Annotated in this window: 50 protein-coding genes and 1 riboswitch (2 of these 51 cut by a window edge); of the genes, 24 read left to right on the top strand and 26 right to left on the bottom strand. The window is 70.5% G+C overall.

The features are described 5' to 3' along the window. From yidC to GTY84_RS27510, 6 genes are all read left to right on the top strand, one after another. On the top strand, positions 1-507 hold the final stretch of the coding sequence (gene yidC / locus GTY84_RS27535) for a membrane protein insertase YidC (RefSeq protein WP_161229106.1). The gene continues 759 nt to the left of window position 1, outside the view; the window shows 507 of its 1266 coding nt (coding positions 760-1266); its start codon lies beyond the left edge, outside the window; its stop codon occupies positions 505-507. A 15-nt stretch (positions 508-522) separates the two neighbouring features. After that, the gene (locus tag GTY84_RS27530) at positions 523-1035 is read left to right on the top strand and encodes a R3H domain-containing nucleic acid-binding protein (RefSeq protein ID WP_161229105.1); all 513 of its coding nucleotides are present in this window, start codon (positions 523-525) and stop codon (positions 1033-1035) included. 128 nt (positions 1036-1163) lie between these two features. Then, the gene (gene rsmG, locus GTY84_RS27525; RefSeq protein WP_161229104.1) at positions 1164-1883 is read left to right on the top strand and encodes a 16S rRNA (guanine(527)-N(7))-methyltransferase RsmG; all 720 of its coding nucleotides are present in this window, start codon (positions 1164-1166) and stop codon (positions 1881-1883) included. Between the two features lie 405 nt (positions 1884-2288). Continuing rightward, positions 2289-3350, top strand: a complete 1062-nt coding sequence (locus GTY84_RS27520; protein ID WP_161229103.1) for a ParA family protein — start codon at positions 2289-2291, stop codon at positions 3348-3350. After that, the gene (locus tag GTY84_RS27515; RefSeq protein ID WP_161229102.1) at positions 3347-4429 is read left to right on the top strand and encodes a ParB/RepB/Spo0J family partition protein; all 1083 of its coding nucleotides are present in this window, start codon (positions 3347-3349) and stop codon (positions 4427-4429) included. Before GTY84_RS27520 ends, GTY84_RS27515 begins: the two co-directional genes overlap by 4 nt. 323 nt (positions 4430-4752) lie before the next feature. Continuing rightward, positions 4753-5370: a GNAT family N-acetyltransferase gene (locus GTY84_RS27510; protein WP_161229101.1), complete on the top strand. Its 618-nt coding sequence runs from the start codon at positions 4753-4755 to the stop codon at positions 5368-5370. Positions 5371-5442: 72 nt separating this feature from the next. Here the strand turns inward: GTY84_RS27510 and trxA are convergent, their stop codons facing one another. From trxA to GTY84_RS27475, 7 genes are all read right to left on the bottom strand, one after another. Continuing rightward, complete coding sequence (gene trxA / locus GTY84_RS27505; RefSeq protein WP_161229100.1) at positions 5443-5775, bottom strand: thioredoxin; 333 nt, start codon at positions 5773-5775, stop codon at positions 5443-5445. Positions 5776-5810: 35 nt separating this feature from the next. Further along, the gene (gene trxB, locus GTY84_RS27500; protein WP_161229099.1) at positions 5811-6779 is read right to left on the bottom strand and encodes a thioredoxin-disulfide reductase; all 969 of its coding nucleotides are present in this window, start codon (positions 6777-6779) and stop codon (positions 5811-5813) included. A gap of 144 nt (positions 6780-6923) precedes the next feature. After that, entirely contained in the window at positions 6924-7784 is an 861-nt protein-coding gene (locus GTY84_RS27495; protein ID WP_161229134.1) for a zf-HC2 domain-containing protein, read from the bottom strand. A 17-nt stretch (positions 7785-7801) separates the two neighbouring features. Further along, the gene (sigM, locus tag GTY84_RS27490) at positions 7802-8515 is read right to left on the bottom strand and encodes an RNA polymerase sigma factor SigM (RefSeq protein WP_161229098.1); all 714 of its coding nucleotides are present in this window, start codon (positions 8513-8515) and stop codon (positions 7802-7804) included. Positions 8516-8542: 27 nt separating this feature from the next. Continuing rightward, a complete protein-coding gene (locus GTY84_RS27485) occupies positions 8543-10261 on the bottom strand; it encodes a protein kinase family protein (RefSeq protein ID WP_161229097.1) in 1719 nt (572 codons plus the stop codon). A 140-nt stretch (positions 10262-10401) separates the two neighbouring features. After that, entirely contained in the window at positions 10402-12780 is a 2379-nt protein-coding gene (murJ, locus tag GTY84_RS27480) for a murein biosynthesis integral membrane protein MurJ (protein WP_161229096.1), read from the bottom strand. Between the two features lie 44 nt (positions 12781-12824). Continuing rightward, positions 12825-15308, bottom strand: coding sequence for a DUF6049 family protein (locus GTY84_RS27475; protein WP_161229095.1), 2484 nt, complete (start codon positions 15306-15308; stop codon positions 12825-12827). A 204-nt stretch (positions 15309-15512) separates the two neighbouring features. Here GTY84_RS27475 and GTY84_RS27470 point away from each other — a divergent pair, with 204 nt between their 5' ends. Further along, positions 15513-16982 carry a CCA tRNA nucleotidyltransferase gene (locus GTY84_RS27470; RefSeq protein ID WP_345943541.1) on the top strand — a complete coding sequence of 490 codons (1470 nt, stop codon included), beginning with the start codon at positions 15513-15515 and terminating at the stop codon, positions 16980-16982. A gap of 147 nt (positions 16983-17129) precedes the next feature. On the opposite strand, the gene GTY84_RS27465 is transcribed toward GTY84_RS27470, so the two are convergent. The 4 genes from GTY84_RS27465 to GTY84_RS27450 form a co-directional block, all read right to left on the bottom strand. Beyond that, entirely contained in the window at positions 17130-17687 is a 558-nt protein-coding gene (locus GTY84_RS27465) for a hypothetical protein (RefSeq protein ID WP_161229132.1), read from the bottom strand. A gap of 83 nt (positions 17688-17770) precedes the next feature. Then, positions 17771-19033 carry an MFS transporter gene (locus GTY84_RS27460; RefSeq protein WP_161229094.1) on the bottom strand — a complete coding sequence of 421 codons (1263 nt, stop codon included), beginning with the start codon at positions 19031-19033 and terminating at the stop codon, positions 17771-17773. Positions 19034-19123: 90 nt separating this feature from the next. Then, positions 19124-20206 (bottom strand): inositol-3-phosphate synthase, encoded by a 1083-nt coding sequence (locus GTY84_RS27455; RefSeq protein ID WP_161229093.1) that lies wholly within the window; start codon positions 20204-20206, stop codon positions 19124-19126. A gap of 44 nt (positions 20207-20250) precedes the next feature. After that, entirely contained in the window at positions 20251-20928 is a 678-nt protein-coding gene (locus GTY84_RS27450; RefSeq protein ID WP_161229092.1) for a PadR family transcriptional regulator, read from the bottom strand. 353 nt (positions 20929-21281) lie between these two features. On the opposite strand from GTY84_RS27450, the gene GTY84_RS27445 reads away from it, so the two are divergent. Continuing rightward, positions 21282-24026, top strand: a complete 2745-nt coding sequence (locus GTY84_RS27445; protein ID WP_202551869.1) for a transglycosylase domain-containing protein — start codon at positions 21282-21284, stop codon at positions 24024-24026. A gap of 119 nt (positions 24027-24145) precedes the next feature. Then, entirely contained in the window at positions 24146-25654 is a 1509-nt protein-coding gene (locus GTY84_RS27440; RefSeq protein ID WP_161229091.1) for a glycosyltransferase 87 family protein, read from the top strand. A 59-nt stretch (positions 25655-25713) separates the two neighbouring features. Here GTY84_RS27440 and GTY84_RS27435 read toward each other — a convergent pair whose 3' ends face one another. From GTY84_RS27435 to GTY84_RS27425, 3 genes are all read right to left on the bottom strand, one after another. Beyond that, positions 25714-26745 carry an alanine racemase gene (locus tag GTY84_RS27435; RefSeq protein WP_161229090.1) on the bottom strand — a complete coding sequence of 344 codons (1032 nt, stop codon included), beginning with the start codon at positions 26743-26745 and terminating at the stop codon, positions 25714-25716. A gap of 118 nt (positions 26746-26863) precedes the next feature. Continuing rightward, the gene (femX, locus tag GTY84_RS27430; RefSeq protein WP_161229089.1) at positions 26864-27985 is read right to left on the bottom strand and encodes a peptidoglycan bridge formation glycyltransferase FemX; all 1122 of its coding nucleotides are present in this window, start codon (positions 27983-27985) and stop codon (positions 26864-26866) included. A 182-nt stretch (positions 27986-28167) separates the two neighbouring features. Next, a complete protein-coding gene (locus GTY84_RS27425) occupies positions 28168-28488 on the bottom strand; it encodes a hypothetical protein (RefSeq protein ID WP_161229088.1) in 321 nt (106 codons plus the stop codon). A 274-nt stretch (positions 28489-28762) separates the two neighbouring features. Between GTY84_RS27425 and rpsF the strand changes: the two genes are divergently transcribed. The 4 genes from rpsF (at position 28763) to rplI (ending at position 30466) form a co-directional block, all read left to right on the top strand. Continuing rightward, entirely contained in the window at positions 28763-29053 is a 291-nt protein-coding gene (gene rpsF / locus GTY84_RS27420) for a 30S ribosomal protein S6 (protein WP_062188887.1), read from the top strand. 77 nt (positions 29054-29130) lie between these two features. Next, a complete protein-coding gene (locus GTY84_RS27415) occupies positions 29131-29721 on the top strand; it encodes a single-stranded DNA-binding protein (RefSeq protein WP_161229087.1) in 591 nt (196 codons plus the stop codon). A gap of 43 nt (positions 29722-29764) precedes the next feature. Beyond that, on the top strand, positions 29765-30001 hold the full coding sequence (rpsR, locus tag GTY84_RS27410; protein ID WP_003949403.1) for a 30S ribosomal protein S18: 237 nt from the start codon (positions 29765-29767) through the stop codon (positions 29999-30001). 18 nt (positions 30002-30019) lie between these two features. Continuing rightward, positions 30020-30466: a 50S ribosomal protein L9 gene (rplI, locus tag GTY84_RS27405; protein WP_161229086.1), complete on the top strand. Its 447-nt coding sequence runs from the start codon at positions 30020-30022 to the stop codon at positions 30464-30466. Positions 30467-30644: 178 nt separating this feature from the next. On the opposite strand, the gene GTY84_RS27400 is transcribed toward rplI, so the two are convergent. After that, positions 30645-31982 carry an MATE family efflux transporter gene (locus GTY84_RS27400; RefSeq protein ID WP_161229085.1) on the bottom strand — a complete coding sequence of 446 codons (1338 nt, stop codon included), beginning with the start codon at positions 31980-31982 and terminating at the stop codon, positions 30645-30647. 460 nt (positions 31983-32442) lie between these two features. Here GTY84_RS27400 and dnaB point away from each other — a divergent pair, with 460 nt between their 5' ends. Both dnaB and GTY84_RS27390 read left to right on the top strand, forming a co-directional pair. Continuing rightward, complete coding sequence (gene dnaB / locus GTY84_RS27395) at positions 32443-33921, top strand: replicative DNA helicase (protein WP_161229084.1); 1479 nt, start codon at positions 32443-32445, stop codon at positions 33919-33921. Between the two features lie 250 nt (positions 33922-34171). After that, positions 34172-35557 (top strand): serine hydrolase domain-containing protein, encoded by a 1386-nt coding sequence (locus GTY84_RS27390; RefSeq protein WP_161229083.1) that lies wholly within the window; start codon positions 34172-34174, stop codon positions 35555-35557. A 90-nt stretch (positions 35558-35647) separates the two neighbouring features. On the opposite strand, the gene GTY84_RS27385 is transcribed toward GTY84_RS27390, so the two are convergent. Next, on the bottom strand, positions 35648-36100 hold the full coding sequence (locus GTY84_RS27385; protein ID WP_161229082.1) for a GNAT family N-acetyltransferase: 453 nt from the start codon (positions 36098-36100) through the stop codon (positions 35648-35650). A 274-nt stretch (positions 36101-36374) separates the two neighbouring features. Continuing rightward, the gene (locus GTY84_RS27380) at positions 36375-36854 is read right to left on the bottom strand and encodes a MarR family transcriptional regulator (protein ID WP_161229081.1); all 480 of its coding nucleotides are present in this window, start codon (positions 36852-36854) and stop codon (positions 36375-36377) included. Positions 36855-36993: 139 nt separating this feature from the next. On the opposite strand from GTY84_RS27380, the gene GTY84_RS27375 reads away from it, so the two are divergent. Beyond that, positions 36994-38205, top strand: coding sequence for an MFS transporter (locus GTY84_RS27375; RefSeq protein WP_161229080.1), 1212 nt, complete (start codon positions 36994-36996; stop codon positions 38203-38205). A gap of 69 nt (positions 38206-38274) precedes the next feature. Here GTY84_RS27375 and GTY84_RS27370 read toward each other — a convergent pair whose 3' ends face one another. From GTY84_RS27370 to GTY84_RS27350, 5 genes are all read right to left on the bottom strand, one after another. Further along, positions 38275-39141 carry a GNAT family N-acetyltransferase gene (locus GTY84_RS27370; RefSeq protein WP_161229079.1) on the bottom strand — a complete coding sequence of 289 codons (867 nt, stop codon included), beginning with the start codon at positions 39139-39141 and terminating at the stop codon, positions 38275-38277. 90 nt (positions 39142-39231) lie between these two features. Beyond that, complete coding sequence (locus tag GTY84_RS27365) at positions 39232-39714, bottom strand: NUDIX hydrolase (protein WP_161229078.1); 483 nt, start codon at positions 39712-39714, stop codon at positions 39232-39234. Between the two features lie 326 nt (positions 39715-40040). After that, a complete protein-coding gene (locus GTY84_RS27360) occupies positions 40041-41219 on the bottom strand; it encodes a cystathionine gamma-lyase (protein WP_161229077.1) in 1179 nt (392 codons plus the stop codon). Further along, positions 41216-41704, bottom strand: coding sequence for a low molecular weight protein-tyrosine-phosphatase (locus GTY84_RS27355; protein WP_161229076.1), 489 nt, complete (start codon positions 41702-41704; stop codon positions 41216-41218). Before GTY84_RS27355 ends, GTY84_RS27360 begins: the two co-directional genes overlap by 4 nt. 5 nt (positions 41705-41709) lie before the next feature. Next, a complete protein-coding gene (locus GTY84_RS27350) occupies positions 41710-42087 on the bottom strand; it encodes a phage holin family protein (RefSeq protein WP_161229075.1) in 378 nt (125 codons plus the stop codon). Positions 42088-42146: 59 nt separating this feature from the next. Here GTY84_RS27350 and GTY84_RS27345 point away from each other — a divergent pair, with 59 nt between their 5' ends. The 4 genes from GTY84_RS27345 to GTY84_RS27330 all read left to right on the top strand — a co-directional run bounded on the left by GTY84_RS27345 (position 42147) and on the right by GTY84_RS27330 (position 44555). Next, a complete protein-coding gene (locus GTY84_RS27345) occupies positions 42147-42464 on the top strand; it encodes a cupin domain-containing protein (protein WP_161229130.1) in 318 nt (105 codons plus the stop codon). A 301-nt stretch (positions 42465-42765) separates the two neighbouring features. After that, positions 42766-42975, top strand: coding sequence for a DUF5326 family protein (locus tag GTY84_RS27340; RefSeq protein ID WP_161229074.1), 210 nt, complete (start codon positions 42766-42768; stop codon positions 42973-42975). A gap of 248 nt (positions 42976-43223) precedes the next feature. Next, on the top strand, positions 43224-44006 hold the full coding sequence (locus GTY84_RS27335) for a helix-turn-helix domain-containing protein (RefSeq protein ID WP_202551868.1): 783 nt from the start codon (positions 43224-43226) through the stop codon (positions 44004-44006). 111 nt (positions 44007-44117) lie between these two features. Further along, positions 44118-44555, top strand: coding sequence for an SsgA family sporulation/cell division regulator (locus tag GTY84_RS27330; RefSeq protein WP_161229073.1), 438 nt, complete (start codon positions 44118-44120; stop codon positions 44553-44555). 77 nt (positions 44556-44632) lie between these two features. On the opposite strand, the gene GTY84_RS27325 is transcribed toward GTY84_RS27330, so the two are convergent. Then, entirely contained in the window at positions 44633-46081 is a 1449-nt protein-coding gene (locus tag GTY84_RS27325) for a YibE/F family protein (protein ID WP_161229072.1), read from the bottom strand. A 71-nt stretch (positions 46082-46152) separates the two neighbouring features. Then, a riboswitch (TPP riboswitch) is annotated at positions 46153-46309 on the top strand. Between GTY84_RS27325 and thiC the strand changes: the two genes are divergently transcribed. Both thiC and GTY84_RS27315 read left to right on the top strand, forming a co-directional pair. Continuing rightward, positions 46303-48144, top strand: a complete 1842-nt coding sequence (gene thiC, locus GTY84_RS27320) for a phosphomethylpyrimidine synthase ThiC (RefSeq protein WP_161229071.1) — start codon at positions 46303-46305, stop codon at positions 48142-48144. Its footprint overlaps the riboswitch before it by 7 nt. Before the next feature lie 318 nt (positions 48145-48462). Continuing rightward, a complete protein-coding gene (locus GTY84_RS27315; RefSeq protein WP_161229070.1) occupies positions 48463-50043 on the top strand; it encodes a VWA domain-containing protein in 1581 nt (526 codons plus the stop codon). A 22-nt stretch (positions 50044-50065) separates the two neighbouring features. On the opposite strand, the gene GTY84_RS27310 is transcribed toward GTY84_RS27315, so the two are convergent. The 3 genes from GTY84_RS27310 to GTY84_RS27300 all read right to left on the bottom strand — a co-directional run bounded on the left by GTY84_RS27310 (position 50066) and on the right by GTY84_RS27300 (position 53853). Next, positions 50066-50926, bottom strand: coding sequence for a hypothetical protein (locus tag GTY84_RS27310; RefSeq protein ID WP_161229069.1), 861 nt, complete (start codon positions 50924-50926; stop codon positions 50066-50068). Positions 50927-51107: 181 nt separating this feature from the next. Further along, positions 51108-52202: a metallophosphoesterase gene (locus GTY84_RS27305; protein ID WP_265292129.1), complete on the bottom strand. Its 1095-nt coding sequence runs from the start codon at positions 52200-52202 to the stop codon at positions 51108-51110. A gap of 538 nt (positions 52203-52740) precedes the next feature. Further along, positions 52741-53853, bottom strand: coding sequence for a LacI family DNA-binding transcriptional regulator (locus tag GTY84_RS27300; protein ID WP_161229067.1), 1113 nt, complete (start codon positions 53851-53853; stop codon positions 52741-52743). Between the two features lie 411 nt (positions 53854-54264). Here GTY84_RS27300 and hisC point away from each other — a divergent pair, with 411 nt between their 5' ends. Together hisC and GTY84_RS27290 are read left to right on the top strand one after the other, a co-directional pair. Continuing rightward, positions 54265-55344 (top strand): histidinol-phosphate transaminase, encoded by a 1080-nt coding sequence (hisC, locus tag GTY84_RS27295; protein WP_161229066.1) that lies wholly within the window; start codon positions 54265-54267, stop codon positions 55342-55344. A gap of 520 nt (positions 55345-55864) precedes the next feature. Continuing rightward, on the top strand, positions 55865-57317 hold the 5' portion of the coding sequence (locus GTY84_RS27290) for a cytochrome ubiquinol oxidase subunit I (RefSeq protein WP_161229065.1). It continues 53 nt past the right edge of the window; only the first 1453 of its 1506 coding nucleotides appear in the window; the start codon lies at positions 55865-55867; its stop codon lies beyond the right edge, outside the window.

The following is a 57317-nucleotide window of genomic DNA, read 5'->3' as shown; positions in this document are numbered from 1 at the left end:
GTCATCCACAACAACCCGACCCCGGGTTCCAAGGCCCAGGCCTCCTACCTGGAGCGCCTGCACAAGCACGTCACCGAGCACGGCAGGACCCGCGGCCGCGGCGAGAAGGCGATCGTGAAGGCCATCGTCGCCAAGGGCCGGGACCGCAACGAGTTCGAGCGCAAGTTCATCAACGGTCTCAGCAAGGCGGGCTTCGCGGCCCAGGCCGACGGCACCGTGGTGAAGAGCGACGCGAGCACCGTGGTGGAGACCGAGGACGGCACCACCGTCACCGCGGGCACCCCGAAGCGGCAGCAGCCCAAGCGGCAGAGCAAGTCCCAGCGCCAGTCCGCCAAGCCCGGCGAGTCGGAGCCGAAGACCTCGCTCACCAAGTCCGGCGAGCCGGACGACGCCCAGGAGGGCGCCAAGCCCGCCGGGGCCAAGAAGCCCGGTGCCGGCGGCCGCAGCAAGGCCCAGTCCGGGCAGCGCAAGGGCCCGCAGCGGCCCAAGTCCCCGTCGAAGAAGTAAGAAGGAGTCCATCCCGTGACGGAAGGCACCACCTCCGCCGCTGCCGAGGGCGCAGACACCCTGACCCGCCTGGAGCAGGAGGGCGAGATCGCCGCGGACTACCTGGAGGGTCTGCTCGACATCGCCGACCTCGACGGTGACATCGACATGGACGTCGAGGCCGACCGCGCCTCCGTCTCCATCATCAGCGACTCCGGTGGCCGCGACCTGCACAAGCTGGTCGGCCGCGAGGGCGAGGTGCTGGAGGCGCTGCAGGAGCTGACGCGCCTGGCCGTGCACCGCGAGACCGGGGACCGCAGCCGGCTGATGCTCGACATCGCCGGATACCGGGCCCAGAAGCGCGCCGAGCTCTCCGAGCTGGGCGCCAAGGCCGCCGCCGAGGCGAAGAGCACCGGCGAGGCCGTGCGGCTCGACCCGATGACCCCGTTCGAGCGCAAGGTCGTGCACGACGCGGTCAAGGCCGCGGGCCTGCGCAGCGAGTCCGAGGGCGAGGAGCCGCAGCGCTTCGTCGTCGTACTCCCCGCCTGACCGCGGTCCCCGCACACGACCGGCCCCGTCTGTAGAGCAGGCGGGGCCGGATTTTTCTCAGCCCGACAGTTCTGGTGGCTCTGGCATCAACGCCCGGCGCGCCGGTGCGCAACGGAAGGACGGTCCCCGTGACGGAGGCAGCGGAGCTCCCCCCCGCGCCCGAGCAAGCACGTGAGGTGTTCGGCGATCGCTACGCGGACGCGGTCCGCTACGCGGAGCTGCTCGCCGAGGCGGGAGTACAGCGCGGCCTGATCGGGCCGCGCGAGGTCCCCCGCCTGTGGGAGCGGCACCTGCTGAACTGCGCGGTGCTCTCCGAAGTCGTCCCCGAGGGCGTCATGGTCTGCGACGTGGGCTCGGGCGCCGGGCTGCCCGGCATCCCTCTCGCGCTCGTCCGCGGTGATCTGAAGATCACGCTCCTGGAGCCACTGCTGCGGCGCACCACCTTTCTGACCGAGGTCGTGGAGCTGCTCGGCCTGGACCATGTCACGGTGGTGCGCGGTCGGGCCGAGGAGGTCATGGGCAAGATCCCGCCCGTCCATGTGGTGACGGCCCGCGCGGTCGCCCCGCTGGACCGCCTGGCCACCTGGGGCATCCCCCTGCTCCGCCCCTACGGGGAGATGCTGGCGCTCAAGGGGGACACGGCCGAGGAGGAGCTGAAGGCCGCGTCCAGTGCCCTCAGCAAGCTGGGTGCCGTCGAGACCTCCATCCTGCATGTCGGTGAGGGGGTCGTGGATCCCCGGTCCACCGTGGTGCGGGTCGAGGTCGGGGAGAGCCCCGGAGGCGTGCGCTTCGCCGCCAAGCGTGCCAAGGCGGCCCGGACGGGACGGGTACGCCGCCGCCGCGGATAGCCGCGCGGTACGCCGCAGTCGGGGAAGCACGGCAGCGCCGAGCCGCCCCGCCGCCAGGGTCCGCGCCGTGTCGGGGCGGACCCGCCCGGTCCCAGTGAGGTCGCCGCCCCTCGCCCGGCGGACGTACTCCACCCCAGCTCCCCCGCCCCTGTGTGCCGGAGTGTCGCGGCTATCCAGGGTGAGCGGCTGTGCATCGTGTTTCACGTGAAACGTCGCTCACTGCTGCACGGCATCATCGGTCGCGGCCGGGCTGCGGCCGAACCTCGTGACCGAAGGCCTCTCGGCTCCCTCGAAGAGAAACCCCGTTCCTTCGGCCCCTCGTCATCCGCGCGGGGCACGAAGTTGTCCACAGAGGTGGATTTCTCCACAGAAGATCGGGCCTCGCTGGTTCATGACCCTGGGGGCATGGGAGGCTCTGTTCATTGCGAGCCTGAAGTCGAGGAGAGTGAATCCTTGCGGTCCGACGCCAACATCGCGGGACCGATGACCGACCCGGTCCCCGGTCCCCGTACCGAGTCGATGGGAGCGGATGTTTCACGTGAAACACCGCCGCCCATGGACGACACCCCGATCGGTCGTGCTGCCCAACTCGCGGTGGAGGCGATGGGCCGGGCTGGTGAAGGCCTGCCGCGGCCCGAGCAGACCCGCGTGATCATCGTCGCCAACCAGAAGGGCGGCGTGGGCAAGACCACGACCACCGTCAACCTCGCCGCTTCTCTGGCCCTTCACGGCGCCCGCGTTCTGGTCGTCGACCTCGACCCGCAGGGCAATGCCTCCACGGCGCTGGGTATCGACCACCACGCCGAGGTCCCCTCCATCTACGACGTCCTGGTCGAGAGCAGGCCACTCTCCGAGGTCGTCCAGCCGGTCCCCGATGTGGAGGGCCTCTTCTGTGCCCCGGCCACCATCGATCTCGCCGGTGCCGAGATCGAGCTGGTCTCCCTGGTCGCGCGCGAGAGCCGGCTACAGAGGGCGATCCAGGCGTATGAGCAGCCGCTGGACTACATCCTCATCGACTGCCCGCCCTCTCTCGGCCTGCTGACCGTCAACGCCCTGGTCGCCGGAGAGGAGGTGCTGATCCCGATCCAGTGCGAGTACTACGCGCTGGAGGGGCTCGGCCAGCTTCTGCGCAATGTCGATCTGGTCCGGGGGCATCTCAACCCCACGCTGCATGTGTCGACGATCCTGCTCACCATGTATGACGGCCGGACCCGACTGGCCTCCCAGGTCGCCGAGGAGGTCCGCACCCACTTCGGCGAGGAGGTCCTGAGGACGAGCATTCCCCGCTCGGTCCGCATCTCCGAGGCGCCGAGCTATGGGCAGACGGTACTGACCTACGATCCAGGATCGAGCGGAGCCCTCTCCTATCTGGAGGCGGCACGCGAGATCGCGCTGAGGGGCGTCGCGGTCGCCTATGATCCGGCCCACGCCCAGAACGACCCGAACACGGTGGAGGGGATCCAGTGAGTGAGCGACGAAGGGGGCTGGGCCGAGGTCTTGGCGCACTGATCCCTGCCGCCCCGACCGAGAAGTCCGTGGCCTCGGCCGCGCTGGGGAACGCGGGATCCGCCACGGGAGTGCCCGTCCTTCCCCACGAACGGGGAGTGGCTGCCGCGAAGGTGACGACGCTTCCCTCTGTTTCACGTGAAACAGAGGGAGCCGGGGTCGGGGCACCCACGGCTCCGCTGGGCGCCCACTTCGCCGAGATCCCGCTCGACGCCATCAGGCCGAACCCGCGGCAGCCGCGTGTGGTGTTCGACGATGACGCCCTGGCCGAACTGGTCACCTCCATCAAGGAGGTCGGCCTTCTCCAGCCGGTCGTCGTTCGTCAGGTGGGCCCGGCCCACTACGAACTCATCATGGGTGAGCGCCGTCTGCGGGCGAGCCGGCAGGCGGGTCTGGAGGCGATCCCGGCGATCGTCCGGGCCACCGAGGACGAGAAGCTTCTCCTCGACGCGCTGCTGGAGAACCTGCACCGCGCGCAGCTCAATCCGCTGGAAGAGGCAGCCGCCTACGACCAGTTGCTGAGGGACTTCAGCTGCACCCATGACCAGCTCGCGGACCGCATCGGGCGTTCCCGCCCCCAGGTCTCCAACACTCTGCGTCTGCTGAAGCTGTCCCCGAAGGTGCAGAACCGCGTCGCCGCCGGAGTCCTCTCCGCCGGGCACGCGCGGGCGCTGCTCTCGGTCGAGGACTCGGAGGAGCAGGACCGGCTGGCCCATCGGATCGTGGCCGAGGGGCTCTCGGTGCGGGCGGTCGAGGAGATCGTGACCCTGATGGGCTCCCGTTCCCCGAAGCCGCAGCGGTCCAAGGGGCCCCGGGCCGGCTCACTGGTCTCCCCGGCGCTGTCCGATCTGGCGACGCGGCTCTCGGACCGCTTCGAGACCCGGGTGAAGGTCGATCTGGGACAGAAGAAGGGCAAGATCACTGTGGAGTTCGCCTCCATGGAGGATCTGGAGCGGATCCTCGGCAGCCTCGCCCCCGGTGAGGGACCGGTGCTCCAGAAGGGTCTGCACGACGTCCCGGAGAAGGGCTCCGAAGAGTGACCCGAGACTGACCCACGCGCAGAGGGCGGACCGTACCGGTGATGACCGGAACACGGTCCGCCCTTTGCTTCGGGTCGGTGTTGAGGCCATCCCGGCGTGGTTACGATGCTGGAAGGTGGCGCCACCATCCGGCCGTACCTCTGAGAAGCGGGTACCTCTGAGAAGGAGACAGGGGACATGCGGACCATGAGCCGTATCGCTCTGATCGGCGGAGGGCTGGGACTGGGCGCGCTCGGCGGGTTCATCGGCAGCCTGCTTGGGGAACGGAGCGCTCTGACAGCGGCCCGCGAAGCCGCGGGCGAAGGAAGCGAGGAACAGCCTTCATGGGGCGTCGGCTCGTACCGCTCACGCTGGACAACCTTCAGGATCTCCCCCAGCGCTGCCGCACATGCGTCTTCTGGGAACTGGACCCGGTCAGGGGCGAAGCCGCGGTGAGGGAGGGCAGGGCGGCCCGGGAGAAGGAGTCCTGGATCTCGGCCGTACTGCTGGACTGGGGCTCCTGCGGCCGGGTGGTGCGGATCGACGACGTGCCTGTGGGCTTCGTGCTCTACGCGCCACCCGCCTACGTTCCCCGTTCGGCGGCTTTTCCCACGAGCCCGGTCGCCTCCGACGCGGTGCAACTGATCACGGCCTTCCTGCTGCCCGCCTACCGGGGACAGGGGCTCGGCCGGGTGATGGTGCAGACCGTCGCCAAGGATCTGCTGCGGCGGGGTGTCAAAGCCATCGAGGCCTTCGGGGACACCCACTGGAAGGAACCTGCCTGCATGCTGCCGACGGATCATCTGCTGGCCGTGGGCTTCAAGACGGTGCGGCCCCATACGAACCATCCCCGGCTCCGGCTGGAGCTCCGGTCCACACTGTCGTGGAAGGAAGACGTGGAGATGGCACTGGACCGGCTTCTCGGTGCCGTTCAGAAGGATCCGGTGCTCCGGCCGCTGTGATGCCGGGAGCCCTCAGTAACGCCGCATGGGCCGCCCCTTCCGGGACGGCCCATGCGTGTTTCACGTGAAACATCAGTCGGCGATGAAGTCCTCAAGGTCGCGGACGATCGCGGCCTTCGGCTTGGCACCGACGATGGTCTTGGCGACCTCGCCGCCCTGGTAGACGTTCAGGGTCGGGATGGACATGACGCCGTACTTGGCAGCCGTGGCCGGGTTCTCATCGATGTTCAGCTTGACGATCTCGATCTTCTCGCCGTACTCGGCCGCGATGGCCTCCAGTGACGGCGCGATCTGACGGCACGGACCGCACCACGCGGCCCAGAAGTCCACCAGAACGGGCTTGTCGCTCTTGAGGACATCCTCATCGAATGTGTCGTCGGTGACGTTCTTCAGGGTGCCGGCCACAGCGGGCTCCTCACTTATGGATGTGTGGATAGGGGTCAGACCGCAGTCTTCTCGGGCTCTGCCTGGTCCTCGTCGCTGAGCGCGGCAAGGAAGCGCTCGGCGTCGAGGGCCGCGGAACAGCCGGTACCGGCTGCGGTGATCGCCTGGCGGTACGTGTGGTCGACCACGTCGCCGGCGCCGAAGACACCGGTCACACTGGTGCGGGTCGACGGGGCGTCGACCTTGAGGTAGCCCTCCGGGTCCAGGTCGAGCTGGCCCTTGAAGAGCTCGGTGCGGGGGTCGTGACCGATGGCGATGAAGAGGCCGGTCACGGCCAGGTCGGAGAGCTCGCCGGTCTTGATGTTGCGCAGCTTCAGCCCGGCCAGCTTCTGGTCGCCGACGACCTCGGCGATCTCGCTGTCCCAGGCGAAGGAGATCTTCGGGTCGGCGAAGGCGCGCTCCTGCATCGCCTTGGAGGCGCGCAGGGTGTCGCGGCGGTGGACGATCGTGACGGACTTGGCGAAGCGGGAGAGGAAGGTCGCCTCCTCCATCGCGGTGTCGCCACCGCCGATCACGGCGATGTCCTGGTCCTTGAAGAAGAAGCCGTCACAGGTCGCGCACCAGGAGACGCCACGACCGGAGAGGGCGTCCTCGTTCGGCAGGCCGAGCTTGCGGTGCTGGGAACCGGTGGCGACGATGACCGCCTTGGCGCGGTGAACCGTACCGGCGGTGTCGGTGACGGTCTTGATCTCACCGGACAGGTCGACGGAGACGATGTCGTCCGGGATGAGCTCGGCGCCGAAGCGCTCCGACTGGGCGCGCATGTTGTCCATGAGCTCCGGGCCCATGATGCCGTTCTGGAAGCCCGGGAAGTTCTCCACATCGGTGGTGTTCATCAGCGCACCGCCTGCGGTGACGGCGCCCTCGAACACCAGCGGCTTCAGCGACGCGCGCGCGGTGTAGAGCGCCGCCGTGTAGCCGGCGGGGCCGGAGCCGATGATGATCACGTTTCGGACGTCGCTCACGGCTTCATTCCTCGTCTCTGGACAGCTTCTTACAGGGCCGGGCGGGGCTCATCTCCTCAGCTCCCATCCGACCCAACGGATATTAAGGGGCGCGCTATTCCCGCTGTGGCGGGGCGCATCATGCGAAGGGATGAGAGCGGTGGCTCAGGGTCGGGCGTAGGAGCGCGTGAACAGCACCTTTGCCCTGTTCATGGACGGCTGGTCCACACACGTCGACTCGACGAGGTAGGCGGTGACCCTGCGGTCGTCGGTGCGGTCGGGCAGTACCACGAGCATGGCACGCCTTCCCTGGTAGACGCCATCCTCGGTCGCCAGCACCGCGTCGTCGCGGCCGATCCCCTGTTGTACGCACCCGGGGAGCGCCGGCTCCCTCAGGAGACGGTTCTTCTCGCCGGCCCCGGACTCGGCACCGAAGGTGCGTGGCGTGGCGGATGGGCCCGCGGTCCCTGCCAGCAGCGCGGTGACCTGCTCCTGGAGTCCCTCCTCGGAGAAGCTCTCGACAGCGGCGGCCCGCTTGGCGTGGGCCGTGGTACCGGGGTCGTCGTTGCCGCTGAGGGAGGTCACGATCACGGAGCCCAGCCCCAGGGCCGCGACGGCGGCCACCGCTCCCAGGACGGCGATCCGGCGGGGTCCGCCCCGCCTCCGGTCCCGGGGACTTCCGCTGCCCTTGCGGCCCGGCCCCGTGGTCGAGGAGCGTGCGCCTCCCGAGGGCCGGTCGGACACAGGCGATGTTTCACGTGAAACGCGGACGCGGTCATGGGTGTCCCCGGAGGGACCTTCCGCCTCCGCGGCGAGAGCGGCATCGATGCGGTCGGCAACGTCGTCCGGCATCGCGGAGGGGGTCGGGAGGTTCCCCATCAGCTCCCGGATCTCCTCCAGCGAGGCGTGGAGGTCCGTGCAGGGCGCGCACTCCTCCAGATGCCGCCGGATGTCTTCGCTCCTGGCCGGAGGGAGCAGACCCTCGGTGAGATCTGAGATCTCGGTGATGTCCGGGTGCCCGGCCATGTCCGCCGTCGACGATGTCACGCTCGTCCACCTCCGCCCTTCACCGTGGCTGGATCGCTGGGTCCCGCTGCCGGTGGGACGGATGCCCCTCGGGTCCGGTTCCGTCCCGTGCCGGTCCTCCCGTCCTGCTTGTCCGCCCCGCCCTCGTCGCGGCGGCCGGGGCGGAGATGGGTGAGCAGGGGGAGGAGGCGGGCCCTGCCACGGGCGCAGCGGCTCTTGATGGTGCCGACCGGAGCGTCGAGGATGCGGGCGGCCTCCGCCACCGGATAGGCCTGCATGTCGACCAGGACCAGGGCGGCCCGCTGGTCGGCGGGCAGGGTGTCCAGCGCTTCCAGCAGTTCGCGGTGGAGGTCCTTGCGCTCGGCGGGCGCCGAGGCGGACTCATGGGGCTCCAGCAGCCGGTCCAGCCGCTCGGCGTCGTCGACCGGGGCCGTTCTCCGGGAGGCGGCCTTGCGGGCGCGGTCCAGGCAGGCGTTCACCGTGATCCTGTGCAGCCAGGTGGTGACCGCCGCCTGTCCGCGGAAGCTGCCTGCGGCCCGGTACGCCGAGACAAGGGCGTCCTGCACGGCGTCGGCGGCCTCCTCGCGGTCCCCCAGCGTCCGCAGGGCGACGGCCCAGAGCCGGTCGCGGTGGCGCCGTACCAGTTCGCCGAATGCGTCCGGGTCACCGGCGACGTGCCGCTCCAGCAGCGTCTCGTCCGATGCCGCGGGATCCCCGGGATTCTCCCCCATCGGGACGCCCCACCCCCCGTCGCGTCGTCAGCCCTTGAACCGCACTTCGGTGATCGCCTGCTTGTATCCGGCGCCGCTGTACTCGTCCCGCCCCGAGTACGGCGCGGAGGTGATCCACACCAGCACGTAGCGGGTCTTCACCGCGCGCTCGGCGGAGAACTCCAGTACCTGTCCGGACGTCGAGACCTGCCCGATCTCCTTCATGGAGCCGAGCGGTGCGGAGGATGAGAGGGAGTCGGCCGCGTACAGGTGGGCCGTGGTGCGGGCACCGCCGTAGAACAGCCCTATCGAGGCGGACGAGACGTTCCGGACGGCGCCGAGGTCGTACATGATGCCCACGCCCTGCTTGTAGGGCGCCAGTTCGGGTCCCTCGTTGTAGGAGTAGGTGCGCCAGTACGTGGAGGGGTCGCCGTCGTAGCTGAGCCCCACGTCGTTGGCGTGCTGGGGCTTGCCGTCGGGGTAGTACTCGACGGCGTCGTGGATCTTGAGGGGTGTGGCTGGCTTGGGCTTCTCGCCGCCCTTGTTGCCGCCCTCGGTCGTCTGGGTCTGGTTCTGGTCGTCGGTCTTGCCGCCGCGTTCCATGAGCGCGTCGGCGAGCTGCCAGCTTCCCAGGCCCAGGGCGGCGATCAGCAGCGCGGAGACGGCCCACTTCAGGGCCTTGCCGGTGCGGCTCTGCAACGGGGGCGGCGGGGTCGGCACCGGCTGGGTGATCCCAGGGTGCGGCGCCGGGCGGCCGTACGGGCCCTGCTGGTAGGTCGTGCGCTGGTACGCCGGCGGGGCGGTGAAGGCGGGCTCCGGCGGGCGGATGCGGGGCATCTCGCCGATCGCCTTCACCAGCTCCTCCGGCGTGGTGCACGGGGACTCATGGCGCGAGGCGGTGGCGCCGTCGTTGGCGAGCGCGCGCGTGGCCAGCTCGGACAGTCCTCGGTGGACGCCGGCCCGCACCTGGTCGGGGGGGATCAGTCCGAGGTCCTTGGGCAGGCCGGACAGGCCGTAGGCGTCGTTCTCGTACGGCCAGCGCTGGGTGAGGGAGGCGTAGAGCAGGGCGCCGATGGCCTCGGTGTCGGCGCGCTGGGGGGTGTCCGAGGCGATGCCGCGGAGTGCGGCGTTGACGGCGAGCCCCCGGATGCGCCACTGGCCGGTCGAGGTGCGCAGCACGGCGTTGGGGCTCAGACGCAGATGTGCGAGGCCCTCGCGGTGTGCGGCGGCCATGGCGGAGGAGACCTGGCTGACCATCTGGTAGGCGTCGTACACCTCCAGCGGGCCGGCGGCGAGGAGGGCGGTCAGTTCGGTGGCGTCGGGAAGCCACTCGTGGACGACGTAGACGAGGTTGTTCTCCTCGACCGCGTCGAGGACCTGGACGAAGCGCGGGTCGCCGAGGAGCGCGGCGGAGCGGGCCGCGGCCAGCACCGAGCGGGCGCGGGCGTGGTCGGCCGGGAGGACGTGGACCCCGACGGCACGGCGCAGCTTCTCGTCGACCGCCCGCCAGCTGCTGAAGCCGTCCAGGCGGGTGACGCATTCCTCCAGGCGGTAACGTCCGGCGAGCTTGTGCCCGCTGTGCAGCTCGGGGGGCGAAGGCGGGACGGCCTCCTCGCCGGTGGTGCTCCGCTGTGCCTCGTCGCTGTCCGTGTCCCGCTCCCGGTTGCTGGCCACCCCGTCGGCCGTGGACTGGTCCGCCTGTGCGGTCAGCGGCTTCTCACCGCTGTTGTCTGCCACGTCGACGGCAGCTGTGCTCCGTTCCGCCACCGTCGTTCCTGCCTCCCCATTCGATGCGCGCCGGTTCCACCTGCGCGGCACGCGGTCCGACGCCGATCCAATTGTGCCCACAGTCCACCGCTATGCACGACACACGGCGGTGGACGATGGTTGTGCGCCTACCCGCGGTTTCAGCGTCCCAGGCGTCCGCGGACCATACCGACCAGGGAGTTGACCTCCTCGATGCGCATGCGGCGGGCGGCGGCGAAGAAGACGCCGATCAGGAGCGCCCCGCCGGCCAGCAGAGCGGCGAGCGATCCGACGGCGCCCTGGCCGAGCACGCGGGTGATGCCGTAGCAGGCGGCGCCGCTGATCAGAGCGGCCGGGACGGAGGCGATGCAGAGCCGGGCGTAGGTGCGCAGCACCCGGGATCCGTCCAGGTCGCCGCCGAGCCGCTTGCGCAGCCTCCGCCAGGCGACACCGACACCGGCCATGTAGGCCAGGCCGTAGGCGGCTGCCATGCCGACCACGGCCCAGCGGGCCGGGAGGAGCAGGAAGCAGAGGGCCGCGGCGCCCGCGTTGACGGTGGCCACGATGACCGTGTTGTAGAAGGGGGTGCGGGTGTCCTCGTAGGCGTAGAAGGCGCGCAGGACGACGTACTGCACCGAGTAGGGGATGAGGCCGAGGCCGAAGGCCATCAGCATGAAGCCCATGTTGGTGGCCTCGCCGGTGCCCGACGAGCCGAACATCAGGGTGCACATCGGGATGCCGAGGGCGACGAAGCCGAAGGAGACCGGCACGATGGCGACGGCCGTGGTGCGCAGGCCCTGGGAGATGTCGTCCCGGACCGCGCCGCCGTCCTCCTCGGCGGCGGAGCGCGAGATGCGGGGCAGTAGGGCGGCCATCAGGGAGACCGTGATGATGGCCTGCGGCAGTCCCCAGATGAGCTGGGCGTTGGCATAGGCGGCGAAGCCGGTGCCGTCGACGGGGGAGGCCTTGCCCGCGGCGGTGGAGAGCTGGATGACGATCATCGCGCCCGCCTGGTTGGCGAGCACGAAGAAGACCGTCCACTTGGCGAGGGTCATCGCCTTGCCGAGTCCGTGGCCCTTCCAGTCGAAGCGCGGCCGCAGCCGGAAGCCGGTCTCGCGCAGGTAGGGGATCATCGCCAGGGACTGGACGACGAGGCCGAGCAGCACGCCGAGGCCGAGCAGTCGCTCGCCCTCCGGCGGGATGCTGGTCACCTTCATCCCGGAGTTCTCCGCGGTGCCGTACACCCAGATGAACGCGCCGAGGGTGACGATGATGACGATGTTGTTGAGGACCGGGGTCCACATCATCGCGCCGAACCTGCCGCGGGCGTTGAGCACCTGGCCCATGACCACGTGGAGGCCCATGAAGAAGATCGACGGCAGGAAGTAGCGGACGAAGGTGATACCCACCTCGTTGGCGGCCGGATCGTTCGCGACGGGGGCGGAGAGCAGCTTGATCAGCACCGGCGCCGTGACGATCGTCAGGGCGGTGAGCAGGCCGAGTGCCACCATGACGAGCGTCAGCAGCCGGTTGGCGAAGGCCTCGCCGCCGTCGGCGTCGTCCTTCATGGCGCGCACCAGCTGGGGGACGAACACCGAGTTGAGGCCGCCGCCGACGGTCAGGATGTAGATCATCGTCGGCAGCTGGTAGGCCACCTGGAAGGTGTCGCCGAGCAGGCCGACGCCGAGGGCGGAGACGATGAGCGCCGAGCGGATGAACCCGGTCAGCCGGGAGACCATGGTGCCCGCGGCCATCAGCGCGCTGGACTTCAGCAGCCCTCCCGCGCGCCCTCCCCTGGGGGCGGTGGGAGCGGGCAGCGGTTCCTCGATGGGTTCGGCCGCCTCGGGCGCGGCGGCCACCGCGTACTCCCCCGGTGGCGGTGCCGCGTAGCCGCCCGGGTGCGGCGCCGCGTACTCGCCCTGCGCGGGCGCGGCGTACTCACCCTGTCCGGGCGCCGCGTAGCCGCCCGGGACGGCGGGGCCGCCGTACGGGCCCGGGGTGCCCCCGTAGTGCGGCGCGGGTGCCGCGGCTGGGGCGGGGACCGGGGCGTGGTTCCCGTAGGCGGGGTGGCCGCCGCCCTGCTGCTGGTCGCGGAAGAGGTGGGCGAAGGCGTCCGGCTCGTGGTACTCCGCGCCGGCCCCGGTGACGAGGTCGTCCACACCGACGAAGCGGGTCGTGCGGGGGTCGTCGCCGTACGGCAGGTTCTGCGTCGGCCCCTCGGGCTCCGGTGGCGGCGTACGGGCCCAGACCCTGGGGTCGGGGGCGTGCGGCGACGGCGCCGGGTGGCCGTACAGGGGCTCCTGGGCGGCGTAGGCGCCGGGGGGCGGCGGGGGATGCGCGGCGCGGTCGTAGAGGGCCTCGGAGACCGGGTCCTGGGCGGAGAGGTCCTGCGAACGGTAGGGGTCCTGGGCGTAGGCGTCCTGGAGGTAGGTGTCCGCGGGCTGCTGCGGCGCGGGGCCGTGGTCGGGCGGTGGCGGGTCCCCGGGGCGGCCCGTGCCGTCCACGGCCCGACCGCGGTCACCGTCGTACGGCGCGTTCATGGTTACCCCACCTCATCGTCCCGGGCCGACCGGCCACGACATCCTCAACGGTCCACTCTCTCACCCGTGCCGGACGGGCCGGTGTTTTCCGCTGCGGTGTCCGGTGCCGGGTCACTCGGCTGCTCGTGGTCGCCCGCCCGGACACCGGCGCCGGACTCCTTCCGGAGACGTCCGCCGGGGCCCTCCGGGTTCTCCTCGGCGTCCCGCGCGTGCTCCGTGTCGCGGTCGTCGCCAGTGGTGCCGGCCTCCTCGGCCGCGGGGGACGGCTCCGGGGCGCCGGGTTCCCCGGCCGGGACGCCGTCGTCGTCGCCCTCGTCGGCGGAGGTGCCGGTGCCGTCCTGTCCGGCCTCACGGGCGGCGGCCCGCTTGCGCTGGGTGTACATCCGGAAGCCGGCGAGGACGAGCAGCAGGACGCCGCCGCCGATGACGAGCATCACGGTGGCCGTGATCTCGGTGACCTTCACGTCGAAGGTGACCGCTTCCCCGTACGCCTGTCCGTCGAGCGTGTAGAGCTGGGCGATCACCGTGGCCCGGCCGTTGGCGTTGGCCGAGGTGGTGAACTTCACCGACTGGCTGTGACCGCCGGAGACGGCGACCCGCTGCTCCTGGAAGGCGGCGCCGCCGATCTCCAGCCGGGTCGGGTTGGTCGAGGTGAGCCGCAGTACCAGCGGGCCGACGTCCTGTACCAGGTTGTTCTGCACGGTCACGGGGATGGTGGCGCTGCGGCCGGAGAGCTTGGTCTCCGACTTGTCGATGAGCCGGACCCGCCCGGTCAGCCCGTCGAGGTAGGTCTCCACGCCGATGCGGAAGGAGGCCGCCTCGGTGGGCCGTCCGCGCCAGGAGACGGAGGTGCCGCGGTTGAGGGCGCGCCCGAAGGGCGTCACGACGCGGGACTCCTGGGAGAGGACGACCGCGAAGTTGTCGAGCTTGCCCTGGGTCCGCGCGATCTGCTGGAACGCCGCGCGCGGGAGTTCCCGCTTGCGCAGCGGGTTGGGGTAGGAGGAGCCGCCCGGGACCCTGGTGGTGGCCTCGGGGCCGGGCTTGGCCGCGGCGGCGCCCGCCAGCTTCTGCGGTGTGGACCAGGTGCTGCCCTGGAGGGCCGTGACCGCCTCTGCCATGGCGCGGGCCTGGCTTCCGGTCGGCATCCGCTGCGGGGCGACGACGATGCTGCGCTGCTTGTCGGTCTGCACGTTGAGGGCCAGGCTCTGGGCGAGGAACCGCTGGACGGCGAGCGTGGACGCGGAGGCCTTGGTCAGGTCGCCCTCGAACGCCGTGGAGAGCCGGGCGTCCGCGACGACCGCGGTGGTGCCGCCGCCGATGGGGCGGGCCGCGGACGGGGTGTAGGGCAGGTCGTTGGTCTCCTGGAGGCTGTCGCTGCGGGCGATCACCTTGTCGGCGCCGGCCGAGGTGGCGACCTTGACGATCGATCCGTCGACGGCACCGTTCACGGGCCAGGCGAAGTCGGTGTTCGGCGTGACGTGGAGGATCGGTTCGACCGTGTTGGCGACGACGTCCGTAGCGTCCTTGAGCTGGCTCAGCGAGCCGGTGATGTCCGTGCCCTCGTGGGCGAGGGAGGCCAGGTCCGGGTCGGCGAAGGGGAGCGCGACGACCTCCTTGTCCGCCACCGCGGTCTGGAGGTCGGCGAGCCACTGCTTGGCGACCTCCTGCTGCGTGCCCTCGACGGTCTCGTCGCCCTGGCGGACCTGGTAGCTGCCCGTCATCGCGTCGACGGAGGCCAGTAGATCGGGATCGACGACCCAGGTGACGTCGAGGTTCCTGCCCAGGGCAACCATCTGGTTCAGGCGGCCGCCGGGGGAGATCTCCTGGGCCAGGCCGTCGTCGAGGAAGACCGGGGTCTGCTCCTCGTTCGGGCCCGTCTGGGCCGACATGTGGACGGTGGAGATCAGCGGCCAGAGGAACGTCGTCCTCGTTCTGGGGTCCGCCGCGTCGGGCTGCCAGGGGAGGAAGGTCCGCTGGATGCCGAGGATCCGCTCCCAGGGCTGTTCCGAGGTCTGGCCGGAGAGGGAGACGGCGAACTGGTAGACGCCGTCCCTGTCGAGGTTCAGCTTGTCGACCGGTACGGAGATGTTGAAGCGCTCCGCGACGCCCGGCACCAGTTTGGAGAACTTCTCCGTGTACTTGTCGTCGATCTCCGGCGGGACGGCGCCCTGGAGGTCCGTGCTGTTCCTGGCCGCCGCGTCGACCCCGGACCGCGTGTCGATGCCGGGCCCCACCCGCAGCCCCACGTGGGCGTCGGTGATCTGCCGCTTGCCGTGGTTGGTGACGGTGCCGGAGACGGTCACGGTGTCCCCGCCCGTGGGGACGGCGGGCGTCAGGGAGTCGATGGCGACGGACACCCCGCGCGCGTCGGCCGCCGCCTCCCGCGGCCCCGCCTGCGCCGTGCCGGCGATGGGCAACTGGAGCAGACCGGCCAGCAGGGGTGCTCCGGCGAGCAGTGCCGTACCGCGCCGCAGCAGCCGGAGGGCAGGTGAGGGACTGGTCCCCTGGGGTACTGCCGCCTCGGCCACGCGCTCGCCCGTCCCTCGTCGTCGTCAGTGGTCGTCGGAATGTGCGTCCACGCATGGTAACGAGGTGCGCCGGGCCGAAGTGCCACGGAGTGCGGCCGGAGATCATCCGGGGCTGTCCGCCACCTCTGGTGATCCGCCCTGCCGTCCCCTATGTGTGCTATGGACGGAAGCCGTGCCCGCCCGGGCCACGTACCCTGTTCTGTTGTGCCGAACGCCAACGAAGTCACGCCCCATGCCCTCAGCCAGGTGCAGCACCGCGCGGTGAGCGAACTGTTGCGGGTTGCCCCTGTCGCCGACGACCTCGCCCGCCGCTTCCGGGCGGCCGGGTTCAGCCTCGCCCTGGTCGGCGGCTCGGTCCGGGACGCGTTGCTCGGCCGGCTCGGCAACGACCTGGACTTCACCACTGACGCCCGCCCGCAGGACATACTGGAGATCATGCGGCCCTGGGCGGAGGCCCTCTGGGACGTCGGCATCGCCTTCGGCACGGTCGGGGCGCAGAAGAACGCCCGCGTGGGTGACGCCGAGCGGGTCTTCCAGATCGAGGTCACCACCTACCGCTCCGAGGCGTACGACCGTACGTCGCGCAAGCCGGAGGTCTCCTACGGCGACTCGATCGAGGAGGATCTGGTCCGGCGCGACTTCACGGTGAACGCCATGGCGGTCGCGCTTCCGGAGAAGGAGTTCATCGACCCGCACGGGGGACTGCACGATCTCGCGGCCCGCGTGCTGCGGACCCCGGGCACACCCGAGCAGTCCTTCTCGGACGACCCGCTGCGGATGATGCGGGCCGCGCGCTTCGCCGCGCAGCTCGATTTCGACGTCGCGCCCGAGGTGGTGGCGGCCATGACGGACATGGCGGGCCGCATCGGGATCGTTTCGGCCGAGCGGGTCCGGGACGAGCTGAACAAGCTCGTCCTCTCCGCCCACCCGCGCAAGGGTCTGACGCTGCTGGTGGACACCGGTCTCGCCGACCATGTTCTGCCCGAGCTGCCGGCCCTGCGGCTGGAGCGGGACGAGCATCACCGGCACAAGGACGTCTACGACCACACGCTCATCGTCCTGGAGCAGGCCATGGCCCTGGAGAGCGAGGGACCGGATCTGGTGCTGCGTCTGGCCGCCCTGCTGCACGATGTCGGCAAACCGCGCACACGTCGCTTCGAGAAGGACGGCAGGGTCTCGTTCCACCACCACGAGATGGTCGGGGCCAAGATGACGAAGAAGCGCATGACCGCGCTGAAGTACTCCAATGAGCTGGTGAAGGACGTCTCGCGGCTGGTCGAACTGCATCTGCGGTTCCACGGTTACGGCACGGGCGAGTGGACCGATTCCGCGGTCCGCCGGTACGTCCGTGACGCGGGTCCCCTGCTCGGCCGGCTGCACAAGCTGACCCGCTCTGACTGCACGACCCGCAACAAGCGCAAGGCCGCCGCCCTCTCCCGCGCCTACGACGGGCTGGAGGACCGGATCGCCGCCCTCCAGAAGCAGGAGAAGCTGGACTCGATCCGCCCCGATCTCGACGGTAACGAGATCATGGGCATCCTCGGCATCCGGCCCGGTCCGGCCGTGGGGCAGGCGTACAAGCACCTGCTGGAGCTGCGTCTGGAGAACGGGCCGATGGAGCACGAGGCGGCGGTGGCGGCCCTCAAGGAGTGGTGGGCCGAGCAGGAGGGCTGAGTCTCCGGAGCGGGAACGCCGTGGAGGGTGTGTGTTTCACGTGAAACACACACCCTCCACGACATGGACGAAGGGGCGCCGCTTCACGGTGTTTCACGTGAAACAGCGCCCCTTCGGCGCGCGGGAAGCAGTGTCCGAGGCCCCGTTCTACTTCTTGTGGTCCTTCAGGCAGAGCAGGAAGTCGCCGCTGCCGGTCTGGCTGTAGGTGTACTGGAATCCGGGGGCCTCCTGCTCGCACTTGGTGGAGGCGACGAGCTGGGTCTTGTAGGAGCCCTTGATCTTGGCCATCACCTCGTACTCGGCCTTCGAGCTGTTGCAGTCGACGACCTCGAGGTCGGGGTCGTTGTCGTTGGTGCTGCCGCGGTGCATGCAGTCACCCACGCTCGCGGTGTCCGCGTCGTCGCGGCTGGCTATGTAGCCGCCGATGGCGACTCCGACGACGATCACGACGATGACGATGTTCTTGATCGTCTTGAAGCTGAGCTTGCGCCGGGCCGGCTGCGGCGGGGTCGGCCCGAAGGGTGCGCCCTGCTGGGGAAAGCCGGGCTGGCCGGGCTGCTGCGGGAAGCCGGGCTGACCCTGGGCGAAGGGGTTCTGCCCATGGGGCTGCTGCGGAGCCTGCGGCTGTCCCTGCGCGAATGGATTGCCCTGGGGCGGAGTGGTCACTGGGGTTCCCCCTCGAACTGCGGTGCATGACGCGAACATGGCGTGAGTACGACGCACGTAAGCTATCGGTCCTCACTGACATCGCCGCGGTCCGAGGCGACTCTGTGGCACTGATGTGACACTTACTTGCGCTCAAAGCGCATCAAAAACACCGCGATCGCCCCGTAGATCAGCGCGATGGTCACGATCAGGGGGACGGACCGGCCGTCCGGCGGCAGCATCAGGGCGGCGACGCCGGCGGCGCCGACGAAGGCGACATTGAACAGCACGTCGTAAACGGAGAAGATCCGGCCACGGAAGGCGTCGTCGACCGAGGACTGCACGATCGTGTCGGTGGAGATCTTCGCGCCCTGGGTGGCCAGCCCCAGGACGAACGCCGCGGCGAGCAGAGGAGCGGTGGCGAACGGCAGGCCGAGCACCGGGACCAGCACCGCCGCCGCTGCCGCGCACACGATGATCCAGTGGCCGGGGCCGCGCCGCCCCGCCGCCCAGGGGGTGATCACCGCGGCCGCGAAGAAGCCCGCCCCCGAGACACCCAGCGCCAGCCCCAGCAGCGTCAGCCCGTCCCTGGTACTGGAGCTCAGGGCGTACCGGCAGAGCATCAGCAGCATCACCAGCAGGGCGCCGTAGCAGAACCGCATCAGGGTCATGGCCACGAGCGAGCGGGCCGCCTCGCGGCGGGCGGGCTCCGCCAGATGGCGCACCCCCGCCGCCAGTCCCCGAGCGGTGTCGGCGAGCGACGAGGCCAGCCGGGGCCGCACGAGCGGCCGGTCGGGACCCAGCAGGTCCACCGCGATGCGCAGCGCCGCCAGCGCCCCGCACAGATACAACAGGGCGCCCAGGAGCACCACGGCGGCGTCGGAGTCCGAGACCAGCAGGCGTACAAGGAAGGCCAGGCCACCACCCGCGGTCGCCGCCAGGGTCCCGGCGGTCGGGGAGAGGGAGTTGGCGATCACCAGGCGCTCGGTGTCCACCACGCGCGGCAGGGCGGCGGAGAGTCCCGCGAGGACGAAGCGGTTGACGGCTGTGACGCAGAGGGCGGAGACGTAGAAGAGCCAGACCGGGACGTCGCTCACCATCAGGGCGGCCGTCACCGAGGCCAGCACGGCGCGCAGCAGGTTGCCGTGGAGGAAGACCTGGCGGCGGCGCCAGCGGTCCAGGAGGACGCCGGCGAACGGGCCCACCAGGGAGTAGGGCAGGAGCAGGACCGCCATCGCGGAGGCGATGGCCCCGGCCGACGTCTGCTTCTCCGGTGAGAAGACCACATAGGTGGCGAGCGCGACCTGGTAGACGCCGTCGGCTCCCTGGGAGAGCAGGCGGACGGCGAGCAGGCGCCGGAATCCCTTCAGGCGCAGCAGGACGCGCAGGTCACGGACGACGGCCATGGGGCACAGCCTCACATACCGCAAGGTCCCCGGGCCGTTCGACCCAGGGACCTTCAGCGGAGTTCACGCGCGGCCGGAACGGCCGGACGGTCAGCGCTCGACTTCGCCCTTGATGAACTTCTCGACGTTCTCGCGGGCCTGGTCGTCGAAGTACTGGACCGGCGGGGACTTCATGAAGTAGCTCGACGCCGACAGGATCGGGCCGCCGACACCGCGGTCCTTGGCGATCTTCGCGGCGCGCAGCGCGTCGATGATGACGCCGGCCGAGTTCGGCGAGTCCCAGACCTCGAGCTTGTACTCCAGGTTCAGCGGGACGTCACCGAAGGCGCGGCCCTCGAGGCGGACGTACGCCCACTTGCGGTCGTCCAGCCAGGCCACGTAGTCGGACGGGCCGATGTGGACGTTGTTCTCGCCGAGGTCCCGGTCGGGGATCTGCGAGGTGACGGCCTGGGTCTTGGAGATCTTCTTGGACTCCAGGCGGTCGCGCTCCAGCATGTTCTTGAAGTCCATGTTGCCGCCGACGTTGAGCTGCATCGTGCGGTCCAGGATGACGCCCCGGTCCTCGAACAGCTTCGCCATGACGCGGTGCGTGATGGTGGCGCCGACCTGGGACTTGATGTCGTCACCGACGATCGGGACGCCCGCCTCGGTGAACTTGTCCGCCCACTCCTTGGTGCCGGCGATGAAGACCGGGAGGGCGTTGACGAAGGCGACCTTGGCGTCGATGGCGCACTGGGCGTAGTACTTCGCCGCGTCCTCGGAGCCGACGGGCAGGTAGCAGACCAGGACGTCGACCTGACGGTCCTTGAGGATCTGGACGACGTCGACCGGGGTCTCGGCGGACTCCTCGATGGTCTCGCGGTAGTACTTGCCGAGGCCGTCGAGGGTGTGGCCGCGCTGGACCTCGACGCCGGTGTTCGGGACGTCGCAGATCTTGATGGTGTTGTTCTCGGAGGCGCCGATGGCGTCCGCGAGGTCCAGACCGACCTTCTTGGAGTCCACGTCGAAGGCGGCGACGAACTCGACATCACGGACGTGGTACTCGCCGAACTGAACGTGCATCAGACCGGGGACCTTGGACGCCGGGTCGGCGTCCTTGTAGTACTCGACGCCCTGCACCAGCGATGCGGCGCAGTTGCCCACACCGACGATGGCTACGCGAACCGAACCCATTCCGGTTGCTCCCTGTGTGTACGAGTGAGGCCCCGACTGGGCGCTCACGTGGCGGTGTCGCCGGGCGTATCCGGCCGGGGTTCGTCCCCGGGCCGGGGCAGGACGCCCGTCGCTCCTGATGTGGTGTCCTCCCGAGCGGTCCCCTCGGAGGCGGAACCGCGCAGGTCCCGTCCCGCCCGCTCGCTCTCGATGAGCTCGTTCAGCCAGCGCACTTCACGTTCCACGGACTCCATTCCGTGGCGCTGCAGCTCAAGCGTGTAGTCGTCGAGACGCTCGCGGGTGCGGGCCAGGGAGGCGTGCATCTTCTCCAGGCGTTCCTCCAGCCGGCTGCGCCGGCCCTCCAGGACGCGCATGCGCACGTCGCGGGAGGTCTGCCCGAAGAAGGCGAAGCGGGCGGCGAAGGTCTCGTCCTCGTAGGCGTCGGGCCCGGTCTGGGAGAGGAGCTGTTCGAAGTGCTCCTTCCCCTCGGCCGTCAGCCGATAGACGATCTTGGCGCGTCGCCCCGTGAGGGAGGCGGCGGCCTCGCCGATGTTCCCCGGCTCCTCGATCAACCAGCCGTTGGTGACCAGCGTCTTGAGGCAGGGGTACAGCGTCCCGTAGCTGAACGCACGGAAGACACCCAGTGATGTATTGAGCCGTTTGCGCAGCTCATAGCCGTGCATCGGGGATTCGCGGAGCAGGCCGAGTACGGCGAACTCGAGGATGCCGGAACGCCGGCTCAACGTCGCCTCCTCTCGTCCTTATACCGCTCTGATGTATCGACTCGATACATCACGACGATAGAACCACCTTCCGCACGCGACAAGGGCAGGACGAGTGAACGGGATCACATCCTGGATTCATCGTGAGCAAGTTGCCTGATTTGAGGTGAACTTCGGAGCTCGGGGGTTTTGGCGATGCGTAGTCTGTGCGCCATGCAGAGCACCGGGAGGCAGGAGACGTCTGGGAACGTCCTTGTCCCCGGCGCGGTACGGGTGAATGCGGAAGAGGCTGCATCCGTACGTCGGGGGGGACCGGAAACCAGTCGCCGCTTGCAGGCGCGCAGGGGTGCGCCTGCCCGAGGAGTAGTCGTCCGATGAGCGAGCACCGTCGCAAACCGCCGCAGCCGCAGGAAGGCGGACGTGCCGCTGCCCGACGCGGTCCGTCCGGCCCGGCTTCCGGCCGCCGCGCGGCTCCGCGAGGCGCCACAGGGTCTCCGTCCGGTTCGCACGGTCCGGAGGACGGCGGCCGCCCCTACGGCGGTCGCGCGGAGGCCCGGCGCGCAGCGCAGCGCGGTGGAGGCAGTCGGCGCAGAGCGCCCGGCGGTCCGTCCGGGCCCGGCCGCGGCCGCGCCGCCGCCTCCTCCGGCCGGAAGCGGCTGATCGACTATCCCCGCCAGGACAGGTACGGCTGGCAGCGCTGGGTGCCGTCCTGGAAGCTGGTCTCCGGCCTGTGCATCGGCTTCATGGCCGGTCTGCTGGGCGCCGCGGGCCTCGCCTACGCCATGGTGGGCATCCCCGACGTCCAGAAGATCGCGCAGGCCCAGAACAACGTCTACTACTGGGCCGACGGCAGCCAGATGGTCGCCACGGGCGGTGAGCGCAACCGGCAGATCGTCGACCTCGCCCAGATCCCCAAGGAGATGCGCAACGCCGTCATCGCCCAGGAGAACAAGACCTTCTACACCGACAGCGGCATCGACCCCAAGGGCATCGCGCGCGCCGTGGTGAACATGGCCAAGGGCGGCAACACGCAGGGTGGCTCCACCATCACCCAGCAGTACGTGAAGAACGCGATGCTCAACGACCAGTCGCAGACCCTCTCCCGCAAGGCCACGGAGGTACTGGTCTCGATCAAGGTGGGCGCGGAGGTCGAGAAGGACGACATCCTCGAGGGCTATCTGAACTCCACGTACTACGGCCGCGGTGCCTACGGGATCCAGGCCGCCGCCCGCGCGTACTTCAACACGGACGCCGTCGACCTGAACCCCGGCCAGTGCGCCTTCCTGGCCGCCATGGTCAAGGGCGCGACGTACTACGACCCGGCCGGCGCCACCTCGATCGACCCGGCCGCCACCCCCGAGGCCAACTCGGCCCGCGCCTTCCGGCAGATGCAGGACACGCTGGACAAGATGGTCGAGTACGACGCCCTGAGCCCCGAGGAGCGGGCGAAGCACACGCAGATGCCGCGCTGGCAGCGTCCGCGGTCGAACACCCAGCTCAGCGGGCAGGTGGGCTATCTGGTCGACCTGGCCAACTCGACGCTGATCAAGAACGACCTCGTCACCCGGGACCAGCTGGAGAAGGGCGGCTACTCGATCTACACGACCTTCGACAAGAAGAAGGTCGACCAGCTCGAGGCCGCGGTCCAGCGCGTCTACAAGGAGAAGATCGACCCCGAGAAGCGTCCCGAACTGGACACGCACGTCCAGTTCGGCGGAGCCTCGGTGAACCCCGAGACCGGGGCCATCGAGGCCGTCTACGGCGGCGCCGACGCGACCAAGCACTTCACCAACAACGCCGATGTGACGGGTGCCCAGGTCGGTTCGACGTTCAAGCCGTTCGTGCTGGCCGCGGCGATGAAGTGGGGAGTGCGCGATCCGGATCTCGGGGAGGCGCAGGGACTCGACGAGCGCACCCTCGTCTCGCCGAAGAGCTTCTACAACGGCAAGAACGACCTCCAGATCAAGAACTACGACGGGTCGGTCTGGAAGGACGAGAAGGGCAAGGAGCTGTTCCAGGAGAACGACGGCAAGGAGTCGGTCGGAGATCCGCCGGACTACAAGGTCGACCTCCGCGAGGCGATGCGGCTGTCGGTGAACTCCGCCTTCGTGCAGCTCGGCATGGACGTCGGTCTGGACAAGGTGAAGCAGACCGCCGTCGAGGCGGGCCTGCTGGAGAGCAGTCTGGCGGGCGCCGGATACCCCTCCTTCTCCATCGGCGTCTCGGAGCCGAGCGCGATCCGCATGGCGGGCGCGTACGCGACCTTCGCCGCCAGCGGCAAGCAGCGCGCCCCCTACTCCGTCACCAAGGTGACCAGCAAGGAGGGGACGATCTACGCGCACAAGGTCACCACCGAGCAGGCCTTCACCTCCAAGGTCGCGGACAACGTCACGGATGTGCTGAAGACCGTGGTCGACGAGGGCACGGGCACCAACGCCCAGCTGCCCGGCCGTGACGTGGCGGGCAAGACGGGTACCACGGACGGCAACAAGTCCGCCTGGTTCGTCGGCTACACCCCGCAACTGTCGACGGCGATCAGCATGTTCCGCTACCCGGACGACGAGAAGATCAAGAACCGCAGCTTCCTGGAGATGTACGGAACGGGCGGCGAGGAGAAGATCCACGGTGCGTCGTTCCCGGCCCAGATCTGGCACGACTACATGGACGACGCGCTGAAGGGGCAGCCGAAGAAGCGGTTCCCGAAGCCCGAGCCCATCGGCGAGATCCTCAACGACACCCCGCCCCCGAGCCCGACGCCCACCCCCACTCCGACACAGGAGGAGCCCAGCCCGACGCCCACCCCGACGCCCACCAAGACCGAGACCATGCCGTCCCCCACCCCGACCAGCACCTGCGTCGAGTGGGACTGGGACTGCATCCACAACGGGTCCAACGGCGGCAACGGCACCGACGGCGGCGACAACGGCAACGGCGGCGACAACGGGAACGGGGGGAACGGCGGGAACGGTGGCAATGACAGCACCGGGAACGACAACGGGGGCTGGGACGGCGGTCAGTCGTCCTCGCCCACCCCGACCCCGACGGATGACGAGAATGATGTCAGGGGCGGACAGAACGGTGGCGGTGGCGGCGGGTTCATCGCCGGCTCCAACGGATAGCCGCTGTTCTCCCGTCATGGGCGTTTCACGTGAAACGCCCGCATGTTTCACGTGAAACGGGGCCGTCGCACCCGCCGGGGTGCGACGGCCCCGCCGTATATCCGGGCGCGTACGGCAGGATGTGGGCCATGCCCAGTGCAGAAGCGACGCCAGCGAGCGCACACGAGCCGGACACGGTGCGCCCGACCCAGGAAGACCCGGTCGCCGCGGCCGGCAGCGAGCTGATCGGCGGTCCCCTCGGACGCCGGGCCCTGCTCGGGACGTCCTGGTGGACCCCGGTCCGGGTCATCGTGCTCGTGGCGATCGGCATGTTCGTCCTCGGCCTGGTCCAGAAGGCCCCCTGCTACAACGGCGGCTGGTTCTTCGGCGCCAGTACCCAGTACACGCACGCGTGCTACTCGGACATCCCGCACCTCTACCAGGGGCGCGGCTTCGCCGATGGGCTGGTGCCGTACTTCGACAAGCTCCCCGGCGACATGGACTACCTTGAGTACCCGGTGCTCACCGGTGTGTTCATGGAGGTCGCCGCCTGGCTCACCACGGGCAGCGGCACCATCCAGCACCAGGAACAGTGGTACTGGATGGTCAACGCCGGAATGCTCATGGCGTGCGCCGCCGTCATCGCCGTCTGTGTGACCCGTACCCACGCCCGACGGCCCTGGGACGGCCTGCTGGTCGCCCTCGCGCCCGCGCTCGCCCTGACGGCCACCATCAACTGGGACCTGCTGGCGGTGGCCCTGACGAGCGCCGCCCTGCTGATGTGGGCCCGACGGCACGCCTTCGCCTTCGGCGTGCTGCTGGGTCTGGCCACGGCCGCCAAGCTCTACCCCTTCCTGCTGCTCGGCCCGCTGCTCGTGCTGTGCTGGCGGGCGAGCCGATGGCGGGAGTACGGGGCGGCCCTGGCTGGCACGGTCCTCTCCTGGCTGGTGGTGAACCTGCCGGTGATGATCTTCGCCTTCGAGGGCTGGTCGAAGTTCTACACCTTCAGCCAGGAACGGGGCGTCGACTTCGGATCCTTCTGGCTGATCCTCGTGCAGAATTCCCCCGACCCACCCGCCACCGAATCCGTCAACACCCTCGCCATCGTCCTGATGCTGGCGGGCTGCGGGGGCATCGCCGCGCTCACGCTGACCGCGCCCCGGCGCCCGCGCTTCGCCCAGCTCGCCTTCCTCATCGTCGCGGCCTTCATCCTCACCAACAAGGTCTACTCACCGCAGTACGTCCTGTGGCTGGTGCCGCTGGCGGTGCTGGCCCGGCCGAAGTGGCGGGACTTCCTGATCTGGCAGGCCTGCGAGGTCCTCTACTTCCTGGGCATCTGGATGTACCTCGCGTACACGACCAGTGGAGACGCCCACAAGGGCCTGCCGACGGACGGCTACCACTGGGCCATCGCCGTCCATCTGCTGGGCACGCTGTACCTGTGCGGCATGGTCGTGCGCGACATCCTCCTGCCGGACCGGGACCCGGTCCGCAGGTCCGGGGACGACGATCCCTCCGGCGGAGTGCTCGACCGGGCCGAGGACGTCTTCGTCCTGGGACCGCTCGCCCGTGGCTCCCGGTCCGCGGCCGACCCCGAGGCGCCCCAGGTGAAGTGGGGCACGGAACAACGAACCGGCGGTTCGCTCTGAGCGAACCGCCGGCGGGTGGTCGTACGGGACGGGCGGGGCGGTCGACGCCCCGCCCGTGATCAGCGGTCGACGAGGCGGTCGAACTGCGTGGTGGTGTGCCGCAGATGGGCCACCAGTTCGTCCCCCACCTTGGGCTCGGGGGCGTCCGCGGGCACGAACAGGATCGAGACCTGCATGTGCGGCGGTTCCGCGAACCAGCGCTGCTTGCCGCCCCAGACGAACGGCGAGAGGTTCCGGTTGACCGTGGCCAGACCGGCCCGGGCGACCCCCTTGGCCCGCGGCATCACGCCGTGCAGCGCCTTCGGCGCCTCCAGGCCCACCCCGTGGGAGGTGCCGCCCGCCGCGACCACCAGGAAGCCGTCGGAGGCCGCCTTCTGCTGGCGGTAGCCGAAGCGCTCGCCCTTCGCCACCCGCGTGACGTCCAGGACGGCCCCGCGGTACTCGGTGGCCTCGTGGTCCCCCAGCCACAGCCGGGTGCCGATACGGGCGCGGAAACGGGTCTGCGGGAACTGCTGCTGCAACCGGGTCAGTTCCTCGGCCCTGAGGTGGCTGACGAACATCGTGTGCAGCGGCAGCCGGGCCGCGCGCAGCCGGTCCATCCAGCCGATGACCTCCTCGACGGCGTCCGAGCCGTCGGTGCGGTCCAGCGGAAGGTGGATGGCGAAGCCCTCCAGGCGGATGTTCTCTATGGCGGCGTGCAACTGCGGCAGGTCCTGCTCCCCGACCCCGTGCCGCTTCATCGAGGACATCACCTCGATGACCACGCGCGCACCCACCAGGCCGTACACCCCGTCCACCGACGACACCGAGCGGACGACGCGGTCGGGCAGCGGCACCGGCTCCTCACCGCGTCGGTACGGCGTCAGCACCAGCAGGTCGCCGCTGAAGAAGTCCTTGATCCGGGCGGCCTCGTACGTCGTGCCGACGGCGAGGATGTCGGAGCCCAGCCGCGTGGCCTCCTCCGCCAGGCGTTCGTGCCCGAAGCCGTAACCGTTGCCCTTGCAGACCGGGACCAGCCCGGGGAACTGCTCCTGCACGTGCTTGTGGTGCGCACGCCAGCGCGCGGTGTCGACGTAGAGCGTGAGCGCCATGGCCGGACCTGGGACCTTTCTCGTGGCTGAGGTGTGGCGGAGAACGGGGAGGGGAGGAACGGGGCGGAACCGCGACAGCCGTTCCGACGGTACTGGAGCCCGCGGCCCGGGGCGCGGGTCAGCGCCGCGACATGTAGATGTCGAGGGCCTTGTGGAGCAGTTTGTTCAGCGGGAAGTCCCACTCGCCGAGGTACTCGGCCGCCTGGCCGCCGGTGCCGACCTTGAACTGGATCAGACCGAAGAGGTGGTCGTTCTCGTCCAGCGAGTCGGAGATGCCGCGCAGGTCGTAGACGGTGGCACCGAGGGCGTAGGAGTCGCGGAGCATCGCCCACTGCATGGCGTTCGAGGGGCGGACCTCGCGGCCGATGTTGTCGGAGGCGCCGTAGGAGTACCAGACGTGCCCGCCGACGACCAGCATGGTCGCCGCCGACAGGTTCACCCCGTTGTGGCGCGCGAAGTACAGGCGCATCCGGTTGGGGTCCTCGCTGTTGAGCGCCGACCACATGCGCTGGAAGTACGACAGCGGGCGCGGGCGGAAGCGGTCGCGCACCGCGGTGATCTCGTAGAGGCGCTGCCACTCCTCCAGATCGTGGTAGCCGCCCTGGACGACCTCGACTCCGGCCTTCTCCGCCTTCTTGATGTTGCGGCGCCAGAGCTGGTTGAAGTTCTTGTGGACCTCTTCCAGGGAGCGGTTGGCCAGCGGCACCTGGAAGATGTAGCGGGGCTGCACGTCACCGAAGCCCGCGCCGCCGTCCTCGCCCTGCTGCCAGCCCATGCGGCGCAGCTTGTCGGCGACCTCGAAGGCCCGCGGTTCGATGTGGTCCGCCTCGATGTCCCGCAGGCGCTTGACGTCCGGGTCCTGGATGCCCTTCTTGATGGACACGGCGTCCCAGCGCCGGATGATCACCGGCGGGCCCATCTTCACCGAGAAGGCGCCCTGCTGCTTCAGGTGCGCGAGCATGGGCTCGATCCAGTCCTGGAGGTTCGGCGCGAACCAGTTGATGACCGGGCCCTCGGGCAGGTACGCGAGGTACCGCTTGATCTTGGGAAGCTGCCGGTAGAGGACCAGGCCCGTGCCGACCAGCTCGCCGGTGCGGTCGTCGAACCAGCCGAGGTTCTCCGAGCGCCATTCCGCCTTGACGTCGGCCCATGCCGGAACCTGCATGTGACTCGCGGCCGGCAGGCTCTGGATATGGGCCAGATGCTGCTCGCGGCTGATGGTCCTCAGGGTCAGGGTCATGCGGGGCGCTCCTCGGGCTGGTGTGTCCCCATGGGGTCAGGGGCTCCGGCTCACGCGCGAAGCCTACTGCGCCCCTTGAGCGCCCCGTCCGGGTGCGGGGGGATAGTCCCTTTCCCACGGGAACGGCGGCCGGCTCCCGTGGGAGGGGAGGCCGCCGTTCCCGTGGAAGGGACGGCCGGCGGTCAGCCGCCGATGACACCGCCGAACAGCCCGCCGTGCGCCATGCCGAAGTAGAAGCCGAGCGCACAGGCTCCGAGGCCCACCACCAGGCCGAAGCGTTCCCGTGTCGTCGCGGAGACGAACTGTCCGTATCCGCCGGTCAGGATGCCGACGAGGCCCGCCCAGGAGGTGACGAGGTGCAGGTTGTCGAATCCGGCGGTCACCAGGGAGAGCACGCCGAGCACCAGGGTCACGGCCAGCAGGGTGTCCTGGAGCGGGTGCGGCTTGCCGTCGGTGGCCAGGATCCCGGTCCGGGGCTTGGCGGGTCGCATGATCTGTGCCATGGGGAACCTCCTGCCGAAGGCAGTGCGTCGTGGCCCTTCACATCCGGTCAGTACAGATTGCGCCCCCTCACCGGCTGATTTCAACCGGAGGGCGGTGGGCGGGTACTCTGTACCTTCTGCACTGGTGTCTGCTTCCAGCCGCGACCGGGCCGCTCCTCGGAGAGGGCCCGTTGTCAGTGGGGCCTGGTTCAATCGCAGATACCGGTGCTACGCATCGCAACCCTCCTGCCACGGAACGACCGTGGCCGCTGAGTCCAAAGGAGGTGGGTTCCACATGCGTCACTACGAGGTGATGGTCATCCTCGACCCCGATCTCGAGGAGCGTGCTGTCTCCCCGCTGATCGAGAACTTCCTCTCTGTCGTCCGTGACGGCGGCGGAAAGGTCGAGAAGGTCGACACCTGGGGCCGTCGTCGTCTCTCGTACGAGATCAAGAAGAAGCCCGAGGGCATCTACTCGGTCATCGACCTGCAGGCCGAGCCTGCGGTCGTCAAGGAGCTCGACCGCCAGATGAACCTGAACGAGTCGGTCCTCCGGACCAAGGTCCTCCGTCCCGAGAACCACTGAGCCCCCTGGCTCAGTCGGTCCCGGGATCCGAGTAGCAGTACCAGCAGCCAGCAGCAAACCCGCCGAGAGGTTCCCTTATGGCAGGCGAGACCGTCATCACGGTCGTCGGCAATCTTGTCGACGACCCCGAGCTGCGCTTCACCCCGTCCGGTGCGGCCGTCGCGAAGTTCCGTGTCGCGTCGACCCCCCGCACCTTCGACCGCCAGACGAACGAGTGGAAGGACGGCGAGAGCCTTTTCCTGACCTGCTCGGTCTGGCGCCAGGCGGCGGAGAACGTCGCCGAGTCGCTCCAGCGAGGCATGCGCGTCATCGTGCAGGGCCGGCTGAAGCAGCGGTCCTACGAGGACCGTGAGGGCGTCAAGCGCACGGTCTACGAGCTGGACGTCGACGAGGTCGGCGCCAGCCTCCGCAACGCCACGGCCAAGGTCACCAAGACCTCGGGCCGCGGTGGCCAGGGCGGCTACGGCGGTGGCGGTGGCGGCGGCGGCCAGGGTGGCGGCGGCTGGGGCGGCGGCCCCGGCGGCGGCCAGCAGGGCGGCGGCGCACCGGCCGACGACCCGTGGGCGACCGGCGCTCCCGCCGGTGGCAACCAGGGCGGCGGTGGCTGGGGTGGAAACTCCGGCGGCGGTGGCGGTGGCGGCGGCTACTCGGACGAGCCCCCCTTCTAGGCGGGCCGTACCCCACACTTCTTGATCACACAGGAGATACACCATGGCGAAGCCGCCTGTGCGCAAGCCGAAGAAGAAGGTCTGCGCTTTCTGCAAGGACAAGGTCACGTACGTGGACTACAAGGACACGAACATGCTGCGGAAGTTCATTTCCGACCGCGGCAAGATCCGTGCCCGCCGCGTGACCGGCAACTGCACGCAGCACCAGCGTGACGTCGCCACGGCCGTCAAGAACAGCCGTGAGATGGCGCTGCTGCCCTACACGTCCACCGCGCGATAAGGGAAGGGTGACCGAATCATGAAGATCATCCTCACCCACGAGGTCTCCGGCCTCGGCGCCGCCGGCGATGTCGTCGACGTCAAGGACGGCTACGCGCGCAACTACCTGATCCCGCGGAAGTTCGCGATCCGCTGGACCAAGGGTGGCGAGAAGGACGTGGCGCAGATCCGCCGCGCCCGCAAGATCCACGAGATCCAGACCATCGAGCAGGCCAACCAGGTGAAGGCCCAGCTCGAGGGTGTCAAGGTCCGTCTGGCCGTCCGCTCCGGCGACGCCGGTCGTCTCTTCGGTTCCGTCACCCCGGCCGACGTCGCTTCGGCGATCAAGGCCGCCGGTGGCCCCGAGGTCGACAAGCGCCGCATCGAGCTGGGCTCGCCGATCAAGACCCTGGGTGCCTACGAGACGTTCGTCCGTCTGCACCCCGAGGTTGACGCCAAGGTCAGCATCGAGGTCGTCTCCGCCTGAGGCGTGCTCTCGCTGACGCGAGAGGGCTGACGCGGACAGAGGGGGCCGCATCCCTGCCGGGGTGCGGCCCCCTTCGCGTGGAGCCGTGTTTCACGTGAAACGTACGGTGGAAACGACGCCGCGACCCTCGACATGAGCCGCGCCCCGGGGCGTACGGCGTCGGAGTGCGGTGGGCCGGTCAGCGGGAGGCGCCGGTGACCACCCAGCGGCCCGAGCGGGTGCGCAGCCACAGGGTCAGCATCCGAACGGTCATCATCAGCGTCATGGCGGCCCACAGGGCGGTCAGCCCGCCGCCCAGGGTCGGTATCAGCAGCGCCACGGGGGCGAAGACCGCCAGGGTGAGCAGCATCGCCCAGGCGAGATAGGGGCCGTCGCCCGCGCCCATCAGTACGCCGTCCAGGACGAAGACCACTCCGCAGATCGGCTGGGTGAGCGCGACGATCACCAGGGCGGGCAGGGCGGCTTCCCTGACCGAGGAGTCGCCCGTGAACAGGGGGAGCAGCGCGGGGCGGGAGAGCACGACGAGCACTCCGAGCGCGATGCCGACCGCGATGCCCCACTCGACCATCCTTCGGCACACGTCGCGCGCCCCCCGGGCGTCACCGGCGCCCAGATGGCGCCCGATGATGGCCTGCCCGGCGATGGCGATGGCGTCCAGGGCGAAGGCGAGCAGGCTCCACAGGGAGAGGATGATCTGGTGCGCCGCGATATCGGCGTCGCCCAGGCGGGCGGCCATGGCCGTGGTGATCATCAGGATCGCGCGGAGCGAGAGGGTACGGACCAGCAGGGGAACACCCGCCTGTGCGGAGGCCCTGATGCCGGCGGCGTCCGGGCGCAACGAGGCACCGTGCCTGCGCGCTCCGCGGATGACCACCCCGAGGTAGACGGCGGCCATGCCGCACTGGGCGATGACCGTGCCCCAGGCGGAACCGGCGATGCCGAGACCGGCGCCGTAGACCAGGGCGACATTGAGGACGGCGTTGGCGACGAATCCGGCGATGGCCACGTAGAGCGGGGTCCTGGTGTTCTGCAGGCCGCGCAGGACACCGGTCGCCGCGAGCACGACCAGCATGGCCGGGATGCCGAGGGCCGAGATCCTGAGGTAGGTGGTGGCGTAGGGGGCCGCGGTGTCGGAGGCGCCGAAGAGGTCCACGAGGAACGGGGCGGTGGGCAGGACGACGGCGATGACGGCGGTACCGAGCAGCAGGGCCAGCCAGATCCCGTCCATGCCCTGGCGGATGGCGGACGGCAGATCGCCCGCGCCCACCCGCCGGGCGACGGCCGCGGTGGTGGCGTAGGCGAGGAAGACGAAGACGCTGACGGCGGTCATCAGGAGCGCGGAGGCGATGCCGAGCCCGGCGAGCTGGGCGGTGCCGAGATGGCCGACGATCGCGCTGTCGGCCATGACGAAAAGGGGCTCGGCGACGAGTGCGCCGAAGGCGGGCACGGCCAGCGCGACGATCTCTCGGTCGTGCCGGCGCCGGACGGACCGGGGGTGCGCGGGGGCCTGGGTCATGCGCACCAATCTAATCGTCCACAGGTAAGAGATGCAAAGGAATAGAGCCCCTTACTTTATGGCTCGTCGCGCTCCGCGCTGCGCACCGTTCGACATGATCTTGATCCGGTCGGGAAAGTTTTTCTTCTGCACAGCCCGTGGATCGGAAACATGCAGGTCAAGATGGTTCTCTTGACGGGGTCGAGTGCTTGTTCACAGGGCTGTCCACCGGCTCGTGCACAGGTTTCACGGAGTTCTCCACAGCATCTGGCCCGTCGTCCACATGGCCTGTGGATAACCAGATTGGCTGACGCTGCCCACGGGCCTACGGTGGTGCGGCGCCCGCTCCGTCCGCCGGTTGGTGAAACCGTCATAAAACCGACGCGCCAGAGCCGGAGTTGGGCGTCTTATTTGTCAGTGCCGTGCCGTAGAACTGAGGGGCACGGCGAGGTCCGCTCGGCGGACGGGAGGAGGTGGCTCGGTGAGCATTTCCGAGCCCTTGGACGACCCGTGGGCCGACAGCGGTCCCAGTGATCGTCTGCCCGCCTCCCGCCGCCGCGGCGACAGCGGCCGGAGCCGCGACGAGCGGCAGGAGCACGGCCGGGACACCGGGGCCTGGGACGACGGGGGCTCCTCCTTCGAGCGTGTTCCGCCGCAGGACCTGGAGGCCGAGCAGTCGGTCCTCGGCGGCATGCTGCTGTCCAAGGACGCCATCGCCGACGTTGTCGAGATCCTCAAGGGCCACGACTTCTACAAGCCGGCCCACGAGACGATCTACCAGGCCGTCCTGGACGTCTACGCCAAGGGTGAGCCGGCCGATCCCATCACCATCGCCGCGGAGCTGACCAAGCGCGGCGAGATCAACAAGGTCGGCGGCGCCTCCTACCTGCACACCCTCGTCCAGACCGTGCCGACGGCCGCGAACGCCGCCTACTACGCGGAGATCGTGCACGAGCGCGCCGTGCTGCGCCGCCTGGTCGAGGCCGGCACCCGGATCACGCAGATGGGATACGCGGGCGACGACGACGTCGACGAGATCGTCAACCGGGCCCAGGCCGAGATCTACGCCGTCACCGAGCAGCGCACCAGCGAGGACTATCTGCCGCTCGGCGACATCATGGAGGGCGCGCTCGACGAGATCGAGGCCATCGGCTCGCGCAGCGGCGAGATGACCGGCGTGCCGACCGGCTTCACCGACTTCGACTCCCTCACCAACGGTCTGCACCCCGGGCAGATGATCGTCATCGCCGCCCGTCCCGCGATGGGCAAGTCGACGCTCGCGCTGGACTTCGCGCGGGCGGCCTCGATCAAGAACAACCTGCCCAGCGTCATCTTCTCGCTGGAGATGGGCCGCAACGAGATCGCGATGCGGCTGCTGTCCGCCGAGGCGCGGGTCGCGCTCCATCACATGCGGTCCGGGACCATGACCGACGACGACTGGACCCGGCTGGCCCGCCGCATGCCGGACGTCTCGGCCGCCCCGCTCTACATCGACGACTCCCCGAACCTGTCGATGATGGAGATCCGCGCCAAGTGCCGCCGTCTCAAGCAGCGCAACGACCTCAAACTGGTCGTCATCGACTACCTCCAGCTCATGCAGTCCGGCGGTTCCAAGCGCGCCGAGAGCCGCCAGCAGGAGGTCTCGGACATGTCCCGCAACCTCAAGCTCCTGGCCAAGGAACTGGAGGTGCCGGTCATCGCGCTCTCCCAGCTCAACCGTGGCCCCGAGCAGCGCACCGACAAGAAGCCGATGGTCTCCGACCTGCGTGAGTCCGGCTCCATCGAGCAGGACGCCGACATGGTCATCCTGCTCCACCGCGAGGACGCGTACGAGAAGGAGTCGCCCCGCGCGGGCGAGGCGGACCTGATCGTGGCCAAGCACCGGAACGGCCCGACGGCCACGATCACGGTGGCCTTCCAGGGCCACTACTCCCGCTTCGTGGACATGGCCCAGACCTGAGCGGGCGCCCGCGGGCCGCGGTGGCCCTGCTGCCGACCGCGGTTCGGTCGGCTCGAACGCGGTGATCAGGGGCCCTTTCCGGCACCGGCGGAGGCGCGTCGCGGGACGCCGGGTCGGCGGACCGTGTCACGGACCGGGCCGGGGAGGCCCGCACACCGCCGCGGGGCGCCTTCCCGGAGCGGCCCGGGGAACCGGCCAATGCGGGTGAATGCGCTCGACAGGGCGGGACCCCTCCGGGTGGACTGAGGGCATGACCTCACCTCAGGAAGAGCTGCTCCCCGGCACCCGACGGGCGCTGCTGCACCGGATCGCTGTCGCCCAGGCCGAAGGACGGGCCCCCTCGCTGGCCGCGGCGGTCGTCCGGGGCGGGCGGGCCGTGTGGCACGGTGCGCGGAGCGCGATGAGCGGGCCGGCCCCGGACGAGAACACGCAGTACCGGATCGGTTCCATCACCAAGCCCTTCACCGCCGTCCAGGTGCTGCGGCTGCGCGACGAGGGCCTGCTCGACCTCGGTGACCCGCTGGAGAAGCACCTGCCCGGCACCGGCGCCGGCCGCGCCACCGTCGCGGACCTGCTCGCGCACACCGGAGGGCTCGCCGCGGAGTCGCCCGGACCCTGGTGGGAGCGCACGCCCGGAACCCTCCGTCCCGAACTGGCGGACGTGCTCGGCGAACGCCCCCTGCTGCACCCGGTGGGCCGTCGGCACCACTACTCCAACCCCGGCTACACCCTGCTCGGCGCGCTGATCGAGAAGCTGCGCGGTGCGCCCTGGGAGGACGTGCTGCGGCAGGAGGTGCTGATTCCGCTGGGCCTGGACCGTACGGCCGGGAAGCCGTCGGCGCCGTATGCCGACGGCTGGGCGGTGCACCCCTGGGCCGATGCGCTGCTGGCCGAGCCCGTTGAGGACCTGGGCCGGATGGCCCCGGCCGGCCAGCTCTGGTCCACCACCGCCGACCTCGCCCGGTTCGCCGTCTTCCTGGCACACGGGGACGACAGGGTGCTGAGCGCGGAGAGCGTCCGGGAGATGCGTACCCCGGCGGCCCCCGCCGAGATCGGCGATCTCGTGGACACCTCGTCGTACGGGCTCGGCCTCCAGATCCACGCCTGGAGCGGACGGCTGCTCGTGGGGCACTCGGGTTCCCTGCCCGGCTTCGTCGCCAACCTGAGCATCGGAATCGAGGACGACGTGGCGGCGGTGGTGCTGGCCAACTGCACCTCGGGGCCGCTGCCCGCCGCGGTGGGCGCCGAACTCGTGAGGATCGTCGCCGAGGCGGAGCCGCGCATCCCCGAGCCGTGGCGTCCCCTGCCGGAGGTCGACACGGCGGTGCTGGAGCTGGCGGGGCAGTGGTACTGGGGAACGCAGGCCTTCGCGCTGCGCCTGCTGCCCGACGGGGCCGTCGCCCTGGAACCCCTGTCGGGCACCGGCCGCCGCTCGCGCTTCCGGGCGGCCGGGGACGGCACCTGGACCGGGCTGGAGGGCTACTACGCCGGGGAGACGCTGCGGCCCGTGCGGCGCGAGGACGGGTCCGTGAGCCATCTGGACCTCGGGTCCTTCGTGTTCACCCGCCAGCCGTACGACGACGGGACCTCGGTGCCGGGCGGCGTCGACACCGAGGGGTGGCGGGGAGTCCGCTAGTCGTCGCCCGTCGCCCGTCGCCCGTCGCCCGTCGCCCGGGGTGTCCCGTTTCACGTGAAACCGGACACCCCGGATGCCTGTCCAGCGGCTTCAGAGTCCCAGCTTGAACCCGGTGTGCGAGGCGGTGAAGCCGAGCCGCTCGTAGAAGCGGTGGGCGTCGGCGCGGGTCCGGTCGGAGGTCAGTTGCACCAGTTGGCATCCCTGGCGGCGCGACTCGGCGATCGCCCATTCGATGAGCAGGGTGCCCAGACCGCTGCCCCGTTCGTCGGCGTGGACGCGCACGGCCTCGATGACCGACCGGGTGGTGCCGCGCCGGGAGAGCCCGGGGATGATCGTCAACTGGAGCGTGCCCACGACGCGCCCGTCGCGGACGACGACCGGGAGGCGCTGGTTCGGGTCGCCGCTGAGCCGCTCGAACGCGGTCAGATAGGGGGCGAGGTCGTCCGGTGACTCGCGCTGTGCGCCCAGCGGATCATCGGCGAGCAGGGCGACGACGGCGGGGATGTCGTCCCTGGTGGCGGGCCGTATCTCGAAAGCTGCCATGACCGCACCCTAAGGGCTGTCCTGTGACCCCCGGCGGGCGCACGACGACAGCTACGGCGCCTCGCCGTGTTGTCGGATCGCCCCAATACGCCCAGTATGAGGACGACCCTCCGCCTTGCGATGCGCCGCATCTGACGCCGCGCGCTGATCCACCGGGGATTATGGGACAGCCCTTGGGGCGTCTTCCGCCCCGCACAGGGAGGTGCGAACCTGCCCGGCCCGCGGCACGATCCGGGTGGAGGGTCTTGGTGCCACCGCGCAGGGCGGCCTTGGCCTATGCCGGGGTCGGCCGGCCCGGAACGGGGGCCTTGAGGTCTTCCACGGCCCGGACCAGCGGGGCCAGCTCGGGGTCCTCGGCCGCTTCGTCCAGGGCCCGGCGCAGGGCGGAGTCGTTGGTGGGCCGCGCCTGCTCCAGGAGGGTCAGGCCCGCCGGGGTGACGTTGGTGTAGATGCCGCGCCGGTCGGTGGGGCACAGATAGCGCTCCAGCAGCCCGCGGTCCTCCAGCCGCGTGACCAGGCGTGTGGTGGCGCTCTGACTGAGGACCACGGCGTCGGCGACCTGCTTCATCTGCAGATGCCCCCCGTCGCCGTCGTGCTGCCGACTGAGCACGTCGAGCAGGGAGTACTCCCGCACGCTCAGATCGTGCCCGCTCTGGAGAGCGCGCTCGACACGGGCCTCGATCCTCCCGTGGAGCAGGGAGAGTGCGCACCAGCCCTGGGAGAGGGCGGTGAGCGCGGGGTCCGTCGCCGTCATGGTCCGATCCTCCGTTCCCGGGTCGCTGCGTCCAGGATAGACCAGCTCCACAAGTGCCCGCGATTGCGCATAGAGCGCGTCTGCAATTATTGTTCCTGCGAGTAATGAGCCACGGCAATCTTTGAGAAGGTGCACACCCATGCCTCTGGCGCTTCTGGCCCTCGCGATCGGGGCCTTCGGGATCGGGACGACCGAGTTCGTGATCATGGGCCTGCTGCCTGAGGTCGCGAACAGCTACGGGGTCTCCATCCCCACCGCGGGTCTGCTGGTGACGGGCTACGCGCTCGGGGTGATGTTCGGAGCGCCGCTGATGACCGCGCTCGGCACCAGAGTGCCGCGCAAGCGGATGCTGATGCTGCTGATGGGCCTGTTCATCGTCGGCAATCTGCTCTCCGCGCTGGCGCCCGCCTTCGGCGTCATGCTGGCCGGCCGGATCGTCGCCTCGCTGACCCACGGGGCCTTCTTCGGCATCGGATCGGTCGTCGCGGCCGATCTGGTCGCCCCGGAGCGGAAGGCCGGGGCGATCGCGATGATGTTCACCGGTCTGACCACTGCCAACGTCGTGGGGGTTCCGCTCGGTACGTTCCTGGGGCAGTCGGCCGGCTGGCGCGTCACCTTCGGCCTCGTCGCCGCGCTCGGCGTGGTCGGGCTGGCCGGGGTCGCCAGGCTGGTGCCCGACCTGCCCCGGCCGGGGGGCGTGCGGCTGCGGCACGAACTGGCGGCCCTCGGCAACGTCCAGGTCCTGCTCGCGATGGCGATGACCGTCCTGGGTTTCGGCGGCGTCTTCGCGGCCATCACCTACATCGCGCCGATGATGACGGATGTCGCCGGCTTCGCCGGTTCCTCGGTGACCTGGCTGCTGGTCCTCTTCGGCCTCGGCATGGTCGGCGGCAACCTCGTCGGCGGCCGGTTCGCCGACCGGGCGCTGATGCCGATGCTGTACGTCTCCCTGGGCGCGCTCTCCGTCGTCCTCGCGCTCTTCACGCTCACCGCGCACGACAGGATCGCGGCGGCCGTGACGGTGTTCCTGATCGGCGCCTTCGGGTTCGCCACGGTCCCGCCGCTGCAGAAGCGCGTGCTGGACCACGCGCACGGTGCGCCGACACTGGCCTCGGCCCTGAACATCGGCGCCTTCAACCTGGGCAACGCCCTGGCCGCCTGGCTCGGAGGCCTCGTCATCGCGGCTGGCCACGGCTACACCGCGCCCAACTGGGTCGGTGCCGGTCTGGCCGCCGCGGCCCTGGTCGTCGCGGTCGTCTCCGCCGCCCTCGAACGGCGCGACGGCGCACGCGGCACGGTGGCCGCGGGCGCCTCTCCGGTGCGGTCCCGGGCGGCGGCCACCCACCACTGAGCATGCGTGGGCCCGCCCACCGTGCCGTCCGTCCGGCCGGTGCGCGGGCCGTCGCCGTGCCGGAGGAGGTCAGCCCGCCGCCACCGTCACCGGAGCGAAGCGCCGCGCCGCGTCCCCGGGCAACCGGGTGATCCCGTATGTCATGACCGAGTTGACGGCGACGGTCGTGAGTCCGCGCTCCTTGACCCAGGCCAGCAGTTCCTTGTGCCGGGCATCGATGTCGGTACGCAGCGGCCGGTCGACGCGCGCCGCGAGGGAGGCCGTCAGCGCTTTGGCGGTCCCGGTGTCGCGGGCGACCAGCGGCCCCACGACATGGGTGTCCACGTTGGGCCAGGCGGCGGCGTAGCCGGTGATCCGGCCACCCTCCTCGGCGACGTGCAGATGGTCGGCGAAGGCGGGGAGCCGGGTGATGACATGGGTGCGGTCGGAGCCGAACACCTCCCCGTCGAGCCGGAGGACCGCCGCGATGTCCTCCGCGGTGGCGGGGCGCGTGGCGACCCGGGTGCCGATGGGGTCCGGGACGAAGTGTCCGCGCACCATCTCCGCCCGGCCGGTGGTCTTGAACCCCAGTTCCTCGTAGAGAGGGCGGCCCTTCGGAGTCGCGTGCAGGGTCAGGGGGGTGGTGCCCAGCTCCGCCATGACATGGCGCATCAGCCGCCGTCCGACCCCCTGGCGGGCATGGCGCTCGGCGACCAGGACCATGCCGATGGCGGCGAGGTCGGGGCGCCCGGGGGTGCCGTACTCGGTGACGGTGCAGGCGGCCACGAGTCCGCCCTCGGGGTCGTCGATGCCGTAGCCCTGGGCCGCGGTGAGGAGGAAGGCCCATTTGTGTTCCTCACGCGGCCACCCCCGGTTCTCGGACAGGTCGGCGCAGAGGGCCAGGTCGCGGAGGGTCAGACGGCGGATCGGCAGGGAAGCGAGCGAAAGAGTCGGCACGCGGGTCAGGCTGTCCGACGGGGACAGCCCGCGTCCACCTCATTCCCCAAGTACGCGAAAGCTCTTGGCCACATCCCGGCGATGCGGGGGTCAGCCGAGGTCGGGGGCGTGCAGGGCGCGTACTCCCTCGATGTTGCCGTCCAGATAGTGGCGCAGCGACAGCGGCACGAGGTGCACGGAGGCGATTCCCACCCGGGTGAACGGCACTCGGACGATCTCGTACTCACCGAGCGGTTCGTCGATCTCGGGGCCGTGCCGCAGGGCGGTGTCCATGGACTCCAGACGGCAGACGAAGAAGTGCTGCACCTTCACCCCGGTCGCGCCGCCGTCGTCCCCGATGTGCTCCACCGTGTCGACGAAGCAGGGGACCACGCCGGTGATCTTGGCGCCGAGTTCCTCGTACACCTCGCGGTGCAGGGCGTCGACGACGGTGCTGTCCCCGCGCTCGACCCCGCCTCCGGGAGTGACCCAGTAGGGGTCGACGCCGGGCTTGGTGCGCTTGATCAGGATGAGGTCGTCACCGGCCAGGAGTACGGCGCGGGCGGTGCGCTTGACCACGGGTCGGACGGTCATGGTGGGAATGTGGCCCGGCTGGTTCCACGTGAAACATCGGGCGCCGTCATCGGTCGCGATCACCGGAGGCCGCAGTGGGACCGGGGCCACGGGGCGCGCCTTATCCTCGCGCGCCGTCCGGCCGCTCACCGTGCCGATCCCCGGGTCCGTCGCTGGCTGCTGACCGAAGGGCCGACAGGCGTTGACGCCCGGTCAACCGGACATGCCCGAGCCGTTGTTCACCCGGTCTCGCGGGGGCGGTCCCAGCCCTGAGGCAGGCTCGAACCGTTCCCCGCGAGGCGCCTGTCCGTGCTCGCGAGCCGGTCGTGGCGGAGGGGGCGGAGGGATCAGCGCGCCGACTCCTCCAGGGCACGCAGCAGATCGGCCACCAGATCCCCGGAGTCCTCGGCACCCACAGAGAGGCGGATGAAGCCCTCGGGCACCGCGTCACCACCCCAGCGTCCGCGCCGCTCGGCCGTCGAGCGCAGCCCGCCGAAGCTCGTCGCCTCGTCCACGAGCCGCAGCGCGCCGAGAAACCGCTCGGCGCGCGCCCGGGAGGGCAGCGTGAACGACACGACGCAGCCGTAGCCGCGCATCTGGCGGGAGGCGATCTCGTGGGAGGCGTCGTCGGGCAGTCCCGGGTAGCGCAGTCCCGTCACGTCGGGGTGCTCACGCAGTGTCTCCGCGACGCTCAGCGCGGTGGCGTTCTGCCTCTCCACCCGCATCTGGAGCGTGGAGATGGACCGGTGGGCGAGCCATGCCTCCATGGGCCCCGGAATGGTGCCCATGACCTTGCGCCAGTCCCCCACGGCCTCCATGGGGCCGCTCCGGGGCCCGGCGACATAGCCCAGCAGGACGTCACCGTGACCGGTGAGCTGCTTGGTGCCGCTGGCGACGACGAAGTCCGCGCCCAGCTCCAGCGGACGCTGGCCGAGGGGCGTGGCCAGCGTGTTGTCGACGGCGACCAGGGCGCCTCCCGTGTGCGCCGCGTCGGCGAGCCGCCGGATGTCGCAGACGTCGAGCCCGGGGTTGGACGGCGTCTCGATCCAGAGCAGCTTCGCCCCCTCCAGGACGCCGAGCTGGGCGTCCCCGCCGGTCGGCGCGGTGCGGACCTCGACTCCGTACGCCTCCAGCCGGGCCCGCACCTGGGGGAGTGCCTGGTAGCCGTCGTCGGGCAGCACGACTGCGTCACCGGAGCGCACCTGGGAGAACAGGACGGAGGTGATCGCCGCCATGCCCGAGGGGAACACGAGCGCGGTGACGTCGTCCCGCCCGGGAGCTTCCAGTTCGCCGATGGCGTCCTCAAGCCGGGTCCACGTCGGGTTCTCGTGCCGTCCGTAGGTGTAAGGGCCGGTGGGCTCGCCCGGGAGGTGGAAGTGGGCGGCGAACACGGGTCCGGGCAGGGTCGGTTCGTAGGCGACGGGCTCGGGCAACCCCGCGCGCACCGCGCGGGTGCCCTCACCGGGCCCGGGGGCCACGGGGCCCCCTGCCGGGACGGCTCCGCCACCGGCGGCCGAATCGTTCATGCCGCTCGCCCCTCCAGTTGTTCGCGTACGGCGGCGAGCAGCGGGGTGCTCGCCGCCTCCACCATCGTGAGGCACTCCTCGAAACCCTCCGTGCCGCCGTAGTACGGGTCCGGCACGTCGGGGTCACCTGCGTCGGGGTCGTAGGAGCGCAGCAGCCGGATCTTGGCCGCGTCCCGCTCCGTGGGGGCGAGCCGCCGCAGGGCCTCGAGATGGCTCGCGTCGAGCGCGACGACCAGGTCGAGGCGGGAGAACCAGGACGGCTGGAACTGCCGGGCCGTGTGTTCCGGGCGGTAGCCGTTCTCCTCCAGGACGGCCACGGTGCGCGGGTCGGCGCCTTCGCCCTCGTGCCAGCCCCCCGTTCCGGCGCTGTCGGCGGTGATCAGGTCCTCCAGCCCGGCCTCCTCGACCCGCGCGCGGAAGACGGCCTCGGCCATCGGGGAGCGGCAGATGTTGCCCGTGCAGACGAAACAGACGCGGTAGGTCATCTTCCTCAGCCCTCGTCGGGCAGGAACGCGTTCAGGGCCCAGGAGACGATCGAGATGATCAGACCGCCCAGCACGGCTGTCCAGAAGCCCTCCACGTGGAAGCTCAGGTCGAGCTTGTCGGCCAGCCAGGAGGTGAGCAGCAGCATGAGGGCGTTGACGATCAGCGTGAACAGGCCGAGGGTCAGGATGAACAGCGGGAAGGTCAGCACCTGGACGACGGGCTTCACCAGGAGGTTCACCAGGCCGAAGACCACGGCGACCAGGATCAGCGTCCCCGCCTTCTTCCCGGTGCTGCCGCCGGTCAGGGTGATCTTGTCCAGCAGCCATACGGCGACGGCCAGGGCCCCCGCGTTGGCGATCGTCTTGACTACGAAATTCTTCATGTGTCTGATCGTGGCAGACACGATCGGAAATGAACCGTGAGGCAGGGACGGACAAGGCGATGAAGGCATTCCGGCTGGACGAACTGGAGGCGGAGCGTGCCGCCAACGACGGCGCCTATCTGCAGTTCCTGCGGGAGCGGAACATGTCGGTCGGGCTCTACGCCCTGGACGCGGGCACGGCCGACCCGCAGCAGCCGCACCAGCAGGACGAGGTGTACTTCGTGGTGAGCGGCCGGGCCGCGATCACCGTCGGGACGGAGACCACCGAGGTGGCCAGGGGCAGTGTGGTGTACGTGCCGGCCGGGGTGCCGCACAAGTTCCACCACATCAGCGAGGACCTGAAGGTGCTGGTGGTGTTCTCGCCGCCCGAGGGCTGAGGCCGGTCCGGGGACCTCCGGCGGACCCGGGAATCCCCTGGGAAGGTGTCCGGCACCGGTCCGCGGAGGCGCCCCGCCCGCCCCGCGCACCCGGTCCGCGCACCCACCGCCGTGTCACCGGACGCCCCCTAGGGGACGGGTCAGGGGGAGACAAGGGGTGCGGGAGTCCCATCGGGGCGGCCCTGGCCATAGCATCGATGGTGCGGGGAATCAGAGGATTCCCGGCATCCCGGGCCCATCGGGCCGCCGGGACACCGACGGACCCGGCACGCGCGCGGGCGGAGAGGTAAGGACGAGGGCGATGCGAGAGATCTTCACGGGACTGCCGTGGTGGGTGAAGTGGGTCGCGGTGCCGGTCATCGCGCTGCTCGTGTTCGGTGGGCTGATCGCCAGCGTGGTCGGCTTCGTGGTCGGGCTGCTCTTCAAGGTGCTGATCTTCGTCGCCCTCGTCGGCGGTCTGGTCTACATCGTCCGCCGCTTCATGTCGAGCTCGTCGGGCGGCGGCTGGTGAACCCCGGGGGACACCGGTGGCGGTGACCACCACCGGTTCCCTCGCGAGGGGGAAGTTTCTCCGACAGTGGGTACGGGAACGGTGACCGAAGGTTAGAGTCCGGAACTCCGCGCGGGGGCGACCCCGCGAGCGGCGTACTCCGTTCCGTGCGCTGAGCACGGGCCGCCCACCTCGCGTTCCGGGAGTCACCCTTGGTCACGGCCGACACAGCAGGCGTTCCGGTGCACGCGCTCCCCGTGCAGCCCCAGATGTCATCGCCGAAGCCCGGGGCGCCCTCCCCGCAGCCCGCGACCCTCATCGGCTCCGTGCAGCGCGCCATGCGCCTCCTGGAATGCGTCGCCGGCCACCCCTACGGCGCCCCCGCCAAACAACTCGCCCGGGAGACGGGGCTGGCGCTGCCCACCGCCTACCACCTGCTGCGCACCCTGGTGCACGAGGGGTATCTACGGCGAGACAAGGGCCTGTTCTTCCTGGGGGACGCCGTCGAGCGGCTGAGCAGCGGCGGAGCAGTGCAGAAACGTCGCGGCACGATCGCCGAGATGCTCGCCAACTGGCGCGACGCGATCGGTGTGCCGGTGTACTACGCCGTGTACCGCGACGGTGAGATCGATGTCGTCTGCGTCTCGGAGACCCCCGCCCGTCCCGCGGTCGCGGAGCGGGCCGACTTCCGTGAGACGGGACACGCGCACGCCATCGGGCAGTGCCTCCTGTCGCGACTGGACCGGGACGCGCGGCGCGATCACCTGGCCCGGCATCCGGTCCACCCGCTGACTCCGTACACGGTGCGTGACGACCGCGCCCTGCTGGACCGGCTGGAACGCCTCGAACGGGCGGCGACGGTGACGGAGCGGCAGGAGTACGCCCTGGGCACGGTCTGCGCGGCCCTCCCGGTCACGGTGGGGGCCACGATCGCCTCGGTGGCCATCTCCCTGCCCGTGCACCAGGCCGACCGACTGCTGCCCACGGCACAGCGACTGCAGCATGAACTGGGCCGACTGCTGGGGTCGCTCGCACTCTCTATCACTATGTGAAAACTAACTCCTTGTGATCTGGTGTGTACGTTCAGCAAGATGCCTCCAGTGTAAGAGGTTGTGTAAGAGGTTTGATTCCCGGCCAGTCGACGGCGAATGACGGGGTAGGCAATGGGCGAGTCGGTACAGGCAGAGGTCATGATGAGTTTTCTCGTGTCCGAGGAGCTCTCGTTCCGCATCCCGGTGGAACTGCGCTATGAGACCCGTGATCCGTATGCCGTACGGCTGACCTTCCACCTTCCCGGGGACGCCCCGGTGACCTGGGCCTTCGGCCGGGAGCTGTTGGTGGACGGCGTGGGCATGCCGTGCGGTGACGGAGACGTGCGGATCGCGCCCGTCGACCCGGAGCCGCTGGCCGAGGTGATGATCCGGCTTCAGGTCGGCAGCGACCAGGCGCTGTTCCGTTCGTCGGCGGCACCGCTGGTGGCCTTCCTCGACCGCACGGACAAGCTGGTTCCCCTGGGGCAGGAGGGGGCGCTCGCCAATCTGGACACGCACCTGGACGAGGCCCTGGACCGCATCCTGGCCGAGGAGCAGAGCGCCGGCTGAACCGTTACGGCTGCCGCCGTGACACCCGGGGCACGACGGCGCCCCGCTCCGGGCGGCACCCGGTACGGCGGCCGGGGTCAGCGCTTGCGGCGCCGGCCCCGTCCGCTCCGTCCCCGCCCCGCCGCGCGGACGCCCGCGGCGGGTCCGGCGGCCGTCCGGTCGGCCGAGACGACCATGGCCGCGAGAGCCGTGGTCACCGGCACCGAGGCCACGAGGCCGATCGACCCGACCAGCGTGCGGACGATCTCCTCCGCGACCAGTTCGCTGTTGGCGACCACCCCCACGCTGCTCTGCGCGACCGAGAACAGCAGCAGCAGGGGCAGCGCGGCACCCGCGTAGGCGAGGACGAGGGTGTTGACGACCGACGCGATGTGGTCGCGGCCGATGCGGATGCCCGCCCGGTACAGCGCCCGCCAGCCCAGCGCGGGGTTGGCCTCGTGCAGTTCCCATACCGCCGAGGTCTGGGTCACCGTCACGTCGTCGAGGACGCCGAGCGATCCGATGATGACCCCGGCGAGCAGCAGACCGCTCATGTCGATCGCCGGGTACAGCCCGTGGATGAGACCGGTGCTGTCGTCGGTGTTGCCCGTGAGGGCGGCCCAGCCGATGAACAGGGAGCCCAGCACCCCGATCAGCAGCAGTGAGGCCAGCGTGCCCAGGACCGCGACCGAGGTGCGGGCCGACAGGCCGTGGCACAGGTACAGCGCGATCAGCATGATGGCGCTGGACCCGATCACCGCGACCAGCAGAGGGTTCGCCCCCTGGAGGATCGCGGGCAGGATGAAGAAGTTCAGCAGCAGGAAGCTGATGGCCAGGGAGACCAGTGCCATCAGCCCCCGGAGCCGGCCGACCACCACCACGGCCAGCGCGAAGATCCCGGCGAGCAGGGACAGGGGCAGCCGCCGGTCGACGTCGATCACCGAGTACTGCAGGTCGTGCGGTGCGGTGGGCACATGGGCGACGACCACCCGCTGGCCCAGGTGCAACTGCCGAGTCTGGTCCGGCCGTACGGTCTCCGTGAACGTACGGCCCTTGTCCCCGCCGGTGTCGACACGGATCGTGGCCCGTTTGCAGAGACCCTTCTCCTCCCGGGCGGGTGAGGAGTCCGGCGCGGCGGCGGTGTCACCGGCCGGGGCGCCACCCGGGGTGCCGACGGAGGCGCAGCCCAGGCTCTCCAGAGCGGTCACCGTGGCCTGCTGCGTCTGCCGGTCGAAGCCGACGCCGGTGTGCTGGTGGGCGGGCGTCCCGGCCGGCCAGAGCGCCATGAGTCCGACGAGCACCGCGGCGGTGAACGGGATGAGCACCGCCGCGATGACCTTGCGCAGATGCCGGGAGACCGGCGCCGCCGGGCCATGGCTGTGACTGTGCCCATGACCGTGGCCGGTGCCGTGCGTCTGCCCGTGTCTGTGGTCCCGGACGTGCTCCTGGCCGGGGGTGTCGGCCCGCCCCGGTGCGTGTCCATGGTCCGCCGTGTCGTCGGCGGTCGCCGTGCGGCCCGGGTCTGAGGGGTGTCGCGTCCTGGTCACCGACCGATCATCGCAAGAGCGAAGGGGCCCCTCTGGTCACCGCGCCCGAAGGGGCGCTAGCGTGGAGGCACCTTTGTACACGCGGGAGCTCGGAGCACCGGGCTGAGAGGGCGCTGACCTCCGTCCCAGCGATGTTTCACATGAAACGTCGACGGACGGACACCGCTGCGTCGACCGCCGAACCTGTTACCGGGTAATGCCGGCGTAGGGAGATAGGTCTCATGACCATCAAGGACGCGCGCACGCCTGCCTCCACGCAGGACTCCACGCGGGACGCCGCCCAGCAGGGGCCGTCCGCTCGGGAGACGACCGCGGAGAACGGGAAGTCCATCGGCTGGCACAAGGCGTATGTCGAGGGCTCGCGCCCCGATCTGCGGGTGCCGGTCCGTCAGGTGCACCTCACCAACGGGAAGTCGGTCACGCTGTACGACACCTCGGGCCCGTACACCGACCCCCTCGTCGAGACGGATGTCCGCCGGGGCCTGGAGCCGCTGCGGGAGAACTGGATCACCGCCCGCGGCGACACCGAGGAATACGCGGGCCGCCCGGTCCGCCCCGAGGACGACGGGATCAAGCACACCTCGCCGCGCGGGGGACTGCGCAACCTGGACGCGGTCTTCCCGGGCCGCCCCCGCCAGCCGCGCCGGGGCCGCGAAGGACGGGCGGTGACGCAGCTCGCATACGCCCGCCGGGGCGAGATCACGCCCGAGATGGAGTACGTGGCCGTCCGGGAGAACGTGGCACCCGAGGTGGTCCGGGAGGAGATTGCGGCGGGCCGTGCCGTGCTGCCGGCCAACATCAACCACCCGGAGATCGAGCCGATGATCATCGGTAAGCGGTTCCTGGTGAAGGTCAACGCCAACATCGGCAACTCGGCGGTGACCTCCTCCATCGAGGAGGAGGTGGAGAAGATGACCTGGGCGACCCGCTGGGGCGCCGACACGGTCATGGACCTCTCCACCGGCCGCAACATCCACACCACCCGTGAGTGGGTGCTGCGCAACTCCCCCGTCCCCATCGGCACCGTGCCGCTCTACCAGGCCCTGGAGAAGGTCGACGGCCGGGCCGAGGAGCTGAGCTGGGAGATCTACAAGGACACCGTCATCGAGCAGGCCGAGCAGGGCGTGGACTACATGACCGTCCACGCGGGCGTCCGTCTCGCGTACGTGCCGCTGACGGCGAACCGCAAGACCGGAATCGTCTCGCGCGGCGGCTCGATCATGGCGGCCTGGTGTCTGGCGCACCACAAGGAGTCCTTCCTCTACGAGCACTTCGAGGAACTGTGCGAGATCCTCGCCTCCTACGACGTGACGTACTCCCTCGGCGACGGTCTGCGGCCCGGCTCCATCGCCGACGCCAACGACGAGGCGCAGTTCGCCGAGCTGCGCACGCTCGGTGAGCTCAACACCATCGCCAAGCGCCATCAGGTGCAGACCATGATCGAGGGCCCGGGACATGTCCCGATGCACAAGATCAAGGAGAACATCGACCTCCAGCAGGAGATCTGCGAGGAGGCGCCGTTCTACACGCTCGGTCCGCTGACCACGGACATCGCACCGGCGTACGACCACATCACCTCCGGCATCGGAGCCGCGATGATCGCGTGGTGGGGCACCGCCATGCTCTGCTACGTCACGCCCAAGGAGCATCTGGGCCTGCCCAACCGCGACGACGTCAAGACCGGCGTGATCACCTACAAGATCGCCGCGCACGCCGCCGACCTGGCCAAGGGGCATCCGGGCGCGCAGGAGTGGGACGACGCGCTGTCGGACGCGCGGTTCGAGTTCCGGTGGGAGGACCAGTTTAACCTGGCCCTCGACCCGGACACGGCACGGGAGTTCCACGACGAGACGCTGCCGGCGGAGCCCGCCAAGACCGCCCACTTCTGCTCGATGTGCGGGCCGAAGTTCTGCTCGATGAAGATCAGCCAGAGCATCACGGAGCGGTTCGGAGGTGCGTCGGCCGAGGGCGCCTCGGCCGAGGAGATCGCCGAGGGGATGCTGCGGAAGTCGAAGGAGTTCGCCGCGGGCGGCAACCGCGTGTACCTCCCGCTGGCCGACTGACGCTCCGGGCCGGCGCCGGTCGGCCGGAGCTCCGGGCCCGCGCTCCGGCCGGCTGACGCTCCGGATCAGCCGTCGGTGTCCTGTCGTCACCTGCTTCGCGGGGCAGGTCGGACCGCCCGTGACGGTTGCCGTGACGCGCGGCGTGCGGCGCCTCCGGTGACGGCCGTCCGCCGTGCCGCCCCTTCCGCCGGAGGGGACGGCACGGCGACCCGACCGGTTGCGGGGCCTCTGTCGTCACCGGTGCCCCGGGGCTGTGGCCGGCCGTCGGGCGTGGTCCCGTCCCTGGTCCGCCCGGGTCCGGCTCGGCAGACTGGGCGCATGACAGCCACTTCCCTGAGCAAGGGCGCCAATCTCGCCGTCGACTCCCCCGCCGTGCGGGCCGAGCTGGTCCGTTCGGCCGGGCCGGGCGTTCCCGAGGTCGACGCGTCGGCGCTGCTGCTCACCTCGGCGGGACGGGTGCGGGACGACGGCGACTTCGTCTTCCACAACCAGCCGCGCCACACCTCCGGGGCGGTACGCCGACTGGGCCGCCAGGACGGGCCCGGCACCAGTGCCGACACCGTCGAGGTGGACCTGGGTGCCCTGGAACCTGCCGTCGAGCGGGTGCTGCTGTGCGCCTCGGCCGACGGCGGGACCTTCGGGCAGGTGCCCCTGCTGTCCCTGCGGCTGAGGGACGCGGGCACCGGGGCCGAGCTGGCCCGCTTCGACATCGCCGCCGCCACGGAGACCGCGCTGGTGGCCGGCGAACTGTACCGGCGCCAGGGCCGGTGGAGGTTCCGCGCGGTGGGGCAGGGCTACGCCAGCGGACTCGCGGGTCTGGCCACCGACTTCGGGATCACGGTCGACGACGCTCCCCCGCCCGACGTCCCGCTCGTCCCGCTCGTCCCGCCCGTTCCGACCGCCCCGCCCGCCGCACCCCCGGCGCCCACGGTGGCCGTCCCCACCGCGACCACGTCTCCCGCACCCACCGTTCCTCCGGCTCCTCCCCTGCCGCCCGCACCCCCGGGCTTCGCCCCGTCCCCCGCGCCGGCCGCCGCCGCGCCCCCACCGGCTTCGCCGTACGCCCCGGGACCCCCGAGGTCCGGGCCGCCGGCCTCCGCCGCTCCCGTCGCCGCCGCGCCCGGCTCCGGCCCCCGGCTCACCAAGGGGGAGGAGCGCCTGCCCGTGGACATGCGCAAGCGGCTGTCCCTGCGCAAGGAGCAGGTCGCCGTCAGCCTGCGCAAACACGGCGCGGCCGGCGTCACCGCCCGGGTGGTACTGGTCCTCGACGCCTCCGGTTCCATGGCCTCCCTCTACGCCAAGGGCGTCGTGGCCGACGTGGTCGAGCGGATGGCCGCCGTGGCCGCGCAACTGGACGACGACGGCGAGATGCAGGCGTGGACCTTCGCCTCGAACCCGGCCCGGCTGCCCGATCTCCGCCTGGGCGAGCTGCCGGACTGGCTGCGCCTGCACGTGCGGGTGGGGGAGATCGGTCTGTTCCGCCGCCGGGGGCGCAGGAAGTCGCTGCTGGAGGGACAGGTCGACATGCGGGACGTCGGCATCCAGAACGAGGAGCAGAAGGTGATCGCCGAGGTGCGCGCCTTCGTCCGGGACAACCCCGCGCCGGTGCCCACCCTGGTGCTCTTCTTCTCCGACGGCGGCGTCTACCGCGACGGCGAGATCGAGCGGGAGCTGCGCGAGGCCGTGGAGGAACCGGTCTTCTGGCAGTTCGTGGGCCTGGGCCGGGCCCAGTACGGGGTGCTGGAGCGTTTTGACACCCTGCCCGGCCGACGCGTCGACAACGTCGGCTTCTTCGCCGTCGACGACATCGGGACCGTCCCCGACCCGGAGCTGTACGACCGGCTGCTGTCCGAGTTCCCCTCCTGGATCGCCGCCGCCGGCCGGGCGGGCATCCTGTGAGGCCGCCCGCCCCGGCCGGTGGCTATTCCGGCTGGTGGTCCGGCCCGCCGAAGTCCGGGCTGGAGTAGTCCGGACTGGAGTAGCTGGGGCGGGACCCGGCCGCGGGGCCGTCCCCCGGGCTGCTGAACCCCGGCCTCCCGTACCCCAGGTGCGGCATGCGGCCCGCCGGTGCCGCCGGGCCCGTGCGGGGAACGGCCGGCGCCCCCGCACCGGCCAGCCTGTCCCGCAGGAACGGCAGGATGCCCCGGTGGAGCAGGGCGTCGTGCCAGGCATCCCGTGCCAGCGCCACCTCCTCGTCGGGCCCGCCGCGGCCGGACTCGGCGGAGGGCCGGTTGCGCAGCGCGGTGATCAGCAGGCCGGCAGCGGCCACCAGGATCGCGACCACGGTGACCGCGCCGAAGAACCACCCCATGGTGAGCATGGTCCGCGCGAAGGCCCGCTCCGGGGCGAACGCCTTCAGCAGGAAGCCGACGATCAGGAAGATCGTGGCGGCGGTGCCGGCCAGGACGGGCGTCAGGACGGCGATCACGGCGACGGCGCCCGCTCCGGCGGCCTCGCCCACCGAGGCGGCGAGCCCCGCCGCGTCAGCGCCCCGCCCCTCCGGGCCGGACGCGGTGGGCCCGGACGGCGCGAGGCCCTGCGGCGCCGGGTGGCGCAGGGCCTCGCGGACCTTCACGTAGTGCTGGTACTCGGCGGCCGCCGCCTCCGTGATGGCCACGGTGGCGGCGAGGGCCAGGGTGCGCAGTTGCTGGCTGGTGTACCGCTGTCCGATCCCGGACAGCTCCGGACGGTGTGGTGCGGAGCGCAGCGCCTCGTCGAGGACCCGCTCGTACTCCTGGCGGTCCTCGCGCGACAGGTGCTGCGGAACGCTGTTCATCTGCATCCCCCGATGCTCCGTAGGGCTTGGGGCTCGCATGGGAACGAGCCGTCGGGCAGAAACGGAGGGGAGCCTGCTACGGATAATCCGATGGTAGAGCGGTGACGGTGCGCGGTGACAGGGGGTTTACCGAAATTGGGTGCCGTCCCGCACGGGCGCGTCGGCGGGCCGGAGACGCGGTGAACGCTCAGTCTTCCAGCGGCAGTTGCTGGACCAGCAGTTTCCCCGCCATCGTCACGCCGCCGTCCATCGCGATGGCCAGCCCGTCCGCGTAGACGTGGGGGCCCTCGACCACGGTGCGGTTGTCGTCCTCGCCGTCCTCGGAGCCGACCTCGCCCAGCAGGTACGGGATGGGGCTGTGCCCGTGGACGACGCGCGTGCCGCCGTAGGTGTCCAGCAGCGAGCGGACGGCGTCGGCGCCGCCCTCGTCGCGGAAGGAGAAGCGCTTGGTCAGCTTGCGGAACAGGTCCCAGACCTCCTCCACGTCATTGCGGGTCAGGGTCTCCCGCACGGTGTCGTTGACCTCTTCGATGGAGCGCCCGTAGTCGAGGTAGGTGAGGGTGTCGGAGTGCACCAGGAGGTGGTCGTCTACCTCCTCCAGGGCGTCGAGACGGGCCATCCACTGCAGGTGGTGGTCCTGGAGGCGGTCCATGTCAGTCTTCTGGCCGCCGTTGAGCAGCCAGGCCGCCTGGAAGGTGGCGGTGCCCGCGCCGGAGCTGACCGGCGTGTCGCCGAAGCGCTTGGCACCGAGCAGCAGCAGTTCGTGGTTGCCCATCAGGGCCTTGCAGTAGCCGCCGGCGGCGGCGGCCTCGGCGGAGAGCCGCATCACGAGGTCGATGACACCGATGCCGTCGGGCCCGCGGTCGGTGAAGTCCCCGAGGAACCAGAGCCGGGCGGTGCCCGCGCACCAGGTGCCCGAGGCGTCGACGAGGTCCTGCTCCCGCAGGGCGGCGACCAGCTCGTCGAGGTAGCCGTGCACGTCCCCGACGACGTACAGCGGGCCCTGGCCGGTGGCGGGCGGGGCGGCCGGGGCGGGTTCGGGCTCGATGGTCACCTGGACCGTGTCACCCCGGCGGATGACGGGCAGATCGCGCTGGGTCGGGGTGTACCCCTCCGGGTAGGCGTCCGCGGCGGGCGGGGCGGGCTCGGCCGGGGGGGTGCCGGCGGAGGCGTACGGAGCGCTGTCGTGGACGTACGCGGGCACCCGGAAGTCGCGCACGGTCGCCGTGCGTTCCACCTCGGGTCCCTGACCGGCCCCCTGAGTCATCGACCCCTCCACCATCGCGCCGCGTCTGCACCGGTTCGGACTGCCTGGTCGCAGCGGCCCTCGGTGTCGTGGGCCCATCATAGGAATGCGAATCGCGCTGTGTGATGACCCTGGGGTGGTGAATCGGGGCGGCGCTCCGGTTCACCGGGGCTTTCGCCCCGATTGGCCCGATCTTTTTCCCTCGGTCGTGGCCTTGCTTTTTCGCCCGCTCCGGGCAATGCCGCCGTGCGCCCACCGGGCGCCCCGGGGAGCGGCGGGCGGTGCCGGACACGGAGTGGGGCCGTGTGCCCCGCGTCGCCCGGACGGTCCGCCCGGCCCCGGCGGCACACCGCGCGGAGGCCGTGTGCCGCCGGGCGCCGCAGCACGACCCGGGGTGTTCCGGCCCGGACGCCGGTCGGCCCGGGTGCCGGTGCGTCCCGGGTGCCGCCCGGCGCGCCGGGGAGGCGCGGGGGTGTGGGGGGCGTGGGGGCGCCGTCCCTCCCGCGGTGCGCCCCGGCGGCCCCGGGGGGATCGCCGCTCCGCGTCCCCCGCGGGTGGTCCGGCACCCCACCCCCTACTGGCCCTCGGGGGAGCGCGGGGGGCTGACCGTCGTGCGCGGGGAGCGGCGCTGCGACGAGGTGCGCACGATCAGCTCGGTCGGTATCACCTGCTCGACCGGCTGGTCGGACTCCAGGCCCTCGATGGCGTCGATGAGGAGCTGCACCACCGCCGTGCCGATCCGGCGCGGCTTGAGCGACAGGGTGGTGATGGCCGGCTCGGTGTTGGCGTAGACCATGGACTCGCTGCAGCAGACCAGCAGCAGGTCCTCGGGGACGCGCAGCCCGTAGCGGCGGGCGGCGGCGAGCAGATCGGTGCCGTTCGGGTCGAACAGGCCGTAGACGGCGTCGGGCCGGTCGGGGCGGGCCAGCAGCCGGTCGGCGGCGACGGCGCCCGCGCACGGGTCGTGCGCCGGGTAGGCCTCGTAGACGGGGTCCTGGCCGACCCGCTCGCACCAGCGCAGGTACGCGGTGGTCGACAGGTGGGTGTACGTGTCCGTGGTGGTGCCGGTGAGCAGGCCGATGCGGCGGGCGCCCGCGTCGGCCAGGTGGTCGAGGATGCCGAGCACCGCGGCCTCGTGGTCGTTGTCGACCCAGGCGGTGACCGGCAGGCTGCCGGCGGGTCGGCCGTCCGAGACCACCGGTAAGCCCTGGCGGACCAGTTCGCCGACGACCGGGTCCTGGTCCGAGGGATCGATGACGACGGTGCCGTCCAGCGCGACGTTGGACCACACGTCGTGCCGGGAGGTGGCCGGGAGGATCACGAGGGCGTAGCCGCGGGCGAGCGCGGCGGAGGTGGCGGCGCGCGCCATCTCCGCGAAGTACGCGAACTCGGTGAAGGTGAAAGGTTCATCCCCGTACGTCGTCACGGTCAGGCCGATGAGCCCCGACTTGCCGGTGCGGAGTGTGCGGGCGGCGGCCGAGGGCCGGTAGCCCAGTCGGTCGGCGACCTCGCGGACATGGCGGCGGGTGGCGTCCGGGAGCCTGCCCTTGCCGTTGAGGGCGTCGGAGACGGTGGTGATGGAGACTCCGGCGGCGGCGGCCACGTCCCTGATGCCCGCCCGGCCCGGCCGGCTGCCTCGGCGTGAGGTTTCCGTGCGGCTCACCTGGTGCTTCCCTGCTGCTGTCATGGCGTGCCGATAGTAGGGCTCATGAGGTGGGGTAGGGCGGACGCATATGCGCCCGGCGAGAGGCACGTTTCTGCATGGTCATTTCTTATTAACTCCCTTCGAAAACAAGCTTGTTGGCCATCTATACCCCAGGACGTTACGTGTCGGCGTCCGCGCGCCTGCCGAGGGGACGATGTTGCGAAGAGGTCTCAACTCACCTTCACGGGGGACGCGCGCCACGGCGCAAGCCACCGGCGCGTAGATATATGTACGACGCGCCCCCCAAATCGTGCGCCTTGTCCGCTGATGACCGTGATGCCCGTGTGACGGACGCGGCCCGCTCTCCCCGCTCCGCGGCCCTACGCAGCGGCGCCGAATCCTCATAAGGTGAGCAGTATTCGATGCCGGTGGTGGTTCATGAGGAGGACTGCGGTGAGCGAGACGAGCCCCAAGCTGCGTGCCGAGCTGGAAGGCGTTCCCACCTACAAGCCGGGCAAGCCCGCCGCGGCCGGCGGGCCGGTGGCCTACAAGCTGTCCTCCAACGAGAACCCCTACCCGCCGCTCCCCGGCGTGATGGAGAAGGTGACGGCGGCTGCCTCGGCCTTCAACCGCTACCCGGACATGGCCTGTACGGGGCTGATGAACGAGCTGGCGGAACGGTTCGGCGTCCCCGTCTCCCATCTGGCCACCGGCACCGGCTCGGTCGGCGTGGCCCAGCAGCTCATCCAGGCCACCGCCGGACCCGGCGACGAGGTGATCTACGCCTGGCGGTCCTTCGAGGCGTACCCGATCATCACCCGGATCAGCGGCGCGACCTCGGTCCAGGTGCCGCTGACGCCGGACGACGTGCACGACCTGGACGCGATGGCGGCGGCGATCACCGAGCGCACCCGCCTGATCTTCGTCTGCAACCCCAACAACCCGACCGGAACGGTCGTGCGGCGGGCCGAGCTGGAGCGGTTCCTCGACCGGGTGCCGGCCGATGTGCTCGTGGTCCTGGACGAGGCCTACCGGGAGTTCATCCGCGATCCCGAGGTGCCGGACGGCGTGGAGCTCTACCGCGACCGCCCCAACGTCTGCGTGCTGCGCACCTTCTCCAAGGCGTACGGGCTCGCCGGGCTGCGGGTCGGATTCGCGATCGCGCACGAGCCGGTGGCGGCGGCGCTGCGCAAGACGGCGGTTCCCTTCGGTGTGAGCCACATCGCCCAGGAGGCGGCGATCGCCTCGCTGCGCGCCGAGGACGAGCTGATCGGCCGGGTCGGCACGCTGGTGGGCGAGCGCGCCCGGGTGGCCGACGCGCTGCGTGCGCAGGGCTGGACCGTGCCGGAGACCCAGGCGAACTTCGTGTGGCTGCGGCTGGGCGAGCGCTCGGTCGCCTTCGCGGAGGCGTGCGAGCGGGCCGGGGTCGTCGTGCGGCCGTTCGCGGGCGAGGGCGTGCGGGTGACCATCGGGGAGACCGAGGCCAACGACATCTTCCTCAAGGCGACGGCGGAGTTCCCCCAGGAGGCGTGACCCCGGCGCGACCGGACCGGGCAGGATCGGATCGGACCGGACGGGTCGGGATCGGGTCGGACGGGACGGGATCGGATCGGGCCCGGGGTCGTGGCGTCGGCCACGGCCCCGGGCTTCGTCGTGTCCGGATTCCGCCGTGCGGTGAGGTCCGTCACGTCCACGCGGGTCCGCCGACGGGACGGTCCTCCGCCCGCGACCATCCGCCGGGCCCGGACAGGACCTGCGGCGAGGTTTCTCCGGCTGCCTTCGGGGGTGCCCGCGCCGCGCCCGCGAGGGTGCTTCTTCCCGTCGCGCGGGGTCGGGCGGGGCGTGCGGCGCCGGTCGCGGAGGACGCGGTGGATCTCCCCGCGCGAAGGGGTTGACGTCACAGGGGACCCCCCTGTCGGTGGCGAAAAGCAGTAGGTCATAATTGCTTGTGAATGTGAACGCGTTCACAAGCGCGTCGTGTTTGCTCAGGAATGGGTAGGGACGTACACGCGTAGAACTGCCGCGACCACGGCGATGTAAGGAGACCGACGACGTGGACATGGCCTTGGCACCAGAGACGCTGGCTCGATGGCAGTTCGGCATCACCACCGTCTACCACTTCCTCTTCGTCCCGCTGACGATCTCGCTGTCGGCCCTCACGGCCGGCCTCCAGACCGCCTGGGTCCGCACTGGCAAGGAGAAGTACCTCAGGGCCACCAAGTTCTGGGGGAAGCTCTTCCTGATCAACATTGCCATGGGTGTCGTCACCGGCATCGTGCAGGAGTTCCAGTTCGGCATGAACTGGTCCGACTACTCCCGCTTCGTCGGTGACATCTTCGGCGCGCCGCTCGCCTTCGAGGCGCTGCTCGCCTTCTTCTTCGAGTCGACCTTCATCGGCCTGTGGATCTTCGGCTGGGACAAGCTGCCGAAGAGGATCCATCTCGCCTGCATCTGGATCGTCTCGGTCGGCACCCTGCTGTCGGCGTACTTCATCCTCGCGGCCAACTCCTGGATGCAGCACCCGGTCGGCTACCGCATCAACGCGGAGAAGGGCCGTGCCGAACTCACCGACTTCTGGCTGGTCCTCACCCAGAACACCACGCTCAACCAGGTCTTCCACAGCTTCTCGGCAGCCTTCCTGACGGGTGGTGCCTTCATGGTGGGCATCGCCGCCTTCCACCTGATGCGCAAGAAGCACATCCCGGTGATGCGCACCTCCCTCCGGCTCGGCCTGGTCACGCTCGCCGTCGGCGGTCTGCTGACCGCGGTCAGCGGCGACACCCTCGGCAAGGTCATGTACGAGCAGCAGCCCATGAAGATGGCCGCCGCCGAGGCCCTCTGGGACGGCGAGAAGCCGGCGCCCTTCTCCGTCTTCGCCTACGGGGACGTCGACAAGGGGCACAACGAGGTCGCCCTGGAGATCCCGGGACTGCTGTCCTTCCTCGCCCACAGCGACTTCTCCTCCTACGTGCCCGGCATCAACGACACCAACAAGGCGCTTCAGGAGAAGTACGGCCCCGGCGACTACAAGCCCATCATTCCCGTCGCCTACTGGGGCTTCCGCTGGATGATCGGCTTCGGCATGGCGTCCTTCTCGATCGGACTGCTGGGCCTGTGGCTCACCCGGAAGCGGTTCCTGCTGCCGCCCGCCCAGCGCACCGGCGAGGACGAGGTCCCGCACCTGGTGCTCTTCAAGAAGCCGCTCGGGTCGAGGCTCACCCGCCTGTACTGGCTGCTCGCGGTCTGGACGATCGCCTTCCCGCTGATCGCCAACTCCTGGGGCTGGATCTTCACCGAGATGGGCCGGCAGCCCTGGGTCGTCTTCGGGGTGATGCAGACCAAGGACGCGGTCTCCCCCGGTGTCTCGCAGGCCGAGGTCATCGCCTCGATGTCCGCCTTCACCCTGCTGTACGCCGTCCTTGCCGTCATCGAGGTCAAGCTCCTCGTCAAGTACGTCAAGGCGGGCCCGCCCGAACTGACCGAGGCCGACCTCAACCCGCCCACGA

Origin of the sequence: Streptomyces sp. SID8352 (genome assembly GCF_009862265.1) — a bacterium.
Classification (GTDB): Bacteria; Actinomycetota; Actinomycetes; order Streptomycetales; family Streptomycetaceae; genus Streptomyces.
This window is presented reverse-complemented; position numbering and strand designations above follow the sequence as displayed.

Bases quoted from the DNA above. Each gene is read 5' to 3' on its own strand.
- GTY84_RS27305 (WP_265292129.1), bottom strand. From the start codon at position 52,202: ATGGTGGAGGGGTCGATGACTCAGGGGGCCGGTCAGGGACCCGAGGTG.
- murJ (WP_161229096.1), bottom strand. From the start codon at position 12,780: ATGAACGCGCCGTACGACGGTGACCGCGGTCGGGCCGTGGACGGCACG.
- GTY84_RS27390 (WP_161229083.1), top strand. From the start codon at position 34,172: ATGACCTCACCTCAGGAAGAGCTGCTCCCCGGCACCCGACGGGCGCTG.
- GTY84_RS27425 (WP_161229088.1), bottom strand. From the start codon at position 28,488: ATGGCACAGATCATGCGACCCGCCAAGCCCCGGACCGGGATCCTGGCC.
- GTY84_RS27335 (WP_202551868.1), top strand. From the start codon at position 43,224: ATGTCATCGCCGAAGCCCGGGGCGCCCTCCCCGCAGCCCGCGACCCTC.
- GTY84_RS27355 (WP_161229076.1), bottom strand. From the start codon at position 41,704: ATGACCTACCGCGTCTGTTTCGTCTGCACGGGCAACATCTGCCGCTCC.
- GTY84_RS27520 (WP_161229103.1), top strand. From the start codon at position 2,289: ATGGGAGGCTCTGTTCATTGCGAGCCTGAAGTCGAGGAGAGTGAATCC.
- GTY84_RS27380 (WP_161229081.1), bottom strand. From the start codon at position 36,854: ATGACGGCGACGGACCCCGCGCTCACCGCCCTCTCCCAGGGCTGGTGC.
- GTY84_RS27455 (WP_161229093.1), bottom strand. From the start codon at position 20,206: ATGGGTTCGGTTCGCGTAGCCATCGTCGGTGTGGGCAACTGCGCCGCA.
- GTY84_RS27360 (WP_161229077.1), bottom strand. From the start codon at position 41,219: ATGAACGATTCGGCCGCCGGTGGCGGAGCCGTCCCGGCAGGGGGCCCC.
- GTY84_RS27415 (WP_161229087.1), top strand. From the start codon at position 29,131: ATGGCAGGCGAGACCGTCATCACGGTCGTCGGCAATCTTGTCGACGAC.
- GTY84_RS27365 (WP_161229078.1), bottom strand. From the start codon at position 39,714: ATGACCGTCCGACCCGTGGTCAAGCGCACCGCCCGCGCCGTACTCCTG.
- GTY84_RS27315 (WP_161229070.1), top strand. From the start codon at position 48,463: ATGACAGCCACTTCCCTGAGCAAGGGCGCCAATCTCGCCGTCGACTCC.
- GTY84_RS27330 (WP_161229073.1), top strand. From the start codon at position 44,118: ATGGGCGAGTCGGTACAGGCAGAGGTCATGATGAGTTTTCTCGTGTCC.
- GTY84_RS27300 (WP_161229067.1), bottom strand. From the start codon at position 53,853: ATGACAGCAGCAGGGAAGCACCAGGTGAGCCGCACGGAAACCTCACGC.
- GTY84_RS27385 (WP_161229082.1), bottom strand. From the start codon at position 36,100: ATGGCAGCTTTCGAGATACGGCCCGCCACCAGGGACGACATCCCCGCC.
- GTY84_RS27495 (WP_161229134.1), bottom strand. From the start codon at position 7,784: ATGGCCGGGCACCCGGACATCACCGAGATCTCAGATCTCACCGAGGGT.
- GTY84_RS27510 (WP_161229101.1), top strand. From the start codon at position 4,753: ATGGGGCGTCGGCTCGTACCGCTCACGCTGGACAACCTTCAGGATCTC.
- GTY84_RS27460 (WP_161229094.1), bottom strand. From the start codon at position 19,033: ATGGCCGTCGTCCGTGACCTGCGCGTCCTGCTGCGCCTGAAGGGATTC.
- GTY84_RS27465 (WP_161229132.1), bottom strand. From the start codon at position 17,687: ATGTTCGCGTCATGCACCGCAGTTCGAGGGGGAACCCCAGTGACCACT.
- rpsR (WP_003949403.1), top strand. From the start codon at position 29,765: ATGGCGAAGCCGCCTGTGCGCAAGCCGAAGAAGAAGGTCTGCGCTTTC.
- GTY84_RS27345 (WP_161229130.1), top strand. From the start codon at position 42,147: ATGAAGGCATTCCGGCTGGACGAACTGGAGGCGGAGCGTGCCGCCAAC.
- GTY84_RS27375 (WP_161229080.1), top strand. From the start codon at position 36,994: ATGCCTCTGGCGCTTCTGGCCCTCGCGATCGGGGCCTTCGGGATCGGG.
- thiC (WP_161229071.1), top strand. From the start codon at position 46,303: ATGACCATCAAGGACGCGCGCACGCCTGCCTCCACGCAGGACTCCACG.
- rpsF (WP_062188887.1), top strand. From the start codon at position 28,763: ATGCGTCACTACGAGGTGATGGTCATCCTCGACCCCGATCTCGAGGAG.
- GTY84_RS27350 (WP_161229075.1), bottom strand. From the start codon at position 42,087: ATGAAGAATTTCGTAGTCAAGACGATCGCCAACGCGGGGGCCCTGGCC.
- GTY84_RS27440 (WP_161229091.1), top strand. From the start codon at position 24,146: ATGTGGGCCATGCCCAGTGCAGAAGCGACGCCAGCGAGCGCACACGAG.
- femX (WP_161229089.1), bottom strand. From the start codon at position 27,985: ATGACCCTGACCCTGAGGACCATCAGCCGCGAGCAGCATCTGGCCCAT.
- sigM (WP_161229098.1), bottom strand. From the start codon at position 8,515: ATGGGGGAGAATCCCGGGGATCCCGCGGCATCGGACGAGACGCTGCTG.
- rplI (WP_161229086.1), top strand. From the start codon at position 30,020: ATGAAGATCATCCTCACCCACGAGGTCTCCGGCCTCGGCGCCGCCGGC.
- GTY84_RS27340 (WP_161229074.1), top strand. From the start codon at position 42,766: ATGCGAGAGATCTTCACGGGACTGCCGTGGTGGGTGAAGTGGGTCGCG.
- GTY84_RS27435 (WP_161229090.1), bottom strand. From the start codon at position 26,745: ATGGCGCTCACGCTCTACGTCGACACCGCGCGCTGGCGTGCGCACCAC.
- GTY84_RS27400 (WP_161229085.1), bottom strand. From the start codon at position 31,982: ATGACCCAGGCCCCCGCGCACCCCCGGTCCGTCCGGCGCCGGCACGAC.
- GTY84_RS27445 (WP_202551869.1), top strand. From the start codon at position 21,282: ATGAGCGAGCACCGTCGCAAACCGCCGCAGCCGCAGGAAGGCGGACGT.
- GTY84_RS27310 (WP_161229069.1), bottom strand. From the start codon at position 50,926: ATGCAGATGAACAGCGTTCCGCAGCACCTGTCGCGCGAGGACCGCCAG.